Origin of the sequence: Actinomadura sp. 21ATH (assembly GCF_041951345.1) — a bacterium.
GTDB lineage: Bacteria > Actinomycetota > Actinomycetes > Streptosporangiales > Streptosporangiaceae > Spirillospora.
Genome location: NZ_JBGNUR010000004.1, coordinates 450,662 through 507,118, shown reverse-complemented (window position 1 = coordinate 507,118; position 56,457 = coordinate 450,662). Strand labels below are relative to the sequence as shown.

50 protein-coding genes (2 of these 50 only partly in view) are annotated in these 56,457 nt (G+C 74.6%); 15 read left to right on the top strand and 35 right to left on the bottom strand.

Translation table 11 applies throughout. From position 1 onward, the window contains the following. The 5 genes from ACA361_RS17070 to ACA361_RS17050 form a co-directional block, all read right to left on the bottom strand. Positions 1 to 271, bottom strand: the 5' end (the start) of a protein-coding gene (locus tag ACA361_RS17070; RefSeq protein ID WP_375012953.1) for a DNA polymerase IV. The gene continues 992 nt to the left of window position 1, outside the view; only the first 271 of its 1,263 coding nucleotides appear in the window; its start codon is at positions 269 to 271; its stop codon lies beyond the left edge, outside the window. Positions 272 to 478: 207 nt separating this feature from the next. After that, entirely contained in the window at positions 479 to 1,267 is a 789-nt protein-coding gene (locus ACA361_RS17065) for a methyltransferase domain-containing protein (RefSeq protein ID WP_375012952.1), read from the bottom strand. Positions 1,268 to 1,301: 34 nt separating this feature from the next. Continuing rightward, on the bottom strand, positions 1,302 to 1,724 hold the full coding sequence (gene nusB / locus ACA361_RS17060) for a transcription antitermination factor NusB (protein WP_375012951.1): 423 nt from the start codon (positions 1,722 to 1,724) through the stop codon (positions 1,302 to 1,304). A 27-nt stretch (positions 1,725 to 1,751) separates the two neighbouring features. Further along, positions 1,752 to 2,309 carry an elongation factor P gene (efp, locus tag ACA361_RS17055; RefSeq protein ID WP_375012950.1) on the bottom strand — a complete coding sequence of 186 codons (558 nt, stop codon included), beginning with the start codon at positions 2,307 to 2,309 and terminating at the stop codon, positions 1,752 to 1,754. A gap of 69 nt (positions 2,310 to 2,378) precedes the next feature. Then, positions 2,379 to 3,455 (bottom strand): M24 family metallopeptidase, encoded by a 1,077-nt coding sequence (locus ACA361_RS17050; protein ID WP_375012949.1) that lies wholly within the window; start codon positions 3,453 to 3,455, stop codon positions 2,379 to 2,381. A gap of 130 nt (positions 3,456 to 3,585) precedes the next feature. Here ACA361_RS17050 and ACA361_RS17045 point away from each other — a divergent pair, with 130 nt between their 5' ends. Beyond that, the gene (locus ACA361_RS17045) at positions 3,586 to 5,070 is read left to right on the top strand and encodes a flavin monoamine oxidase family protein (RefSeq protein WP_375012948.1); all 1,485 of its coding nucleotides are present in this window, start codon (positions 3,586 to 3,588) and stop codon (positions 5,068 to 5,070) included. Between the two features lie 47 nt (positions 5,071 to 5,117). Here ACA361_RS17045 and ACA361_RS17040 read toward each other — a convergent pair whose 3' ends face one another. Together ACA361_RS17040 and ACA361_RS17035 are read right to left on the bottom strand one after the other, a co-directional pair. Continuing rightward, positions 5,118 to 6,164, bottom strand: coding sequence for an LLM class F420-dependent oxidoreductase (locus tag ACA361_RS17040; protein WP_375012947.1), 1,047 nt, complete (start codon positions 6,162 to 6,164; stop codon positions 5,118 to 5,120). Positions 6,165 to 6,252: 88 nt separating this feature from the next. Beyond that, positions 6,253 to 6,918, bottom strand: a complete 666-nt coding sequence (locus ACA361_RS17035) for an enoyl-CoA hydratase-related protein (protein ID WP_375012946.1) — start codon at positions 6,916 to 6,918, stop codon at positions 6,253 to 6,255. Positions 6,919 to 7,047: 129 nt separating this feature from the next. Here ACA361_RS17035 and ACA361_RS17030 point away from each other — a divergent pair, with 129 nt between their 5' ends. Beyond that, positions 7,048 to 7,623: a TetR/AcrR family transcriptional regulator gene (locus ACA361_RS17030; protein WP_375012945.1), complete on the top strand. Its 576-nt coding sequence runs from the start codon at positions 7,048 to 7,050 to the stop codon at positions 7,621 to 7,623. 13 nt (positions 7,624 to 7,636) lie between these two features. Here ACA361_RS17030 and aroQ read toward each other — a convergent pair whose 3' ends face one another. The 11 genes from aroQ to ACA361_RS16975 form a co-directional block, all read right to left on the bottom strand. Next, a complete protein-coding gene (aroQ, locus tag ACA361_RS17025; RefSeq protein WP_375012944.1) occupies positions 7,637 to 8,086 on the bottom strand; it encodes a type II 3-dehydroquinate dehydratase in 450 nt (149 codons plus the stop codon). Continuing rightward, positions 8,083 to 9,144 (bottom strand): 3-dehydroquinate synthase, encoded by a 1,062-nt coding sequence (aroB, locus tag ACA361_RS17020; protein WP_375012978.1) that lies wholly within the window; start codon positions 9,142 to 9,144, stop codon positions 8,083 to 8,085. Before aroB ends, aroQ begins: the two co-directional genes overlap by 4 nt. Positions 9,145 to 9,179: 35 nt before the next feature. Beyond that, positions 9,180 to 9,683 carry a shikimate kinase gene (locus ACA361_RS17015; RefSeq protein WP_375012943.1) on the bottom strand — a complete coding sequence of 168 codons (504 nt, stop codon included), beginning with the start codon at positions 9,681 to 9,683 and terminating at the stop codon, positions 9,180 to 9,182. Between the two features lie 40 nt (positions 9,684 to 9,723). Next, a complete protein-coding gene (gene aroC, locus ACA361_RS17010) occupies positions 9,724 to 10,902 on the bottom strand; it encodes a chorismate synthase (protein ID WP_375012942.1) in 1,179 nt (392 codons plus the stop codon). Positions 10,903 to 10,963: 61 nt separating this feature from the next. Then, positions 10,964 to 14,056, bottom strand: coding sequence for a DUF4132 domain-containing protein (locus ACA361_RS17005; RefSeq protein ID WP_375012941.1), 3,093 nt, complete (start codon positions 14,054 to 14,056; stop codon positions 10,964 to 10,966). Continuing rightward, on the bottom strand, positions 14,053 to 15,669 hold the full coding sequence (locus ACA361_RS17000; protein ID WP_375012940.1) for a hypothetical protein: 1,617 nt from the start codon (positions 15,667 to 15,669) through the stop codon (positions 14,053 to 14,055). Before ACA361_RS17000 ends, ACA361_RS17005 begins: the two co-directional genes overlap by 4 nt. Before the next feature lie 188 nt (positions 15,670 to 15,857). Further along, positions 15,858 to 18,845 carry a glycine--tRNA ligase gene (locus ACA361_RS16995; RefSeq protein ID WP_375012976.1) on the bottom strand — a complete coding sequence of 996 codons (2,988 nt, stop codon included), beginning with the start codon at positions 18,843 to 18,845 and terminating at the stop codon, positions 15,858 to 15,860. Positions 18,846 to 18,898: 53 nt separating this feature from the next. Beyond that, positions 18,899 to 19,684 carry a phytanoyl-CoA dioxygenase family protein gene (locus ACA361_RS16990; protein WP_375012939.1) on the bottom strand — a complete coding sequence of 262 codons (786 nt, stop codon included), beginning with the start codon at positions 19,682 to 19,684 and terminating at the stop codon, positions 18,899 to 18,901. Between the two features lie 162 nt (positions 19,685 to 19,846). Beyond that, positions 19,847 to 20,542, bottom strand: coding sequence for an SseB family protein (locus ACA361_RS16985; RefSeq protein ID WP_375012938.1), 696 nt, complete (start codon positions 20,540 to 20,542; stop codon positions 19,847 to 19,849). Positions 20,543 to 20,633: 91 nt separating this feature from the next. Further along, a complete protein-coding gene (locus ACA361_RS16980; RefSeq protein WP_375012937.1) occupies positions 20,634 to 21,737 on the bottom strand; it encodes a ring-opening amidohydrolase in 1,104 nt (367 codons plus the stop codon). A gap of 25 nt (positions 21,738 to 21,762) precedes the next feature. Continuing rightward, the gene (locus ACA361_RS16975) at positions 21,763 to 22,713 is read right to left on the bottom strand and encodes a carbamate kinase (RefSeq protein ID WP_375012936.1); all 951 of its coding nucleotides are present in this window, start codon (positions 22,711 to 22,713) and stop codon (positions 21,763 to 21,765) included. 173 nt (positions 22,714 to 22,886) lie between these two features. Here ACA361_RS16975 and ACA361_RS16970 point away from each other — a divergent pair, with 173 nt between their 5' ends. Beyond that, positions 22,887 to 23,030: a hypothetical protein gene (locus ACA361_RS16970; protein ID WP_375012935.1), complete on the top strand. Its 144-nt coding sequence runs from the start codon at positions 22,887 to 22,889 to the stop codon at positions 23,028 to 23,030. Here ACA361_RS16970 and ACA361_RS16965 read toward each other — a convergent pair. Next, positions 23,027 to 24,190: a pyridoxal phosphate-dependent aminotransferase gene (locus ACA361_RS16965; RefSeq protein WP_375012934.1), complete on the bottom strand. Its 1,164-nt coding sequence runs from the start codon at positions 24,188 to 24,190 to the stop codon at positions 23,027 to 23,029. The genes ACA361_RS16970 and ACA361_RS16965 overlap by 4 nt on opposite strands. A 260-nt stretch (positions 24,191 to 24,450) precedes the next feature. On the opposite strand from ACA361_RS16965, the gene ACA361_RS16960 reads away from it, so the two are divergent. Continuing rightward, positions 24,451 to 25,734, top strand: coding sequence for an RNA-guided endonuclease InsQ/TnpB family protein (locus tag ACA361_RS16960; protein WP_375012933.1), 1,284 nt, complete (start codon positions 24,451 to 24,453; stop codon positions 25,732 to 25,734). Between the two features lie 691 nt (positions 25,735 to 26,425). Next, on the top strand, positions 26,426 to 26,821 hold the full coding sequence (locus ACA361_RS16955; RefSeq protein WP_375012932.1) for an ester cyclase: 396 nt from the start codon (positions 26,426 to 26,428) through the stop codon (positions 26,819 to 26,821). Between the two features lie 6 nt (positions 26,822 to 26,827). Here the strand turns inward: ACA361_RS16955 and ACA361_RS16950 are convergent, their stop codons facing one another. The 5 genes from ACA361_RS16950 to ACA361_RS16930 all read right to left on the bottom strand — a co-directional run bounded on the left by ACA361_RS16950 (position 26,828) and on the right by ACA361_RS16930 (position 31,055). After that, positions 26,828 to 27,433: a response regulator gene (locus ACA361_RS16950; RefSeq protein ID WP_375012931.1), complete on the bottom strand. Its 606-nt coding sequence runs from the start codon at positions 27,431 to 27,433 to the stop codon at positions 26,828 to 26,830. Beyond that, positions 27,430 to 28,590: a sensor histidine kinase gene (locus ACA361_RS16945; protein WP_375012930.1), complete on the bottom strand. Its 1,161-nt coding sequence runs from the start codon at positions 28,588 to 28,590 to the stop codon at positions 27,430 to 27,432. The genes ACA361_RS16950 and ACA361_RS16945 overlap by 4 nt, the downstream gene beginning before the upstream one ends. A gap of 51 nt (positions 28,591 to 28,641) precedes the next feature. Then, positions 28,642 to 29,403: an ABC transporter permease gene (locus ACA361_RS16940; RefSeq protein WP_375012929.1), complete on the bottom strand. Its 762-nt coding sequence runs from the start codon at positions 29,401 to 29,403 to the stop codon at positions 28,642 to 28,644. Further along, on the bottom strand, positions 29,400 to 30,332 hold the full coding sequence (locus tag ACA361_RS16935) for an ABC transporter ATP-binding protein (RefSeq protein ID WP_375012928.1): 933 nt from the start codon (positions 30,330 to 30,332) through the stop codon (positions 29,400 to 29,402). The genes ACA361_RS16940 and ACA361_RS16935 overlap by 4 nt, the downstream gene beginning before the upstream one ends. Before the next feature lie 84 nt (positions 30,333 to 30,416). Further along, positions 30,417 to 31,055 carry an NAD(P)-dependent oxidoreductase gene (locus ACA361_RS16930; protein ID WP_375012927.1) on the bottom strand — a complete coding sequence of 213 codons (639 nt, stop codon included), beginning with the start codon at positions 31,053 to 31,055 and terminating at the stop codon, positions 30,417 to 30,419. Positions 31,056 to 31,133: 78 nt separating this feature from the next. Between ACA361_RS16930 and ACA361_RS16925 the strand changes: the two genes are divergently transcribed. Next, entirely contained in the window at positions 31,134 to 31,709 is a 576-nt protein-coding gene (locus tag ACA361_RS16925; RefSeq protein WP_375012926.1) for a TetR/AcrR family transcriptional regulator, read from the top strand. Between the two features lie 136 nt (positions 31,710 to 31,845). On the opposite strand, the gene codA is transcribed toward ACA361_RS16925, so the two are convergent. Then, positions 31,846 to 33,135: a cytosine deaminase gene (gene codA / locus ACA361_RS16920; RefSeq protein ID WP_375012925.1), complete on the bottom strand. Its 1,290-nt coding sequence runs from the start codon at positions 33,133 to 33,135 to the stop codon at positions 31,846 to 31,848. A gap of 96 nt (positions 33,136 to 33,231) precedes the next feature. Between codA and ACA361_RS16915 the strand changes: the two genes are divergently transcribed. After that, the gene (locus ACA361_RS16915; protein WP_375012924.1) at positions 33,232 to 33,558 is read left to right on the top strand and encodes a hypothetical protein; all 327 of its coding nucleotides are present in this window, start codon (positions 33,232 to 33,234) and stop codon (positions 33,556 to 33,558) included. Positions 33,559 to 33,571: 13 nt separating this feature from the next. Here ACA361_RS16915 and ACA361_RS16910 read toward each other — a convergent pair whose 3' ends face one another. Continuing rightward, positions 33,572 to 34,975, bottom strand: coding sequence for an AMP-binding protein (locus ACA361_RS16910; protein ID WP_375012923.1), 1,404 nt, complete (start codon positions 34,973 to 34,975; stop codon positions 33,572 to 33,574). 47 nt (positions 34,976 to 35,022) lie between these two features. On the opposite strand from ACA361_RS16910, the gene ACA361_RS16905 reads away from it, so the two are divergent. After that, positions 35,023 to 35,607 (top strand): uridine kinase, encoded by a 585-nt coding sequence (locus tag ACA361_RS16905; RefSeq protein WP_375012922.1) that lies wholly within the window; start codon positions 35,023 to 35,025, stop codon positions 35,605 to 35,607. Positions 35,608 to 35,659: 52 nt separating this feature from the next. Here ACA361_RS16905 and ACA361_RS16900 read toward each other — a convergent pair whose 3' ends face one another. Then, positions 35,660 to 37,483 carry a hydantoinase B/oxoprolinase family protein gene (locus tag ACA361_RS16900; RefSeq protein WP_375012921.1) on the bottom strand — a complete coding sequence of 608 codons (1,824 nt, stop codon included), beginning with the start codon at positions 37,481 to 37,483 and terminating at the stop codon, positions 35,660 to 35,662. A 154-nt stretch (positions 37,484 to 37,637) separates the two neighbouring features. Then, a complete protein-coding gene (locus tag ACA361_RS16895) occupies positions 37,638 to 39,680 on the bottom strand; it encodes a hydantoinase/oxoprolinase family protein (protein ID WP_375012920.1) in 2,043 nt (680 codons plus the stop codon). 133 nt (positions 39,681 to 39,813) lie between these two features. On the opposite strand from ACA361_RS16895, the gene ACA361_RS16890 reads away from it, so the two are divergent. Then, positions 39,814 to 40,188, top strand: a complete 375-nt coding sequence (locus ACA361_RS16890) for an FKBP-type peptidyl-prolyl cis-trans isomerase (protein WP_375012919.1) — start codon at positions 39,814 to 39,816, stop codon at positions 40,186 to 40,188. Between the two features lie 41 nt (positions 40,189 to 40,229). Here the strand turns inward: ACA361_RS16890 and ACA361_RS16885 are convergent, their stop codons facing one another. Both ACA361_RS16885 and ACA361_RS16880 read right to left on the bottom strand, forming a co-directional pair. Continuing rightward, complete coding sequence (locus ACA361_RS16885) at positions 40,230 to 41,138, bottom strand: carbon-nitrogen hydrolase family protein (RefSeq protein WP_375012918.1); 909 nt, start codon at positions 41,136 to 41,138, stop codon at positions 40,230 to 40,232. A 14-nt stretch (positions 41,139 to 41,152) separates the two neighbouring features. Then, positions 41,153 to 41,785, bottom strand: a complete 633-nt coding sequence (locus ACA361_RS16880) for a carbon monoxide dehydrogenase subunit G (protein WP_375012917.1) — start codon at positions 41,783 to 41,785, stop codon at positions 41,153 to 41,155. Between the two features lie 199 nt (positions 41,786 to 41,984). On the opposite strand from ACA361_RS16880, the gene ACA361_RS16875 reads away from it, so the two are divergent. After that, positions 41,985 to 42,845, top strand: coding sequence for a polysaccharide deacetylase family protein (locus tag ACA361_RS16875; RefSeq protein WP_375012916.1), 861 nt, complete (start codon positions 41,985 to 41,987; stop codon positions 42,843 to 42,845). Here ACA361_RS16875 and cutA read toward each other — a convergent pair. The 5 genes from cutA to ACA361_RS16850 all read right to left on the bottom strand — a co-directional run bounded on the left by cutA (position 42,779) and on the right by ACA361_RS16850 (position 50,020). Then, a complete protein-coding gene (cutA, locus tag ACA361_RS16870) occupies positions 42,779 to 45,244 on the bottom strand; it encodes an aerobic carbon-monoxide dehydrogenase large subunit (protein WP_375012915.1) in 2,466 nt (821 codons plus the stop codon). The two genes, ACA361_RS16875 and cutA, sit on opposite strands and share 67 nt — an antisense overlap. Continuing rightward, complete coding sequence (locus ACA361_RS16865; protein ID WP_375012914.1) at positions 45,244 to 45,810, bottom strand: (2Fe-2S)-binding protein; 567 nt, start codon at positions 45,808 to 45,810, stop codon at positions 45,244 to 45,246. The genes cutA and ACA361_RS16865 overlap by 1 nt, the downstream gene beginning before the upstream one ends. 1 nt (position 45,811) lies before the next feature. Further along, a complete protein-coding gene (locus ACA361_RS16860; protein ID WP_375012913.1) occupies positions 45,812 to 46,678 on the bottom strand; it encodes an FAD binding domain-containing protein in 867 nt (288 codons plus the stop codon). Then, positions 46,675 to 48,141, bottom strand: coding sequence for a uracil-xanthine permease family protein (locus ACA361_RS16855; RefSeq protein WP_375012912.1), 1,467 nt, complete (start codon positions 48,139 to 48,141; stop codon positions 46,675 to 46,677). Before ACA361_RS16855 ends, ACA361_RS16860 begins: the two co-directional genes overlap by 4 nt. Before the next feature lie 184 nt (positions 48,142 to 48,325). Next, positions 48,326 to 50,020: a PucR family transcriptional regulator gene (locus ACA361_RS16850; RefSeq protein WP_375012975.1), complete on the bottom strand. Its 1,695-nt coding sequence runs from the start codon at positions 50,018 to 50,020 to the stop codon at positions 48,326 to 48,328. A gap of 560 nt (positions 50,021 to 50,580) precedes the next feature. On the opposite strand from ACA361_RS16850, the gene ACA361_RS16845 reads away from it, so the two are divergent. The 5 genes in view from ACA361_RS16845 to ACA361_RS16825 are tightly spaced (at most 31 nt apart) and all read left to right on the top strand, a layout consistent with a single transcriptional unit that may run on beyond the window. After that, complete coding sequence (locus ACA361_RS16845; protein ID WP_375012911.1) at positions 50,581 to 51,519, top strand: DUF2877 domain-containing protein; 939 nt, start codon at positions 50,581 to 50,583, stop codon at positions 51,517 to 51,519. A 22-nt stretch (positions 51,520 to 51,541) separates the two neighbouring features. Continuing rightward, on the top strand, positions 51,542 to 52,996 hold the full coding sequence (locus ACA361_RS16840; protein ID WP_375012910.1) for an FdrA family protein: 1,455 nt from the start codon (positions 51,542 to 51,544) through the stop codon (positions 52,994 to 52,996). After that, complete coding sequence (locus ACA361_RS16835) at positions 52,989 to 54,398, top strand: DUF1116 domain-containing protein (RefSeq protein WP_375012909.1); 1,410 nt, start codon at positions 52,989 to 52,991, stop codon at positions 54,396 to 54,398. Before ACA361_RS16840 ends, ACA361_RS16835 begins: the two co-directional genes overlap by 8 nt. Before the next feature lie 31 nt (positions 54,399 to 54,429). Then, on the top strand, positions 54,430 to 55,341 hold the full coding sequence (locus ACA361_RS16830) for an aldose 1-epimerase family protein (protein WP_375012908.1): 912 nt from the start codon (positions 54,430 to 54,432) through the stop codon (positions 55,339 to 55,341). Then, positions 55,338 to 56,457 carry the 5' portion of an aldolase gene (locus ACA361_RS16825; protein ID WP_375012907.1) on the top strand. 107 nt of this gene lie beyond the right edge of the window, so only the first 1,120 of its 1,227 coding nucleotides appear in the window; it begins with the start codon at positions 55,338 to 55,340; its stop codon lies beyond the right edge, outside the window. The genes ACA361_RS16830 and ACA361_RS16825 overlap by 4 nt, the downstream gene beginning before the upstream one ends.

Genomic DNA, 56,457 nt, shown 5'->3' with positions numbered 1-56,457 from the left:
CCACGGCCCGCGGGCACAGCCGCCGCGCCCGCGACATCGGCATCGCCGAGTGCACCCCGTACTCGCGGGCCTCGTACGACGCCGCCGCCACCACCCCGCGCGCGCCCACACCCCCGACGATCACCGGCCGCCCCCGCAGCTCGGGCCGCTCCAGCAGCTCGACGCTCACGAAGAACGCGTCCATGTCGACGTGCAGGATCGAGCACCCGGTGTCGTCCCCGGGCGGCCCCGGCTGCGGCCCCGGCCGATGAAGCTGCTGCTTCCTGCTCATGCCGTGTTCATTGCGCAGCCCTTGGCGTCGGGCGTTGCACGCCCTCCTTCGGCGGGCTTCGCGGCGATCGCTGCATCGTCTCGACTCGCCCAGGGGCTCACTCGACGATCAGGGCCTCGCTCACGCTCGTCCCTGCCTTCGGACGCGATCGCAACGCCTGGGGTTCGTTGGGGCCGGGGCGGCGGGCCAGGGTTGGCGCGTGGTGAGTCAGACACGGTCGGCCACCACGTGGAGTTGGGTGGCGAGTTCGCGGAGGACCGGGTGGACGGCGGCCACCGCTTCCAGGGCGATCAGGGCCTCGGCGTCCTGCTCGGACTCCAGGTCGCCGGAGGGGACCAGGTCGGCGAAGATCCGGACGCCGTGCAGGGCGCCCACCCGCAGGCCGGCGTTCTCCACCAGCGCCGACAGCGACTGGCGGGTGAAGCGGCGCGGGGTGTGGTCGTGCTCGCCCCAGCGGCCGGACGGGTCGGTCAGCGCCCGGCGCGCGTCGTCGAAGTGGCCGGCCACCGCGCGGTGCAGCGCCGCGCCCACCTGGCCGGGGACGAGCGCGCTGACCGAGCCGCCCGGGCGGACGGCGTGGGTCAGCGCGGCCATGACGGCGGCCGGGTCCTCCACGTACTCCAGGACGCTGTGGCACAGCACCAGGTCGGCGGTGTCGCGGCCGAGCAGGTCGGGCAGGTCGACCGCGTCGCCCTGGACGGCGCGGACGGTCACGCCCGACTCGGCGGCGCGGCGCTCCAGCGCCGCCAGCGCGTCCAGGCTGGCGTCGACCACCGTCACCCGGTGCCCGAGCTCGGCCAGCGGCACCGCGAAACCGCCGGTGCCGCCGCCCACGTCGACCACGTCCCTGGGCCCCGACTCGGGGTCGATGCGGTCCAGGACTTTGCGCAGCGCGTCCCACAGGACGGCGCTGCGCACCCGGCCGCCGCCGCCCCGGGTACGCCTTCCCTGCCGGGTGGCCACGGCCGTCCCCCTACTGTCGCGCTCTCCGGTCATCCGTCCCCACCCTAGCCAGCTCTGCCGGGACCGCTCAGCTCTCCAGGGACAACGATGGCTTGAGCCGCTGGAGCCGGGACAGCAGCCCGTTCACGAACCGGGGGGACTCGTCGGTGGACAGGTCGGTGGCCAGCGCCACCGCCTCGCTCACCGCGACGCCGTCCGGGACGTCCTCGACCCAGAGCAGCTCGTAGGCGCCCATCCGCAGGATGTTGCGGTCGACCACCGGCATCCGGTCCAGGGTCCAGCCGGTGGCGTAGGTGGCGATCAGCTCGTCGATCCGCTCGCCGTGCTCCTGGACGCCCTCGACCAGCCGCACCGCGTGGGGGAACTCCGACAGCTCGTCCTGGTTGGGCCGGCCGCGCTGGGCCAGCACCTCGGTCGGCCGCTCCTCGCGCAGCTCGGCCGCGAACAGGATGTCGAGCGCCAGCCGCCGCGCCTTGGTTCTAGCGCTCACTTGACCGCCCTCGCTCGCGCGCGTCCATCAACCCCGGCCGAGGTAGTCGCCGGAGCGGGTGTCGACCTTGACCTTCTCGCCCGTGGTGATGAACAGCGGGACGTTGATCGTCGCGCCGGTCTCCAGGGTGGCCGGCTTGGTGCCGCCGGTGGAGCGGTCGCCCTGCAGGCCCGGCTCGGTCTCGGTGACCTCCAGCACGACGGCGGCGGGCAGCTCGACGTACAGCGGGTTCTCGTCGTTGAACGCGATCACCGCGTTCTGCTCGGGGAGCAGGTAGTCGGCGGCCGTGCCCACGACGGTGGCGGGGATGTGCGGCTGGTCGTAGGTCTCGGTGTCCATGAAGACGAAGTCCTCGCCCTCGCGGTAGAGGTACTGCATCTCCCGCTTGTCGACGCTGGCCACCTCGACCTTGGTGCCGGCGTTGAAGGTCTTGTCGACGACCTTGCCCGACATCACGTTCTTCAGCTTGGTCCGGACGAACGCGCCGCCCTTGCCGGGCTTGACGTGCTGGAACTCCAGAACGGTCCACAGCTGGCCGTCGAGGTTCAGCGTCATGCCGTTCTTCAGGTCGTTCGTCGTCGCCACAGCGTCCTCTCCTGGCGGGGCAGTCCCGCCCCGGTCGTTCCGGTGCTCGCGGACCCGCGCTCGTCATCGTCAGAGGACGAGCAGGTCCTTCGTCGTCTCGGTAAGGAGCTCCGGCCCGCCCGGCCGGACCACGAGCGTGTCCTCGATGCGGACCCCGCCCCGGCCCGCGAGGTAGACCCCGGGCTCGGCGGTGACAGGAACTCGATCCATCAGCTTACCGGTCCTGTCGTACCCCATGAGCGGTGCCTCGTGGATCTCCAGGCCCACGCCGTGGCCGACCCCGTGCGGGAAGTCGTCGCCGTGCCCGGCGGCCTTGACGAGGTCGCGGGCGGCGCCGTCGACGGCCGTGGTCTCGGCCCCCGGGACGGCCGCCGCGATCGCCGCCAGCTGGGCGCGCAGGACCAGGTCGTACACGTCGCGCTGCCAGGCCGCGGGCTCGCCGATCGCGAACGTGCGGGTCATGTCGGCGTGGTAGCCGCCGCGCAGGGCGCCGAAGTCGATCGTGACCATATCGCCGCGTTCCAGGGCGCGGTCGCCGGGGCGGTGGTGCGGGATCGCGCCGTTGGGGCCGGCCGCGACGATCGTGTCGAACGCGATCGCGTCGGCGCCGAGGTCGATCATCCGGCGGTCCAGCGCGACGGCGATCTCGCGCTCGGTCCGGCCGGGCCCGATCGAGGGGAGCACGTCCGCCAGCGCCCGGTCGGAGATCGCGCACGCCTCGCGCAGCAGCGCGATCTCGTCCTCGTCCTTGACGAGGCGCAGCTCCTCCACCCGGTGCCCGGCGGGGGTGAACGCGACGCGCTCGTCCAGCGCGGCGAGGGCGGAGTGCTTCTCCACGGTCATGACGTGCGCCTCGAACGCGAGCCGCCGGACGCCGTCCGCGGCGGCGCGGGCGGTCAGCGCCTCGGCGGTGGCCCGCTCGACGATCAGGTCGAGTTCGGGGCAGATCCGGGCGGCCGTCCCGGCGTACCGGGAGTCGGTGGCCAGCACCGCCGCGCCGCCGGCGGCAACGAGCAGGGCGGCGTTCGAACTGGCCAGGCCGGTCAGGTAGCGCACGTTGACCGGCTTGGTGATCAGTACGGCGTCGGCGTCGGCGGCGATGCGGGCGGCGAGCGCGCCGCGCCGCCGCTGGTGCTGGTCACTCATGGGCGCACTGTATCGGTGCCGTCTCAAAACATGAATAACTCTCGATTCCGGTGAGCGGGGTGCCCTACCGTGGCGCCCGCACGTGATCCCCGCCGCGGCCGCCCACGGCCCCTTCCCCTGGAGTGATCTCATGCCACCAGTCAGCAGGCGCGGAGTGCTCGGCGCGGGCGCGCTGACCGCCACCGGCGCCGCCCTGTCCGCCCTCCCCGCGGCCCCGGCCGCCGCCCGCTCCCGCACCGCCCCCGCGGCGGCGGACGTGGTCGTCGTCGGCGCCGGGCTGTCCGGCCTGGTCGCCGCCCGCGACCTGGCCGCCGCCGGCCGGTCGGTGATCGTCCTGGAGGCGCGGGACCGCCCCGGCGGCCGGGTGTACGCGCTGCCGCTCGGCGGCGGCGTCTTCAGCGAGGGCGGCGCCGAGTTCATCGGCCCCACCCAGGACCGCATCGCGGCGCTGGCGAAGGACCTCGGCGTCGAGACGTTCGCCACGTACAACACCGGCAAGAACGTCTACTACCGCAACGGGAAGCGGTCGGAGTACGCCACCGACGGCCTGCTCGGCTCGGTGCCGCCGGACTGGGGCGTGATCGACCTCCAGTTCGCGCTGGTCGCGCTCGGGAACATGGCCAAGACCGTCCCGGTGGGCGAGCCGTGGAAGGCGCCCAGGGCCGAGGAGTGGGACGGTCAGACGTTCCACACCTGGTCGCGGTCCAACTCGCTCAGCTCCGGCGCGCGCTTCCTGCTGGACGCGTTCATCAGCGCCACGCTGTCGGTGCGGTCCCGCGACGTGTCGCTGCTGTACGTCCTGCACTACATCGCCGCCGCCGGGAACGCGAGCACGCCGGGCGACGTGAACCGCCTCATCGACACCAAGGACGGCGCGCAGGAGACGCGCTTCGTCGGCGGATCGCAGGAGATCCCGGTACGGCTCGCCGCGCGCCTGGGCGACCGGATCCGCTACAACGCGCCGGTGCGGAGCGTCTCCAGCGGCGACGGGGGCGTCACCGTCACCGCGGACGGGATCACGGTCACCGCGAAGCGGGCGATCATCGCGATGTCCCCCGCCATCGCCGCCAGGATCGACTTCTCGCCGGGGCTGCCCGCGAGCCGGGCGCAGCTCATGCAGCGCTACCCGATGGGCTCGGCCGCCAAGTTCGTGGCGCTCTACGACACGCCGTTCTGGCGCGCCGACGGGCTCACCGGGCAGGCCGTCGCCGACAGCGGGGCGATCGACACGACCTTCGACAACAGCCCGCCGGACGGCTCCCGCGGCATCCTGATGGGCTTCATCAACCAGACCAACATCCGGCGCCTGGACGACGCGTCCGAGGACGAGATCCGCCGCGCCGGGCTGGAGTCGTTCACCAGGCTGTTCGGGGAGAAGGCGGCGAACCCGCGGAGCACCGCGGTGCAGCGGTGGGACAACGAGGTGTGGAGCGGCGGCGGGCCGGTCGGGATCGCGCCGCCCGGCGTCCTCACCGACTTCGGCGCCGCGCTGCGCGCCCCGTGCGGCCCGGTGCACTGGGCGGGCACCGAGACGTCCGGGTACTGGACCGGCTACATGGACGGCGCGGTCCGCTCCGGCGAACGCGTCGCCGGCGAGGTCCACGCCGCCCTGTAGACGCCAGAGGCCGGTTCCTCCTGGGGGGGCGCCCCCCAGGACCCCTGTCAGAGATCGGCGGCCATCTCCTTGACCTTCTCGATCAGCGCGAGGCGGCTCTTGTGGTCGCCCGCGATCGGGGAGACGTTCAGGGTGGTGATGCCGGACTCCTTCATGGCCGCCAGCCGCTCGCGGACGTGGCCCTCGGAGCCGATCAGCGACATCTTCTCCAGCAGCTCGGCGGGGACCTTGGCGGCGGCCTCGTCCTTCTTGCCGTCCAGGTAGAGGTCCTGGATCTCCTCGGCCTCCCTCTCGAAGCCGTACCGGCGGGCGAGGTCGTTGTAGAAGTTCTTGCCCTTGGCGCCCATGCCCCCGATGTAGAGCGCGGCCATCGGCCGGCCGAACTCCAGGAAGCCCTGGACGTCGTCGCCGATGGCCAGCGGGGCCTGGCCGACCACGTCCAGCTCGCCGAGGGCGGGGTCGCGCCTGGCCTTGCCGGCGGCGAGGGCGTCGCCCCAGACGTCGGCGGCCTTCTCCGGCATGTAGAAGATCGGCTCCCAGCCGTTGGCGATCTCGGCGGTCAGCTCGACGTTCTTGGGGCCGATCGCGGCCACCAGGACGGGGATGTCGGCCCGCACCGGGTGGTTGATGATCTTGAGCGGCTTGCCCAGCCCGGTGCCCTGCTCCGCGGGCAGCGGGAGGGTGTAGTGCTTGCCCTCGTACTGGAGGCGCTCGCGCTTCCAGACCTTGCGGCAGATCTCGATGACCTCGCGGGTACGGCCGAGCGGGGCCTTGTACGGCAGCCCGTGGAAGCCCTCGATCACCTGCGGGCCGGACGCGCCGAGGCCGAGGGTGAAGCGGCCCTCGGAGACGAAGTCCAGCCCGGCCGCCGTCATCGCCATCAGCGCGGGCGTCCGCGAGTAGATCGGCAGGATCCCGGAGGCGATCTCCAGCCGCTCGGTCTTGGCGGCGATGTAGCCCATCTGGCTCACCGCGTCGAAGCTGTAGGCCTCGGCGACGAAGACGATGTCGAGGCCGGCCTTCTCGTAGTCGGCCAGCTCCTCGACGGTCTCCTTGAAACCGCCCGCGTAGCTGAGCGCCATCCCGATGCGCATCCGGCGTCCTCTCCTTGACCGAATCTGATTCCAGTTGAACGTAACCTAGTCCCCGGACGCCCGCGCGCCCAGGGGGCCGGTCCGGGCGTCAGCCCAGCGCGGGGCCCCGGAGCGCGGCCAGCGCCGGGGCGTACATCCCGGTCCGGATCCTGCCCACGGTGGCGCCGTCCTTACCGGCCAGCGACGCGGCCAGCTCGACGGCCGCGGGCAGCACCTCCGCCTCGGGCGCCGTCCGGTGGACGATCCCGGCGGCGCGGGCCTCCTCCGCCGTGTACCGGCGCCCGCTGATCATGGCCTCGTGCGCGGCGGCCGGCGACAGCCGCGACTGGATCAGGGCGAACATCCCGGGCGTGAAGTTCATCCCGAGGTCGACCTCGGGCAGGCAGAAGTAGCCCCGGTCGGTCCGCATGACGGCGAAGTCGTGCGCCAGGGCGAGCATGCCGCCGCCGGCGAACGCGTGGCCGTTGACGGCCGCGACCGTCGGGACGGGCAGCTCCAGCAGCCGCGCGAACAGCGCGTGGACCCGCCCGAGGTACTCGGCCATCCGGTCGCCGTTGGCGCTCAGCCAGTCGAGGTCGAGCCCGTTGGAGTAGAACTTGCCCGTTCCCGCGGTGACCAGCGCGCGGGGCGCCGCGGCGGCCGCGACCTCGTCGAGGGCGCCGTCCACGGCGTCCAGGAAGTCCGGGCTGAACCGGTTCTCCCCGTTGTCGTATCGCAGGACGAACACGTCGCCGTCGCGCTTGAGCTCGATCACGCTGTCTCCCTCTCCCCACCGGGTATCCCCGACACCTGTTTATGACGGGCGTCATAGGCAACGCCGAAACAGTATGACGTCCGTCATGGGGACCGCGAAAGACCTATGATGAATGTCATAATCGCTGGCATGGGGACCGACAGCCGGGAACGCATGGTGCGCAGCGCCGCCTACCTCTTCCGCGAGCGCGGCTACAGCGGGACGGGCTTCCGCGACGTGATCACGCACAGCGGCGCCCCGCGCGGATCGATCTACCACCACTTCCCGGGCGGCAAGGTCCAGCTGGCGGAGGAGGCGGTCCGCTACGCCGGGGAGTTCCTGAACGCCGGCATCGCGGCGGCCGTCGAGGGCGGCGACGCGGCCTCGGCCGTGGACGCGTTCGTGGGCTGGTGGCGGCAGGTGCTGATCAAGAGCGAGTTCCGGGCCGGCTGCCCCGTCGTCGCGGTCACCGTGGAGTCGCACGAGGAGGCGCCGCAGCTCGCGGCCGCCGCCGCGGCCGCCTTCGGGCGGTGGCAGGACACCCTGGCGACCGGGCTCGGCAACGCCGGCGTGCCGGACGCCCGCGCCGGCCGCCTCGCCACCATGATCGTCGCCGCCGTGGAGGGCGCCACGGTCATGTGCCGGGCGCGCCGCGACGTGGCGCCGCTCGACGAGGTCGTCGCCGAGCTGAAGGACCTGGCCCGCGCCGCCGTGGCCGGCGGGTGAGCCCTGCCGGGCCCTACCGGGGCTTCTCCTCGGCGAGGATCTCGGCGACGGCCTGGAGCGCCAGGACGTACGACATGAGCCCGAACCCGGCGATCGTGCCGGTGGCCACGCCCGCGACGACGGAGGTGTGCCGGAACTCCTCGCGCGCCGCCGGGTTGGAGATGTGCACCTCGACCAGCGGCGCGGTGCGCTGCGCGAGGGCGTCCCGCAGCGCGTACGAGTAGTGGGTGAACGCGGCCGGGTTCAGCACGACCGGCAGCCGCGCGTCGGCCGCCTCGTGCACCCAGGCGATCATCTCCGCCTCGTCGTCGGTCTGCCGCACCTCCACCTGGAGGTCCAGCCGGCGGCCGGTGTCGCGGCACAGCGCGGTCAGGTCGTCGAACGACTCGGCGCCGTACACGTCCGGCTCCCGGGTGCCCAGGCGGCGCAGGTTGGGGCCGTTCAGGACCAGGACGCGGCTCATCCGGCCACCCTCGCGTAGGCGCGTTCCAGCAGTTCCTCGCCGGGGCCCTCCAGGCGGCCGGGCTTGGCCAGGCCGTCCAGGACGACGAAGCGGAGCGTGGAGCCGCGGGACTTCTTGTCGATGGTCATGGCGGCCCGCAGCTCGGGCCAGGCGCCGGCGCCGTACGTCACCGGCAGGCCCGTGGACGCCAGCACCGAGCGGTGCCGCTCGACGACGTCGGCCGGCAGCCGCCCGGCGAGCGCGGCCAGCTCGGCGGCGTAGACCATGCCGACGGCGACCGCGTGGCCGTGCCGGAACCGGTAGTCCTCGGCCTTCTCGATGGCGTGCGCCAGCGTGTGGCCGTAGTTGAGGATCTCCCGCAGGCCGGCCTCCCTGAGATCGGCGGAGACGACCTCGGCCTTGACCCGGACGGCGCGCTCGACCAGCTCGCGGGTGTGCGGGCCGCCCGGCGACGCGGCGCCCGCCGGGTCCTCCTCGACCAGGTCGAGGATCACCGGGTCGGCGATGAAGCCGGCCTTGATGATCTCGGCGAGCCCGCTGATGTAGTCCTCGCGCGCCATCGTGGCGAGCGTGCCGAGATCGCACAGCACCCCGGCCGGCGGGTGGAACGCGCCGACGAGGTTCTTGCCCTCGGGGATGTTGATGCCGGTCTTGCCGCCGACCGCGGCGTCCACCATGCCCAGCAGCGTGGTCGGCACCAGCACGCACTTCACGCCGCGCAGCCAGGAGGCGGCGGCGAAGCCGGCCAGGTCGGTGGTGGCGCCGCCGCCGACGCCGACGATCGCGTCCGAGCGGGTCATGCCCAGCTCGGCGAAGCGCGACCACAGCCCGGCGAGGACGCCGGCCTCCTTGGCCGCCTCCCCCTCCGGTACGGGCAGCGCCTCGACACGGTACCCGGCCTCCTCCAGCGCGGCGCCGACCGGGCGGGCCAGCGCGGCGAGGCTCCGGTCGTGGACGAGCGCGACGGTGCGGACGCCCGCGCCGAGCAGGCCGGGCACCTCGCCGTGCACGCCCGTGCCGATCACCACGTCGTACGGTTCGCCGCCGCCGACGCGCACCCGTGCCGCGCCCGTGCCGCCGCCGTCCGTTTCGGTCACGCGAGCTCCTTGACGATCTCTTCGACGATCTCCTCGGGGGTGCGGCCGTCGGTCTCGACGTGCAGCGTCCCGAGCCGCTCGTACACGGGGAGCCGCTCCTCCAGCAGCTTGCGCAGCTGGCTGCGCGGGTTCAGCACCAGCAGCGGCCGGGCCGAGGCGAGCCCGACCCGCTTCACCGCCTCCGACAGCCCGACCCGCAGGTAGACCACCGTGTGCCCGGCCAGCAGTTCCTGCGTCTCGGCGTGCAGCACGGCGCCGCCGCCGAGCGCCAGCACGCCCTCGTGCTCGGCCAGCGCGGCCCGCACGGCGCGGTGCTCCAGCTCGCGGAACGCCTCCTCGCCGTCGTCGATGAAGATCTCGCCGATCGGCTTGCCGGCCATCGCCTCGGCGTCGGCGTCGGTGTCGCGCAGCGCCAGCCCGAGCCGGCCGGCCAGCGCCGCGCCGATCGTGCTCTTGCCCGAGCCGGGCGGGCCGATCAGCACCGCCTTGGGTCGCGTCATCGTCTCCGCTTCCATCGCGTGCTCTCCACTTGACGGCCTGCTACTTGACGGCGAGGGAGGAGACGTACCCGCGCAGGTTGCGGGCGGTCTCCTCGGCCGAGTCGCCGCCGAACTTCTCCAGCGCGGCGTCGGCCAGCACCAGCGCCACCATGGCCTCGGCGACCACCCCGGCGGCGGGCACGGCGGTGACGTCGCTGCGCTGGTTGATGGCCTTGGCGGGCTCGCCGGTCTTCACGTCGATGGTGTCGAGCCGGCGCGGCACCGTGGAGATCGGCTTCATCGCGGCGCGCACCCGCAGCACCTCGCCGGTGGTCATGCCGCCCTCGACGCCGCCGGCCCGGTTGGTGCGCCGGCGCACCCCGTCCTCGGTGTTGTCGATCTCGTCGTGCGCCCGCGACCCGGGGCGGCGCGCGGTGGTGAAGCCGTCGCCCAGCTCCACGCCCTTGATCGCCTGGATGCCCATCAGCGCCCCGGCCAGCCGGGAGTCCAGCCGCCGGTCCCAGTGGACGTGGCTGCCCAGGCCGGGCGGCAGCCCGTACGCGAGCACCTCGACGACGCCGCCGAGGGTGTCGCCGGCCTTCTTCAGCTCGTCGATGTGCGCGATCATCGCGGCGGCCGTCTCGGGGTCGAAGCAGCGCACCGGGTTGGCGTCCACGGCGGCCAGCTCGTGCGGCCGGGGCAGCACCCCGTCCGGGGCCGCGACCTCGCCGAGCGAGAGCACGTGGCTGAGCACCTCGACGCCGAGCGCCTGCCGGAGGAACTGCTTGGCGACCTCGCCGAGCGCGACCCGCGCGGCGGTCTCGCGGGCGCTGGCGCGTTCGAGGATCGGCCGGGCGTCGTCGAACCCGTACTTCTGCATGCCGACCAGGTCGGCGTGCCCGGGCCGCGGCTGCGACAGCGGCGCGTTGCGCGCCTGGGCCGCCAGGACGTCGGCGTCGACCGGGTCGGCCGACATCACCGTCTCCCACTTGGGCCACTCGCTGTTGCCGACCTCGATCGCGATCGGGCCGCCCAGCGTCACGCCGTGGCGGACCCCGCCGATGATCGTGACCTTGTCCTGCTCGAACTTCATGCGGGCGCCCCGCCCATGCCCGAGCCGGCGGCGGCGCAGGGCCTCGGCGATGTCGTCCGAGGTCACGCGCACGCCGGCCGGCAGGCCCTCCACAATCGCGGTGAGGGCCTGGCCATGGGACTCCCCCGCGGTCAACCAGCGCAGCATGGGCCCAATCCTCCCATCTCCCCGGGCATGCCCGCGCACCCGGTACGCGCGGGGCCGCGCCTCAGCCGGACAGCCGCTCCAGGTCGGCGAGTGCCTCCGACAGCAGGACGGGGTCGGGGCCGCCGGTCCCGGTGATCCCGACCCGTTCCAGCCGCTGCTCCGGCAGGTCGTCCCCGGAGGCCCAGAGGCCGGGGTCGAGCTCGACCGTGATCTCCGCATCGCCGCCCAGGGGGCGGCCGATCTCGTCCTGCACCCCGTCGTCGCCGGCCTGGAGCAGCCAGCCGCGCCGGACCAGGCCGCGCACGGCGCCCGAGGGCGCCCGGAGTCCCTCGAAGCGGTCCGCCGGACCGGTGCCGACGGTACGGCCGAGCTGCGGGAACGGCTGGAGGATCTCGTAGTCGGCGAAGATCTCCGTCCACGCCTTCACCGCCGCCTCGCCCAGCGCCAGCGGGTGCGGGATCGCGACGGCCGCGGCGGCCGGGAGCGTGAACGTGTCGTCGCCGGCGCCGGCGAGCGTCCGGTCCTCGGCGATCCGGAACGGCACGCCGTCCGCCGTCCACACCAGGCGCCGCGCGATGTGCCGCACCAGCGGGTGATCGGCGAAGTAGGCGCGGAACTCCTCCGGCGTCCAGCTCCGCCCGTCCACCATCGCCTTCTCCAGGCGCGCGATCTGGTCGGCCGCGACCGCCCGCGCGTCCTTCTTGAGCCGCCCGAACCTCTTGTACGCGGCGGGCGCCAGTTCCGGGTCGTCCTTGGCGCCCGGCTTGGGCAGCGCCTTGAGCGGGCGGCCGTCCGGGCCGGTGACGAGCGGCCGGAGCCGCTCGTCGAAGGCGACCGTGAAGCGGCGCGGCCCGTAGTCGAGGGCGAGCGAGCCGTCCGCGTCCAGCCCGAGGTCCGGGACGAGCCGGTCGCCCAGCTCGTCGGCCGTCAGCCCGAGCCGGGCCGCGATCTCCGCGATCTTCTCCCCGGCCCGGGCGCGGAGCCCGGCGAACCGCACCCGCTGGGCGATGCCGTGCAGGTGCGCCAGCGCGGTCTCGGTGCCGATCTCGGCGAGCACGTCCAGCGCCTTGACCGCCTTGGCGTGCCCGGACTCGCCCGGCCACGCCCTGATCAGCGGGGCCAGGCCCCGGACGGCGGCGTCGTCGCCGAGCGGGCCGAGCGCGGCCAGCGCCCAGGTGTCGGCGGCCGGGGCGCCGGCCATCTGCCAGTGCTCGAACAGCGACCAGGCGAACTCCGCGAGCGACGCGCGGTCGCACTCCTCCCGGATCCGCGGCACGCCCGGGTAGGGCTCCCCCGGCGCGCCCAGGGCGAGCATCGCCACCAGGTTCCGCGCCGCGGCCTCCGGCAGGGCCGCCTCCCGGCCGGGCAGCAGGACCTGCGGGAGTGCCGCGAGGTCCACCCATCCGCCGTACTTCGGCGGCCGGGTCGCGAGCCGCTCCAGGGGGTCGGCGGCGAGCAGCGCCGCGACCGCCTCCGCCGCCCGGCCGCCGTGGACGCGGGCGGCCTCGGCGACGGCCGCGTCCCCGTGCGCGCCGGCCAGCAGCCGCAGCGCCTCCTCGGCCGCGCGCCGCCGCCCGGCCGCCCTGGCGAGCGCGGCGGGCACGAGCGGCGGGACGGCGTCCAGCCCGTGCCGGCCGAACCAGGCCGCCGCGGCCTGGCGCGCCCCCTTCGGCTTGATCAGCCATCCGGCCATCAGCGCCGCCACCTCGGCGTCCAGGTACGGCAGCAGCGGCCCGGGGCCGTTCTGCTTCACGGCGACGTCCCGGAAGTCGTCGCCGAACCGGGCGGCCAGCGGCCGCCACCAGTCGCCCTGGTACGGGAGCGGCCCCTGGTCCGCCCACAGCTCCAGCAGGGGCCGTACGATGCCGTCCGGTCCGTGCGCGAGCAGGCTGAGCCGGTGCTCGCGGCCGAGCTTCCCGGTCCGGAACCGCGCGGCCATGCGCTCCGGATCCGCGTCCGGGTCGAGCGGCGCGATCCGGTGCGCGCCCGCCGCCGCCCATTCCTCGCGCTCGCCGGGGGCCCAGCGCATCGACCGCCCGGCGGGCGGTTCGAGTCCGGGCACGACGATCGGCGCGCGCTCGCGCGTCCACGGCGGGTCGGCCAGCAGCGCCGGGACCGCGCCCGCCGGGGCGTCCGGCCTGCGGCGCACGTCCGGGAGGCCGTCGCCGGACGCCAGGTCCGGGTGCCGGCGCAGGTGGATCCTGAGCAGCTCGGTGGCGAGGGCGGCCTTCCGCGACGTTCCGGACGTCGCGGGCGCCAGCAGGCGGACGGCGCGTTCGGGATACCGCTCCATCGCCCCCAGCAGCGCGGCCTGCGCGACCTGGAGGTCGACCCGGTCCACCAGCACGGCGAACGCCGCGTCGGAGTCGATGGTGCACAGCGCGTCCAGGAGCTCCTCGTGCCCGGCGGGCGCCATGCCCTCCGGGTACGGCTCCAGCGCGGCGGCGAACGCCGGTACGGCCGCCGTGCCCAGCCCGTCGGCCATCGTGTGGAAGACGCCGTCCCAGCAGTGCTCGTACCCGAGCCGCAGGGCGCCGCCGAGCAGCTCCACGTGGCGGGGCGTGCTCAGCGAGGCCAGCAGGAGGTGCCCGGCCCTCTCGCATTCGGCGCAGCACTCGTCCACCCAGTCCGTCCGGGTGGGGACGAGGTAGGAGGCGATGAGCCGCTGCTTCCGGGTGCGCCGGTGCCCGGCCAGGCGTTCCACGGCGGCGCCGTACTCCGCGTCGCCGCACCCGGCGAGCAGCGCGCGGACGAGGCGCAGCGGCGCCCCGCCCACCGCGCTCGCGCCGGGACGGACCCCGCGCTGGGAGTGGGCGGTGACGTCGCCGAGTTCGGCGAGCGCGCAGGCGGCGAAGGCCGGGCCGTGCCCGGCCGCCCAGGCGGAGGCGAACCGCGCCTCGCCCTCGTCGCGGTCGTCGCGCCGGGAGCACGCGATCGCGGCGACCACCGCCGCGCCCGCCGGATCGGGCGTGCCGTCCAGATGACGCCGGGCCCGCCGGACCGGCTCCGGGTCGGACTCCGGGTGCCCGAGCATCTCCTCGATCAGGTCGCGCTTGCGCTCGACCAGCCGGGCGATCCACGCGGCCGCGTCCGCCTCCGGCTCCACGGGCGGGCAGGGTGTCCCGCCGCGCCGCGGGTGCACGTCCATGGTCATCGGGCGGCCTCCGCGGCCCGCCGGGCGGCCGTCGTGACGCTGTAGTGGACACCGGAGGCCGCGATGCCCTCCAGCGCCGCGAGGGCGCCGCCGGAGCCGATCCGGGCGATCGCGTCCACGGCCTTGACGCCCCTGGCCCGGCCGCCCCTGGCGACCCAGCCGGGGATCAGGTCCGCCAGGTCGCGGGCCGTGCGGTCGTCGCCGAGGCGGCCGAGCGCGGGCAGCGCCCAGGGGTCGCCGTGCAGGAACAGCGCCCAGCCGAGGTCGGCGAGCGAGCGCCGGTCGCAGGCGTCCCGGAGCACCTCCAGCCGCGGGTCGTCCTTCTTGGCCAGCGCGATGAGGCGCCTGACCGCCTCGGCGGGCAGCGCGCGGGCGCCGTCCTTGAGGAGCACCTGCGGCAGCGCGTCAGGGTCGGCGTACGCGGGCAGCCGCGGGGCCCGTCCCGGCTCGGTCAGCAGGGCCGGGACGTCCCCGGCGGGCGCGTCGGGGACGCGCGGCGGCGCGGGCGGCCCGGCCAGTTCCGGGTGGGCCGCCAGGTGCGCGTGCAGCAGGCCGGCGGCGAGCAGGGCGGACTTCGACCCGCTTCCCGCCACCTCGGCCAGCACCCGCGCGGCGCGCACGGGGCAGCGTTCCATGGCCGCGCGGAGGTACTTGCGCGCGTGCTCGCGGTCGTACCGCTCCAGCAGCAGCGTGAACGCCTCGTCGCTCGGCAGGAGGGAGATCAGCTCGACGAACGCCTCCCGCCACGGCTTGTAGATCGTCATCCGGTCCCACGCGTCGACCAGCACGGGCGCGATGGCCGCGCCGGCGCCGTCGGCCATCGTGGCGCGCATCCCGAAGGAGAACGGCCCGAAGTCCCAGTCCTCCAGGCGCCAGTCCCCGAGCAGTTCCAGATGCCGGGGGGTGCTGATGGACGCCCACAGCAGCGCGCGGTACGCGCCCTCGTCGTACCCTTCGGCGGGCGGTTCGAGGCAGCACTCGTCGACCCAGTCGTCCCGGGTGGGCACCAGGTAGGAGACGACCAGCCGCTGGGACCGGGTCCGGCGGGAGCCCGCCAGCCGCTCCACGGCCCGCCGGTACTCCTCCTCCGGGCCGAGGGCCAGCAGCCCCCGGACGCGGCGCAGGCAGACGCTCTCCAGGAAGCGGAACGAGTTCGCCTCCAGCCGCTCCAGCCGCGAGGTGGAGTTCGCGATGGTGTTGTGCTCGGCGAGCGCGCAGGCGGCGAAGGCGGGCCCGCGGGCCGCGATCCAGCCCTCGGTGAAGGTCCGCGCCGTGTCCCGGCCGCTCACGGCGCCGACCATGGCGAGGACGGCGGCCGCCCCGGCCGGGTCGTCCGCGCCGGCGAGGTACGCGCGGGCGTGCTCGGCCAGGTCCCGGTCACCGCCCGAAGCCGACAGCACCCGGTCGAGATGCCGCCGGTTGTCCTTCACCAGCTTCGCGGCCTCGGCCTCGGCCGCGGGATCGGCGGTGTCGCCGGGCCGCACCTTGCCTTCGGCCCGGTCGTACACCGTCCGCTCGCCGGGGAGCGCGCCGCCGCGGCGGGGGTGCAGGTCCTCGCGCAGCGGCTCGGGCAGGGCCAGGACGTCCTCGTCCGGGGGGAACTGATCTTCCATGGCCGATCACCGTAGGGGACCCCGGTGACAGTCGGCCGGGGTTCGGGAGATCCTTCGGGCCGCGCCCTGGCCGTCGCCGCCGGCCGCTCGCCGCGATCAGCGACGGCACGACCCGCGTTGGCGATCATCGTGCCGAGCGAGGTGGCGGCCGCGCCGCAACCCGTGTAGCGCCGCCCCGCCGCCCCCGCTCAGGCGATCTGCGGCCAGTCGAGCACGCCCCCGACGAGATCGCGCACGGCGGCCAGGAACCCCAGCCGGTTGGCGCGCAGCGCCGGGTCCTCGGCCATCACCATGACGTCGTCGAAGTACCGGTCGATGGGATGCGCCAGCGGGAACGCCGCCGTGGTGAACTCCGGCAACGGCGCCCGCTCCGGCAGCACGTCCGCGACCTTAGTGAACGCCTCGTGCAGCCGGTGCTCGGCCGGCTCCCGGAACAGCGCGGGGTCGTACCCGGCCGCGGTGCCCCCCGGAACGATCCGCAGCACCCGCTGGAGCGCCGCCGTCAGCCGCCGGAAGCGGTCGTCGTCCAGCAGCTTGGCCAGGTCGGCGGCGGCCTGCTCGGCGTACGCGGGCGCCCCGGCGTGCGGCAGCACCGCCCGGACGACCGCGACCGCGTGGCCGTCGTCCAGCAGCGACCGCTCCAGCCGCCGCGCGACGAACCGGACGGCCTCTCCCACCGCGTCCGCCGTGACCTCGACCGGCTGGTGGCGGGCCGCGACCGCCAGCCCCTCCTCGACGGTCAGCGGCGCCAGCCCGACCTCCGAGCGCAGGATCGCGGTCAGCGCGAGCGCGGCGCGGCGCAGACCGAACGGGTCGGAGCTGCCGCTCGGCGCCGAGCCCACCGCGAACAGCCCGGCCAGCAGGTCGAGCCGGTCGGCCAGCGCGAGCAGCGCGCCGGGCCTGCTCGCCGGCAGCGCGTCCCCGGCCGACCGCGGCAGCTCCATCTCGTACAGGGCGGCGGCGACGGCCTCGTCCTCGCCGGCCCGCCGCGCGTACTCGCGGGCCATCGTCCCGGCCAGCCCGGACAGCTCGGTCACCATGGCGGAGGCGAGGTCGAACTTGGCCAGCTCCCCGGCCCGCGCCAGCACGGCCGACTCCGCGCCGGTCAGGTCGAGCCGGCCGGCCAGCTCGGCGGCGATGGCACGGATCCGCGCGGCGCGGTCGGCCATCGAGCCGAGCCGCTCGGTGAACGTGAGCTTGCCGAGCCCCTCCCCGATCCGCTCGGGCGTGCTCCGCAGGTCCTGGTGGAAGAAGAACGCGGCGTCCTCGTAGCGGGCGCGCAGGACGGCCTCGTTGCCGGCCCGCACCGCCTCGTGGTCGCACTCTCCGTTGGCCACGGCCACGAAGTTCGGCAGCAGCCCGCCCGCCGCGGCGCGCACCGGCAGGTAGCGCTGGTGCTTCTTCATGACGGTGGTGAGGATCTCCTCCGGCAGCTCCAGGTAGGAGGGGTCGAACGCGCCGAGGATCGACACCGGCTCCTCCACCAGGTTGACGATCTCCTCGACCAGCGCCCGCTCGCCCGCGAAGTCGATCGCGCCGCCGGCCCCGACCGCCAGCGGCCCGGCCGTCTCGACGATCTGCGAGCGGCGCCGCTCCACGGCCGGCTCGATGCCGTGCGCGCGCAGCGCGGGGATCAGCGCGCCCGCGTCGGGCACCGACACCGACGTGGTGGTCGCGGTGCGGTGCACCCGGGTGATGCGGCCCGCGGTCATCCCGGCCACCTCGAACGGGATCTCGTGCTCGTCCAGCAGCGCCAGCAGCCACCGGACGGGCCGCGCGAACGACAGGCCCGGGGCGTTCCACCGCATGTTCTTGTCGGCGCGCAGCCCCTCGACGATCCCGGGCAGCAGCTCCATCAGGACCTCGGCGGCGGAGCGGCCGGCGATCCGCCGGACGTACCCGGCGTACTCGCCGCCGCCGACCGTGACCGGGCGGACGTCGGCGACGCCGATGCCCTGCCCGCGCGCGAACCCCTGGAGCGCCTTCGTCGGCGCGCCGTCCGCGTCGTACGCGGCGGACAGCCGCGGCCCCTTGACGACCTGCTCGGTGTCGGGCTCGCGCGGCGCCACCTCGCCGACCGTCACGATGACGCGGCGCGGGGTGGCGTAGGTGTGGACCTCGCCCGCGGGGCCGTGCAGCCCGGCCTCCTCCAGGCCCTTGACGAGGCGTTCCGCCACGCTTTCGGCCGTGCGGGCGACCTCGTGCGGCGGCAGCTCCTCCACCCCGATCTCCAGCGCGAACGAGGCGGGCGCGACCAGCGTCGGCAGGGCGGGCGCGAACGGCCGCTCCGCCGCCGGGGCGGCCGGCCGGGCGGTCGCGTCGCCGAGCGGGTGGCCCAGCTCCGCGCGGCGCTCCACCCACAGGCCCGCCACGTCGTGCGCGAGGCGGCGCATGCGGGCGAACGCGCGGGCGCGCTCGGTGGTGCCGATCGCGCCGCGCGCGTCGAGGACGTTGAACGCCTGCGAGCACTTCAGCACGTACGAGTGCGCGGGGACGGGCAGCCGCGCGTCCAGCATCCGCCGCGCCTCCGCCGCGTACGCCTCGAACAGCTCCCGGACGGTGCCGATGTCGGCGTCGTCCAGGTAGTAGCGGCTCATCTCGTACTCGGCCTGCCCGAACGCCTCGCCGTAGGAGATCCCCGGCGCGTACACGATGTCCTTGAAGTGGGACACGCCCTGGAGCGCCATGATGATGCGCTCCATCCCGTACGTGATCTCGACCGCGACCGGGTCCAGGGTGAGCCCGCCGGACTGCTGGAAGTAGGTGAACTGGGTGATCTCCAGCCCGTCCAGCCACACCTCCCAGCCGAGCCCCCACGCGCCGAGCGCGGGCGAGGCCCAGTCGTCCTCGACGAACCGCACGTCGTGGGCGCGCAGGTCGATGCCCAGCGCCTCCAGGCTGCCCAGGTACAGCTCCTGCGCGTCGCCCGGCTCGGGCTTGAGGATCACCTGGAACTGGGTGTGGGTCTGGAGCCGGTTCGGGTTGTCGCCGTAGCGCGCGTCGTCGGGCCGCACGCTCGGCTCGACGTAGGCGACCCGCCAGGGCTCGGGACCGAGGACGCGCAGCGCGGTGGCGGGGTTCAGCGTCCCCGCGCCCACCTCCGTGTTCATCGGCTGGGTGATGAGGCAGCCGTGCCCCGCCCAGTGGTCGGTGAGCCGGATCAGGGCGTCCTGCATCGTCAACACGGTCGTTCCTCCGGTACGGGTCTCGGGTGCTCAGCCTACGGCGGTCAGCCTCCGAGACCTCGCCGGATCGCCTCGGCCACCGGAGAGTCCGCGGCGGGCGCGGCACCGGCGGGTTCGAGGGGCGGCTGCGCCATGAAGCGCGGCCGGGTGCCGCGGTGCGGCTGCGCCGCGTGCACCAGGAACGGATGGCACAGGTACACGTCGCCCGCGCGGCCGGTGGCGTACGCGACCGGCCGGTGCTCGCTGGCGGGAACGGCCTTCCCCGCCAGCTCCATGAAGGAGAGGCCCGCGTCCCCGGCGGGCTCCAGGATCGGCGGCACGTCCAGATGCGAGCCCGCCCTGATCCTGGTCGGCGCGTCCTCCTCGCCCACGTCGGAGAACAGGAACAGCAGCAGCAGCGCCCGCCCGCGCGAGGCGACGTCGATCCGCCAGGACATGATGTCGGCCGGGTCGTCGCCGGGGTAGCTGGCCTCGACGTGCCAGCCGTCGTCGCCGGGCTCGTCCGGGCTCGGGAACCGCACCGGCCAGGTGCCGAGGCCGCCGCGCGGCTTCCATCCGCCCGGCCCGGCGAGGGCGTCGTAGGCGGCGGTCAGCCGGGGCGTGTTCGCGGCGAGCCGGAACGGCTCCTGCGCGTAGCCGCCGAGCCGCACGACGGGCCGCGTCCAGGTCGCCGGATCGTCGGGGTCGCACCCGGTGTCGCGCCAGAGGATCGCCAGGCACTCCTCGACGAGATCGCGCGGAACGGCCTCCTCGACGCGCACGAAGCCGTTCTCGACGAACGCGCGGGCGTCCACGCCGGTGCCGGTGTTGGTGTCGGTGTCATCGGTCATCCCGCAACCCTGCCGCCCGCGCAGCGCCCATGGCCAGCGGTTTTCCGCGGCCACGCCCCGACGTCGACTCGTGGCGTGTCTCTCTCCAGGAGGCGCCGCGAAGGGCGGACACGCCACGAGTCGACTCGGCCGGCCGGCGGGTGAACGGCGGTGGACGGGCCGTCAGCGGCGGACGATGCTCAGCTCGACGCCGCCCACGACCCGGCCCCGCAGGACCTCGGCGAGCCGGTCGGACACCCGCTGGACGACCGCGCGCTCGTCGTGGCCGGGCGCGATCGCGAACCGGATCGCCAGCTCGGCGGCGGTGCCCTCGGCGATCCGCACGCCGCTCACCGCCTCCTCGGGCCCCACCGCGGCCTCGACGGCCGCCATCACCTCGGGATCCTCGTGCGGCGGCGGGACCGGGCGGCCCTCGGCCAGCAGGTGCAGCCGCAGCCCGTCCACGGCGAACGGCACCGGGCCCGCCACGTCGACGACCAGCGCGTGGGCGCCCTCGTCCAGCGCGGCCAGGCACGCCTGCCGGGCGTGCACCGCCACCGGGCGGGCGTCCGGGCGCCACGCCTTCATGGTCTCGGCCGAGGTGAAGCCGAGCACGCCGCGCCGGCCGTCCTCGCCGATGAGCGTCGGCAGCGCCATGTCGCTGGACTTCTCGCGGCGCAGCTCGCCCGGCTCCACCTCTTCCTCTTCGGTGAGCACGGCGACGACGGGCACCAGCAGGCGCGCGTCGTGCAGCTCGCCGAGGACGCGGTGCGCGCTGACGCGCCCGGCCGCGTAACCGGCCAGGGCCTCGCGCAGCCGCGGGTCGGCGGTGCCGTCGTCCTCGGGGAAGGCGGGTTCGGGAATGGTCAGTCCGGACACGGCAATGAGGCTATAACCTCCCGTCCCCGCTTACCGCGCGACTCCGGGTACTCTTCGCAACGATCGTGTGACGTTCGGTACATCAGCGGTGTCAGGGCGCGACGATCGCGGCGACCGTGCCGCCGCCCGAGGGCCCCTGGTGGACGGCCGCGACGGACACGAACACCGCCGGGTCACCGGTCACCGACGCCGCCACGCCGCCGACGCACGCCTTGATCTGGCGGTGCCAGTGCACGTCGGAGTCGTCCAGCATGATGTTGCGGCGGCCGCGCACCGATCCGGACGGGTCGGCCTCGCACTTGATGAACGCATTGACGAGGCGGCCGCCGAGGTCCTCGGCGCGCGGCCGGTCCGGCAGGTCCAGCCCGGCCGACCGGATCGCCGCCCAGATGCCGTCGGCGTCCAGCGCGTCCCGCATCACGCCGTGCCCGGCCCGGTACCGGCCGCCGATGCCGCGCACGTTCCCGACCAGGACGATCTGCGCCCGATCCAACTCCACGCCGGACGAGCAGGACGCGACCGAGGAGTACAGCGAAAGGTCCCGGTGGATCCGGTCGGCCTCCGGCATCTCGATCTCGCCGAGCGCCACCGCGATGCCGAGCGCCGTCGTCGAGTTGGAGATGTCCATCGACTTCAGCGTGTCCTCGGTGACCACCGTGTTGCCGCGCGACCTCGCGTCGTTGATCGTGTCGAGGGTGAGCAGCGGCGTCTTCGTCTGGACGTAGTGCACGTCGGCCGGATCCTCGATCCCGGCGGTCTTCATGGCCTCCCGCACGCCCGCCGCGACCGTCTCCACCATCGCCGGGCGGCCGATGTCCTCCGGAAGGATGATCTCGCTCATCGCGACGCCGACCGACAGGCGCGGCTCGGCCGAGGCCGGGACGGTGGCCGGATCGGCGGTCGCGAACACCGTCGCGTGCGGGCTCAGCACCCCGTCGGTGCCGCCCGACCACACCAGCGGGACGCCCCGCACCTCGTCGGCGGTACGGGTGCCGCGCGCGGTCAGGACCTCGCGGAACGCCCGGTCGGCCAGCAGCCGGGTGTAGTCGTTGACGCCGCCGTTGCCCTCGGTCTTGCCGACCACCGCCAGCACCCGGTCGGCCTCCAGCACGCCGTCGTCGATCAGCCGGGCCAGCCCGGAGGCGTCGGTCACGCTCTCGATGGGGATCTTGCGGACTTCGATCGGATCGGGCACGTTCGCCACTCCTCGGTGCTAGCCACTACTCGATGACGGTCCCGGCCTCGCCGCGCGCGGCGGCCACGATGTGCCGCAGCGACGCGATCGCCGCGCGCCGCCCGCCCGCCGCGGCGAACCGCAGCGCGGCCTCGACCTTCGGGCCCATGCTGCCGCCGGCGAAGTGCCCGGCGGCGGCCAGCGCCCGCAGCTCGGCCGCGGTGGTGCGGCCGAGCGGCCGCTCCCGGTCCGTTCCGTACCCCGCCATGACGTGGTCGACGTCGGTGGCGATGACCAGGACCTCCATGCCCAGCTCGCGGGCCAGCAGCTGGGCGGCCAGGTCCTTGTCCACCACGGCCTCCACGCCGTGCGGCTCCCCGTTCGCGCCGCGCACGACGGGCACGCCCCCGCCGCCGGCGGCGACCACCACGTGCCCGGCCGCCAGCAGCGCCGCCGCGGCCGGGGCGTCCAGGATCTCCAGCGGCTCCGGCGAGGCCACCACCCGCCGCCAGCCGCGGGCGCCGAACGAGCGCCACGACTGCCCGAGCGCCATGAACCGCTCCGCCTCGGCCTTGGGGAAGTAGCGGCCGACCGGCTTCACCGGGTCGGCGAACCCGGGGTCGGCGGCGTCCACGAGCGTCCGCGTCACCACGGTGGACACCGGGCGGGACGCGCCGCGCGCCGCCAGCGCCCGGCCCAGCGCGTTCATGATCAGTACACCGATGGTGCCCTGGGTCTGCGCGCCGCACCAGTCCAGCGGCACCGGCGGCACCACGTGCGCGGCCAGCTGGTTCTTGATGAGCAGGTTGCCGACCTGCGGGCCGTTCCCGTGCGTGAGGACCACCCGGGCGCCCGCCGCGACCAGCTCGGCCACGCCGTCCATGGCGCTCTCGACCGCCGCCTCCTGCGCCTGCGGGGACGCGCTCCCGTCCGGCGCGGTCATCGCGTTGCCGCCGAGAGCGATCAGCACCCGTCCCGGTCCCCCGTCGCCGCCCACGAGCCGTACCGTACCCACGCGGGCGGGCGCCGCTCACCGTCGAAATCCGCCCAACCGGCGCCGGTCCCGTTGGCGAATGGCCGTCATGACCTGGTTCGTCCGGTCACACTCCCCGCCGTGCAACCGGCCACCCCGGCACCGCCGGTCCCCGCGGGCAGCGCGGCGTTCAGCGCGTGGCGCGAGCGTGCCAGCAGGCCCACGGCGGACCGCTGGCCATCGGCGACCTGGGGCTGGACCACAGCGCCGAAGAGATCGCCGCCTCGGCCGCCGCGCTCGGCGGGCTGCCCGTACGGCGCTCCGGCGCCGGCGAGGGCTAGCGCAGCCGGCTCAGCCGCTCCACGGCGGCGTCGATGACCTCGTCCTTCTTGCAGAACGCGAACCGGACGAAGTGCGCGCCCGCCTCCGGGCGGTCGTAGAACACCTGCGTCGGGATCGCGACCACGCCCGCCTTCTCCGGCAGCGCCTTGCAGAACTCGACGCCGTCGGTGAAGCCCAGCGGCCGGATGTCGGCCTGCACAAAGTACGTGCCCTGCGGCCGGTAGACCTCGAACCCGGCCGCCTCCAGGCCGCCGACCAGCCGGTCCCGCTTGGCCTCCAGCGACGCCCGCAGCCCGGCGACCCACGGCAGCTCGTTGCGCAGCCCGTACGCCGCCGCCCGCTGCCAGGGGCCGCCCGTCGCGTACGTGAGGAACTGCTTCACCGTCTGCACCGCCCGGACGTACCGCGCGGGCGCCGTCACCCAGCCCGTCTTCCAGCCGGTGACGGAGAAGCTCTTGCCCACGGAGGAGACGGTGACCGTCCGCTCCCGCATGCCGTCCATGGTCGCCAGCGGGACGTGCTCGACGCCGTCGAACGTCAGGTACTCGTACACCTCGTCGGTGACGGCGACCAGGTCGTGCTCGCGGCAGACGCCGGCGATCACCTCCAGCTCGTCCCGGGTGAACACCGTCCCCGCCGGGTTGTGCGGCGAGTTGACCAGGATCAGCCGGGTGCGCGGGCCGACCGCCGCGCGCAGCTCGTCCGGGTCGAACGTGAAGCGCCCCTCCACCGGCCGCATCATCACGGGCCTGCGGGCCGCCCCGGCCAGCGCGATCGTCGCCGCGTACGAGTCGTAGTACGGCTCGAAGACGATCACCTCGTCGCCCGGCCCGGCCAGCGCCATGACGGACGCCGCGATGCCCTCGGTCGCGCCGACCGTCACGTACACCTCGGCCGCCGGATCGAACTCCAGCCCGTACCGCTCCAGCCGCTGCGCCGCCACCGCCTCCCGCAACTCCGGCAGTCCGGGGCCGGGCGGGTACTGGTTGCCGCCGCCGCGGACCGCCTCCACCGCGGCCTCCAGCATCGCCGGCGGGCCGTCGGTGTCCGGGAAGCCCTGCCCCAGGTTGATCGCCCCGGTGGCGGCGGCCCGCGCGGACATCTCCGCGAAGATCGTCTCCCCGAACTCCCGCATCCGTTCGACCAGCGGCTCGCTCATTCAGGTCAACTTACCGGGTGTCGCCACGACCACCTCACCATGAAGCCCGCACCGACCGCACCCCCAGCTCTCACCCGGTGTCAATAGGCCCAGAGGGAGGCCCGACACGACCCGCCGGCCACAGGACGGACCATCCACCCCAACAACCGTCACTCAGACATTGGCCAGCGATTACGATTTGCAAGACAAAATACTCAGCAACGGATACTGTGTTCACATTTTCTTGACATGGACGGCCCCATGCTTGGTATCTTGTTCGAGTGAGCGACGAACTGGCGTTCGAAAAGCGGTATTTTGGCCATCGCGCACGACTGGTACTGACCCCTGCACAGTCCGCGCTGATCGACGACCAGGCGCATGCCGCTAGGGCAATGTGGAATCTGTTGCATGAGTGGTGGACGATGCTACCCAAGCATCAAAGATCACTTACTGCGGCCGACGTCGCAATACGTCGAGCGAGAAAGGAGATCGACTGGCTCGCCGCACTGCCCGCCCAAGGCGCACAAGCGGTACTGAGAACGTACTACCGGGCATGGAAGAACTGCTGGGAAGGTCGCGCCGACGAACCCCGATTCAAGGCCCGATATCGCACACCAATGTCAGTGGATCTTCCACAAGGTGAACACCTGAAGGTCGCCCGGGTGCACCGCCGGTGGGGCATGGTCAATATCACCAAGGTCGGCCGGGTCCGTTTCCACTGGAGCAAGGATCTGCCGGTCGGCAAGCTCACCAATACCCACGATCGCATCAGCGGGGCACGCCTGGTGAAGGATGCACTCGGATGGCACATCGCCTTCCGAGTCCAGAGCTTGATTCCCAAACCGGAGCCACACCCGGGACCGCAGGTGGGGATCGACATGGGCGTAAAGGTGCCGCTGGCCTTGTCCGACGGTACGGCCTTCCGCCACGACTCCTGGCTGAACGGCCCAGAACGAGAAGAACTGCTACGGCTGGAGCGGCAGGCGGAGCACCGCAAGCGGTGCCGTCATCCAGGAGAAAAAACCTCTCGGCGACTCCAGGCCACCTATGACCAGATTCGGGCACTACACGCGAGAGCCAAGCGACGACGCCTGAACTGGCAGCACCAAATCACCACCGCCATCGCACGAACTTACGGCACAGTGGTCGTGGAGCGGCTCCACATCACCGCCATGCTCGGGTCCGCCAAGGGAACTGTTGAAGAACCAGGGAGATGCGTCCCCCAGAAATCTGGCCTCAACCGCGCTATAAGCGAACAAGCTTGGGGACGCACCATCGAAATGCTGGCCTACAAAACAGCTCATAACGGTGGGTCTCTTATCAAGGTCCCTGCTGCCGACACCTCCCGGCGCTGCAGTATGTGCGGACTCATCACGCCGGGCAGCCGAGAGTCCCAGGCGGTATTCGTGTGTAAGAACGCAGACTGCGGCTGGAGTGGCAACGCCGACCACAACGCAGCCTGCAACATCTTGCACCTGTATCGAGCGGGCCACGCGCTCGCTCCGGTTGCCGGAAGGCGCAGTCGTCAGGCGCGGAAACGCGTCGAACCCACCACCGCGAGGTAGGAGGGAATCTCCAGGCTCCGGTCAGGAGAAAACTTCAATGGTACTACTGGGTTGGGCTGTGTATCGGGCCCTCGAACATGTCCTGTCCGGGATCGAGGACGCTCTCGGGAACGTCCTCGACCTGGACGAACGGGAGCGTGCGGTCAGCGACTACGGCGAACGGCTCGTCACCGTGCCCGCGGGCAGCCTACCTCGCCGCCGCGAGCGGGAACGCCGCCGGTGCCCGGCGCTCATTGAACGACCTCGGCACGACCTTCGAGAAGCTTCCGGATGCGACGAGCCAGTCGGTCCTGGCCTTCCGGGAGAGCCAGTTCGCCTGGGCCGAGTCGTACGCCGCCACGTGCGCGGGCGATCACCGCGCGGACGAGAAGCTCGACCGGGCACTCTCCCTCTATCCCGCCCGGTCCCTGGCACCACGCGCCGACCTGTCGCTGATGCAGGCCGCCGTCATGGTGCGGAGCGGGGAGGTCGACGCAGGTCTCGGGCAGGCCCTCACCGAGATGGAGGACCGCCGTTCGGCGTGCGCCGGGCGAAGGCATCATCGCGGGGGAGGTCGTGCGGGGGTTGCCGGAGGAAGCTCGGGGGCTGGAGGCGGCGCGGGAGTTGCGGGCCGGTCACGGCGGGAGTCTGAAGCGGCCGGGGCCCGTTCAGGGAGCCCGTTCGCGGGTAAAGGGCGGGCATGGTCGCGGAGTTGGCGAAGTTGTACGAGCGGTGGCTGCTGGAGATGTGGGCCGGGGACTTCGGGCTCGCGCACGAGCTCGTCACGCCCGATTTCGTCGGGCACTGGCCGGGTCTGGAGGTGCGGGGCGCCGAGCAACTGATCGAGACGCTCGCGCAGGGGCACGCGCCGTTCGAGGGCGTCACCGTGTCCCTGGACGTGGGGCCGATCGTGGACGGTGACCGGGTCGCCGCGCGCTGGACGTTCGGCGGGCGCTACAGCGGCGGCATGCCCGGGGCGACCGTCCCGGAGGGGACGAGCGTCGCGTTCAGCGGGCACGACGTCCTGCGGGCCGAGGGCGGCCGGTTCGCCGAGTACTGGGTGATCTCGGACGTGCAGACCTTCTCCCGCGAGCTGGGGATGGGCTGACGCCGGTCAGATCCAGCCCATCTCGCGGGCGGCGCGGATGGCGGCGAGACGGTTGGACTCGCCGAGCTTCGCCATCGCCGAGGAGAGGTAGTTGCGGACGGTGCCCTCGGAGAGGTGGAGGAGGGCGGCGATCCGGGACGTCTCGGTGCCGGCGCCGATGAGGCGGAGGATCTCGCGCTCGCGGGCGGTCAGGGGGTTGTCGCCGGCGGCCATGGCGCTGGCGGCGAGTTCGGCGTCGAGGTAGCGGCCGCCGGTGTGGACCTTGCGGATGGCGGCGGCCAGCTCCTCGGTGGGGGCGTCCTTGGCGACGAAGCCGCGGACGCCGGCGGCCATCGCGCGGCGCAGGTAGCCGGGGCGGCCGAAGCTGGTGAGGATGCAGATCGCGCAGGGGGCGTTCGCGGCGTCGAGCCGCTCGGCGACGGTGAGGCCGTCGGCGCCGGGCATGTCGATGTCCAGGACGGCGACGTCGGGGGCGTGCTCGGCGACGGCGGCGGCGACCTCGTCGCCGCGGCCGACCTCGGCGACCACCTGGAGGTCGGGTTCCAGGTTGAGGAGGGCGGCGACGGCGCCGCGGATGAGGTGCTCGTCGTCGGCGAGCAGGATCCTGATCATGCCGGGACGACCGCGCGGAGCAGGAAGCCGTCGCGGCCCTGCCGGGAGGCCGTGAGGGTGCCGCCGAGGACCTCGACGCGCTCGGCCAGCCCGGCCAGGCCGGAGCCGGGGGCGCCGCGGGCGGCGCGGGCGCCGTCGTTGCTCATCTCCAGCACCACCGAATCACCATAGGGAGCGATCGTAATGGCGCAGCGGGCGGCCTCGCTGTGCTTGATCACGTTGGTGGCGCCCTCGCGGATCACCCAGGCCAGCACGGTACGGACGTCCGGCGCCAGCTCGGGCGGGTCGCCGATCTCGCAGCGGACGCCGGCGGCCTCCAGCACAGCGCGGACGCCGGCCAGCTCGGCGTCCAGCTCGACGGCGCGGTAGCCGCGGACGGCGGCGCGCACCTCGCGGAGCGCGTCGCGGGCGGCGCGGCGGACGTCGGCCATCTCCTCGCGGGCGCGGGCCGGGTCGTCCTCGGCCATCCGCATCGCGAGCTCGCTCTTGACGGCGATGAGGGAGAGGCTGTGGCCGAGGAGGTCGTGCAGGTCGCGGGAGAAGCGCAGCCGCTCCTCGGTGACGGCGAGGCGGGCCTGCGCCTCGCGGGCCGCGTCGGCCTCCATGTGCAGGTCCCACATGCGGCGGTAGAAGAGGTTGACGTAGAGCGCGGCGCCGCAGCCGACCATGAAGAGCGCGAACATCGCGAGCGGCTGGTACCAGCGCGCGGGCCACCCGTCCGCGAACGAGATGATCACCGCGCAGACCGCCGCGGCGGCCGCGCACAGGGCGGCCTGGTTGCGCACCGGCCGTACCCACAGCGCCACCGTGGAGACCCAGAAGACGGGGATCATGCACCACAGCGGGTGGGTGAGCATCATCAGGCCGAGGAGCAGCGTGAGGGCGCCGCTGGCGGCGATGTCGCGGCCCGGCAGCCGGCCGTTCAGCCCGACCCTGATGAGCCGGGCGTAGTAGGCGAGGAACAGCACGGCTCCCAGCGCCGCCGCGAGGGTGAGCGGGAGGGCGATCTCGCCGCGGCCGTAGGCGGTCGCCAGGGCGCCCGCGCACGGGACCGCCACGCCGAGGGCGGCGAGCAGGAACGTGCGGTACATGGCGCGGCGGTAGCTCTCCAGCCGGCCGGCCGCGCGCTCTTCCAGCTCGGCGGTCGTCGCGCCCATCGAGCCTCCTTCCCCTCGTACGTTATCCGCTCACGATCGGCTGCGATCCGCTCAGGCGTGCCGCGGTTCCCAGCGGAACCAGCGGGCCGCCAGCGTGCGCCCGGCCACCGCCCACAGCGCGAGGACGGCGAACGACCGCGCGCAGACCCGCCAGCCTTCGACGAAGCCGACCTCGGGGTGGGAGCCGGCGGACGTGTGGTCGCGGCCGAGGTAGCCGGTCTGGATGATCTCGTTGACGGGGGTCAGCGGGATCCAGTGCGCCGCCTGCTGGACGGCGGCGGGCATGTCGTCCAGCGGGAACATCACGCCGAACATGCAGGCGAAGAGCAGCGGCAGCACGGTGAGCTGGGTGCTCTCGGCGGTGGGGCTGAGCCCGGAGACCACGAACGCCAGCACGGCGAAGACGGCGACGCCGCCCGCCATGCCGGCGAGGACGAGCAGCGGGTCGGCGGGCAGGCCGCCGCCGAGCGCGGTGCCCAGGACGACCAGCAGCGCCGCCGCCTGCACCGCGTACATGCCGGCCGCCGCGAGGACGCTGCCGCCGAGGATCTCGGCGTCCGACAGGGTCGTGCCGCGCAGCCGCTTGAGGGAGTGGTCCTCGCGGCGGGCGGTGAAGAGGGGGACGAGGTGGGCGTACACCGCGAAGAGCAGGAAGAGGCCGGGGAGCGCGGCGCCCTGGACGATCGCGTCGTCGCCGGCGGGCAGGAGCAGCCCCGCGAACATCACCGGCAGGCCGACGACCGTGAACATCGCCGTCTTGTTGCGCCACAGCAGGGTCAGGTCGAGCCGCGCGACGCGGACCGCGTTCTTCATCGTGCCGCTCCTTCTTCCGCGGTGTGCAGGAACACGTCTTCGAGGGAGGCGCTGCGGGCCTGGAGTCCGCCGAGGGCGAGGCCGGCGGCGTCGGCCCAGCCGAGCAGCTCGCGGAGGGCGTCCTGGAGCCCGGCGGCGGCGACGCTGTACGCGGCGACCGCGCGGCCGCCGTTCACCGAGACCTCGGCGGCGGCGCCGCGCAGCACGGGCAGCCGGGCGACCTCGATGCGGTCGGGCACCTGGAAGGTGATGCGGTCGCCGCCGCCCGCGACGACCTCGGCGACGGTGCCGGCGACCTCGATCCGGCCCCGGTGCATGATCGCCAGCCGGTCGGCGAGCTGCTCGGCCTCCTCCAGGTAGTGGGTGGTCAGCAGGACGGTGGTGCCGGCCGCGACCACCTCGCGGACGGTCGCCCAGGTGGCGTGGCGGGCCTCGGGGTCCATGCCCGTGGTGGGCTCGTCCAGGAAGAGGACGCGGGGGCGGCCCAGGAGGGCGAGCGCGAGGTCGAGGCGGCGCTTCTGGCCGCCGGACAGCTGCCGCACGCGGACGCCGGCCTTGTCGTCCAGCGCGACCATGCCGAGCGCCTCGGCGCGGCTGCGCGGGCGCGGGGTGAAGCCGCGCCAGTGGTCGACCGTCTCGGCGACGGTGAGGTCGGGGAACAGGCCGCCCTCCTGGAGCATGATCCCCAGGTGCGGGCGGACGGCGCGGCGCTCGCGGTGCGGGTCGCGGCCGAGGACCCGGACGGTGCCGCCCTGGGCGGGCCGGAACCCTTCGAGGGTCTCCAGCGTGGTGGTCTTGCCGGCGCCGTTGGTGCCGAGGAGGGCGAACAGCTCGCCCTCGCCGACCTCGAACGACACGCCGGCGACGGCCTCGAAGTCCCCGTACCGGCGGCGCAGGTCCTGCACCTGGATGGCTGCGTTCGTCTGCATGGCCCAAGCGTCGCGAACGGGCCCGCGCGCCGGTAGAAGCCGCTGTCAGCGGTTCGATGTGACAGCTGTCATGTGGCGCGTCCGTCAGGTGGCGATCGTGACGATGTGCCGGACCGATCCGCGGTCCTCGACGTGGTCGAGCAGGGCGGTGGCGACGTCGGCGCGCGGGATCTGGTAGCCGCGCCTGACGTTGAGGTCGACGGCCCGGCGGTAGGTTCCCGTGCCGGGCCTGTCGAGGAGCCGCGGCGGCCGGACGACGGTCCAGTCCAGGCCGGTGCCGGCGAGGACGGACTCGGCCTCCCTCATGTCGGCGAACGCGTGCCGCAGCAGCCGCTGGACGATCATGGGCTTGACGACGTACCGGGTGACGGCGCCGTCGCCGGCGTCGGCGGCCAGGCCGCTGGCGCTGACCATCAGCACCCGCCGGACGCCGGACGCCTCGCAGGCCGCCGCGATGCTGCGGATGCCGTCGGCGCAGACCGTCGTCGGCCCGCGGCCGCGCGGGCCGAGCGCGCTGATCACGGCGTCCCGGTCCTTGACGGCCGGCCGGATCGCGCCGGGGTCCATGACGTCCGCCGTGACGACCTCGGCGCGCTCGCGCAGCTCGGCGGGCAGCCCGGCCGGGTCGCGCACGACGGCGGTGACCTCGTGCCCGGCGGCCAGTGCCTGCCGCACCACCTCGACGCCCGTGCCGCCGGTCGCCCCGAAGACCGTGAGCCTCATCGTTCCTCCCAGGGTTAGTGAATACTCACTCACCCCTTAGCCTGGATAGGATCCACCCGTCTGTCAAGCTGGGGAGCGATGAGCGCGCGAGAGAAGATCCTGGACGCGGCCGCCGAGGTGATGCGGTCGCACGGGGCCGCCCGGACCACCACCAAGGAGATCGCCCGCGCGGCGGGCTACTCCGAGGCGCTGCTCTACAAGCACTTCCGCGACAAGGAAGAGCTCATCCTGTGCGTCCTCAAGGAGCGGATGCCCGCGTTCCAGGGCGGCCTGTCGCCCGGCGAGCGGGAGGTCGCCGCCAACCTGGCCGACCTCGTCCACCGCGGGCTGAACTTCTACCTGCGGGCGTTCCCGATGATGGCGTCGATGGCCGCGCAGCCCCGGCTGATGGCCACCACCCGCGACTCGATGCGCCAGTACGGCGCGGGGCCGCACGTGGTCCCCGAGTCGCTGGCCGCGTACCTGCGCGCCGAGCAGGGGCTCGGCCGCGTGGCGGCGGCCGCCGACCCCGACGCCGTCGCCGCCCTCCTCATGGGCGCCTGCTTCCAGCAGGGCTTCCTGCGCTATGTCGCCGACGGCCCGGACGGCCCCGACATCCCCGAGGCCGAGGCGCGCGCCCTGCTCGCCCCCGTCCTCCCCGCCCTCGGCCTCTAGACCGTGTTCCAGAGTCACGTGCGAGCGCGACATCGCTTCGCGATCCGCCCGGTGAGGCTCGCCTCCGGCATCGCCTCACCGGCCACGCAGCGCACTCGCGTGGCGGCTGAGGCGACTTCGGGACGGGCTCCAGGTTCTAGGCGCGGTCGCGGGCCCGGGTGAAGTCGACGTCCTCCGGGTCGCGGCCCGGCCAGGTGAGCCGGGTCGGCGCGGCCGGCGTCTCGGCGACCAGCCGGCCGCGGCTGACGACGTGCGAGGGCCGCGTCTGCCGGCGTACGGCGTCGTACGGCGACGCCGCGGGCAGCACCACGAACGACGCCGGCCGGCCCTCCTCGATGCCGTAGCCGTCGCCGAGGCCGAGCACCCGCGCCGCCCGGGACGTGATCATGGCGAACGCCTCGTCGATCTCCGCGGCGCCGGTCAGCTGCGCCGCGGCGATGCCGACCAGCGCCACCTGGAGCGGCGAGGCCGTCCCCAGCGGGAACCACGGGTCCATCACGTCGTCGTGGCCGAACGCGACGTTCACCCCGGCGCCGAGCATCTCCTTGACCTGCGTCAGCCCGCGCCGCCTGGGGTACGCGTCGAAGCGCCCCTGGAGGCACAGGTTCGCCATCGGGTTGCAGACCAGGTTGACGCCCGACCGGGCCAGGATCCGCTGGAGCTTGTACGAGTACGCCCCGTTGTACGAGCCCATCGCCGTCGTGTGCGACGCCGTCGCGCGCTCGCGCAGCCCGCCCCGCCGCGCGAGCGTGGCCAGCACCTCCACGAACCGCGACTGCTCGTCGTCGATCTCGTCGCAGTGCGCGTCCAGCCGCAGCCCGTACCGCCGCGCCACGTCGAACGCGATCTCCAGGGAGCGGACGCCGTCCTCGCGGGTGTCCTCGAAGTGCGGGATGGCGCCGACCGCGTCCACGCCGCGCCGCGCCGCCTCCTCCAGCAGCTCCGCGCCGTTCTCGTACGAGACGATCCCCTCCTGCGGGAACGCGACCAGCTGGAGGCCGATCACGTCCCGGACCCGCTCGCGGACCTCCAGCATCGCGTCCAGCGCCACCAGGCCGGGGTCGGTGACGTCCACGTGGCTGCGGACGTGCAGGACGCCGTTGGCCGCGTACCAGCGCAGCACCTCGGACGCGCGGTCGATCACGTCGTCCCGGGTCAGCGTCTCCTTGCGCTCGCTCCAGACCGCGATGCCCTCCCAGAGCGAGCCGGAGGCGTTCCAGCGCGGCTCCCCCGCGGTGAGGGTGGTGTCGAGGTGAACGTGCGGCTCCACGAACGGCGGGCTGACCAGCGCGCCCGCCGCGTCCAGGAACGTCGGCCCGATGCCCTGGCCCGCCGGGAGGATCCGGCCGAACCGGCCGCCGTCGATCTCGATGTCGAACGGGCCGCCGTCCGGGCCGGGCAGCCGGGCGTTGCGCAGCAGGGTCACGGGCGCTCCTCGAAGGTCACGGACGATCACGATACGACGCGCGCGACGGGGGGTGGTGCACCGGGCACGCCGGGTGCGGGAGTAGCCTCGGGCGGGATGGAGGCACAGGAGACCGTTCCCGAGCCGCCGCGGGGCACCCCCGGCATGGCGGCCGGCGACGACCCGGCCGAGGTCAGCGGGTTCGTCGCCGCCCAGGCGGCCCGCCACGGAGTGATCGGCAACCGGGCCGCGCTGCTGGTGATCGCCGCCGGCGAGGTCGCCGCCCGCCTGCGCGAGCCCGCCGACGTGCGGGTGTGGCGCGCGGAGGACGGCCTGTACTGCACGTTCCGTACGGCCTCCGGGCGCCCGCCGGAGCCGCGCCCCACGCCGGGGATCGAACTCGTCGCCGCCGGGCCCGCCACGGTCCTGCGGCTGCCCCTCTAGCCCCTCGCCCCTTTCAGCGGAGCCGGGTCTTGACGACCTTGCCCATCGCGTTGCGGGGCAGCGAGTCCACCAGATGGACGGTGCGGGGCCGCTTGTGCGCCGACAGCCGCTCCGCGACGAACGCGGCCAGCGCCGGGCCGTCCACGCCGTCGGCCACCACGAACGCGGTCACCTGCTCCCCCAGATCGGGGTGCGGGGTGCCGAGCACGGCCGCCTCCCGCACGCCCGGATGGGCCAGCAGCGCGTTCTCGACCTCGCCCGCCCCGATCCGGTAGCCGCCGCTCTTGATCAGGTCGGTGGAGGCGCGGCCGACGATCCGGTGCCAGCCGTCCGGGCCGACCGTCGCGATGTCACCCGTGCGGAACCAGCCGTCCGCGGTGAACGCGGCGCTCGTGGCCTCCGGCCGGCCCAGGTACCCGGAGAACAGCATCGGCGCCCGGACGTGCAGCTCGCCCGGCGTCTGCCCGTCCGCCGGCACGGGCGCGCCGTCCTCGGCGGCCAGCCGGGTCCGCACGCCCGGCAGCGGCAGCCCGACCTGGCCGGGCCGCCGGTCGCCGCCCGCGCGGGCGCTGACGGTGATCAGGGTCTCGGTCATCCCGTACCGCTCGACCGGCTCGTGCCCGGTCAGCGCGGCCAGGCGCTCGAACACCGGGACGGGCAGCGGGGCGCTCCCGGAGACCAGCAGCCGCGCCGGGCGCAGCGCCCGCGCGGCGGCCTCGTCCGCGCAGACGCGCGACCAGACGGTGGGGACGCCGAAGAAGAGCGAGCCGCCCGCCTCCGCCGCCGCCGCGTACGCCGCGGGGCGCGGCCGCCCGGTGTGGACGAGCGGCGACCCGGCCCGCAGCGCCCCCAGCACGCCGAGGACGAGGCCGTGCACGTGGAACAGCGGCAGCCCGTGCACCAGCACGTCCCCGGGCGTCCACTCCCACGCCTCCGCGAGCGCGTCCAGGCCCGCCGCGATGGCCGGCCGCGAGATGAGCACCCCCTTGGGCGGGCCGGTCGTGCCACTGGTGTAGAGGATGAGCGCGGTCGCGTCCCCTTCTTGTTCGGTCTCGTGTCCGGCCTCGTGTCCGGCCTCGCGGGGCGTCCCGGGCGGGACCTCGTCGACCGGGACGAGCGGCGGCCCCTCGCCCTCGTACGCGCCGCGCGCCGCCAGCAGCAGGCCCGCGCCCGAGTCGGTCAGGATGTGCGCCCGCTCGTCCGGCCCCGAGTCGGGCGGCACCGGGACGACCGGCACCCCGGCCAGGAGCCCGCCCACCACGGCCACGACCGTCTCCAGCGACGCCGTCGCGTGCACCGCCACCGCACCCGCGCCCGCGATCTCCGCGGCCACCCCGGCGGCCCGTTCCATCAGCTCGGCGCGGTGCAGCGTCCGGCCGTCGACGGTGATCGTCATGTCGCGCGCATCGCCGAGCATCAGGCGGTCCTCTCCTCCGGCGGGTCTCCTCGGGCAGTATGCCGTTCGTGCCGGAACCGACGCCCGACCGCCCTCACCTGCCCGACCGGCCCGGCCTCGCCGCCCGCCTGCGCGCGCTGCCGCCGTCCTGCGGCCCCGTCCGGCTGGTCGCCGTGGACGGCCCCAGCGGCGCGGGCAAGTCCACGTTCGCCCGGCGGCTGGCGGCCGCCCTGGACGGCGCGCCGCTGATCGGCTCGGACGACTTCCGCGTCCCCTGGGACGCCGATCCGCTGACGTGGTGGCCGCCGTTCGAGACGGGCGTGCTCGGCCCGCTGCGCGCCGGCCGCCCGGCCCGGCTGCGCCGCTTCCGCTGGCACGAGGAGACCTACGGCCCCGAGGAGGAGATCCCGCCCGCCCCCGTCATGATCGTCGAGGGCGTCGGCGCCGCCTGGCGGGCCTGCCCGGCCGCGTACCGGATCTGGATCGACGCCCCGCGCCCGCTCCGCCGCGCCCGCGTCCTGGAACGCGACGGCGCCGTCTTCGCCGCGGCCTGGGACGCCTGGTCCGAACGCGAGCGCGCGCACTTCACCGCCGACGCCACCCGCCGCCGTGCCGACCTGATCATCGACGGCACCGCCCTCCCGCCACGTTGACTCGTGGCGTGTCCCCTCCGGCGGCCGCGCGGCAAGGCGGACACGCCACGAGTCAACCCGGTGGGGGCCGGTCGACTTCGGCTGCCGTTCGGCCTCCCGACAGCCTGGGGAAGCCCGGGCCCCGGTCGAAGAACGCCGGAGCGGGACGGGTCGCGCGCAGGCGCTCCCGCAGTGCGGCGGTGGCCCGCTCGTCCCAGCCATCCCCGTCGATGATCACGCCGTAGTCGTCGCGGGCGCCCGCCGGCGTGACCTTGCCGTCGCGGACGTCGGCGGCGACGCGGGCCGGGTCGCGGTCGAGCGGGTCCCCCCAGCCGCCGCCCCCGGTGGTCCGGATGCGGATCACCTGCCCGGCGCGGACGGGGCGCCCGTCGACCAGGCCGTCCAGCTCCTCGCCGTCGATGTCGACGCGGAACGGGCGGCCCGCGCGGCCGCCGTTCACGCCCCAGCAGGACAGGATGGAGCGGTCGGCGATCGACATGTAGCTCGCGTCGCGCAGCATCCGGATGTGCTTGTCGTAGCCGAGGCCGCCGCGGTGCTCGCCGGGGCCGCCGGAGTCGGCGGCCAGGCCGAGGCGCTCCACGACGAACGGCCAGCGCGCCTCGGCGAACTCCGCCGGGATGTTCCGCGAGTCCGGCACGATGTGGACGGTGTCCTCCCCGTCGGCGTACGGCCGGCCGCCGGAGCCGCCGCCGAGGACCTCCCGCATGAGGTACGGGCCGCGGTCGTCCTCGCCGTACACGCCGGTGTAGCGGATCGTCTCCTGGTCGGCCGGCATCCGCCCGCCCGTCGCCTTCGCCAGGACGCCCGCGAGGACGCCCAGCAGCCGCAGGATGACGAACGTGCGGGCGTTCGTCGGCGCCGGGAACACCGGGGTGAGCAGCGTGCCCTTCTCCGGGAACCGCATCTCGATCAGGGGGACGACGCCCTCGTTGACGTCGAGCTCGGCGGCGCGCTCGGGCGTGTCGGCCAGGTTCCGCAGGACGGGCGCGAGCCACTTCTTGAGGAAGACGCCGTCCGCGTAGTCGCCCGCGTGGTTGATCGGCCCCTTGGCCTGCGGGGACGTCCCGGTGAAGTCGATGACCAGCGGGGCGGCGGCGGCGTGGTCGACGGTGAGCGTGATCCGCTGCGCGTGCAGGCGGGGCGGGTCGACGCCGTCGTGCTCGGCGTAGTCCTCCCACACGTACGTGCCGTCCGGGATCTTGGCGAGCAGCTCGCGGCGGAACGTCCGGGTGGTGTTCTCGATGATCGCGTCGAAGCAGTCCTCGACGGCGGCGCGGCCGTACCTGGCGAACAGGTCGGCCAGCCGGCGGGCGCCCATCAGGCAGGCCGAGCACTCGGCGTCCAGGTCGCCCGCCAGCGAGTCCGGCATCCGGGAGTTGCGGATCATGATGCGCAGCGCGGCCTCGTTCGGGACGCCCTGATCGTAGAGCTTGATCGGGGGGACCATCAGGCCCTCCTCGAACGCGCTGCGCGCGTGGCTCGGCATCGACCCCGGCACCGCTCCCCCGATGTCGTCGTGATGCCCGAACGCCTGGACGAACGCGACCACCTCGCCCTCGTGGAAGACCGGCACGGTCACGCACAGGTCCGGCAGGTGCCCGATGCCGCCCTCGGACAGGTAGACGTCGTTGTGGAAGTACACGTCCCCGGGCCGCATCGTCTCGACCGGGAAGTCCCGGGCGACCGGCTGAACCAGCGCGGAGTACGAGCGGCCGGTGAGCTTCCGCAGCCGCCGGTCGTGGATCCCGGCCCGGAAGTCGTGCGCGTCCCGGATCATCGGGGACCGCGCCGTCCGCGCGATGGCCGTCTCCACCTCCCGCTCGACCGAGGCGAGCGTCCCCTCGACGATCTCCAGCAGGATCGGGTCCCTGTTCATGGCCTCGCCTCCGCTCGGCGGCTCGCGGCCTTCGTCCGCGCCGGCTTCCCTCGTCGCTCCGGTCGCAAGCTCCCTGCACTCCTCACTCCAGCCGACACGGGCCGCTCGCAGCTCATGGCCTCGCCTCCGCTCGGCGGCTCGCGGCCTTCGCCGCTCATGCCCGGGTCACCACCAGGTTGGCGTGGCCGTCGACCTCGGCGCGGAAGCCGGGGTGCAGCGGGAGGGTCGAGCCGAACTCCTCGATCACGGCCGGGCCCTCGACGGTGTCGCCGGGGGCCAGCCGCGCGCGGTCGTAGACCGGCGTGTCCGCCCAGTCGTCGCCGAAGTGGACGCGGCGGGTGCCGGTGCGGGCGCGGGAGGCGTCCTTGTCGCCCGGCGGGCGCTCCCTCGGGCGGGGGCGTTCGATCGGGCCGATGCCGGAGACGCGGTAGTTGACCCATTCGACCGGGTGCCGGGGGTCGTCGCGGTGGCAGTAGCCGTAGAGGGACTCGTGGGCGTCGTGGAAGCGGCGGACCACCTCGGCGCGGAACGCCCCGGTCACCTCGCCCGGCGGGGCGGGGACGCGCACCTCGAACGCCTGGCCGTAGTAGCGCAGATCGGCCGTGCGGGCGAGGCGCCCGGCCCCGGCCGCGAACCCCTCGCGTCCGAGGGCGGCGGCGGCCTCGCCCTCCAGGTCCGCGAACGTCCCGGCGACGGCGGCCAGGTCGAGGTCGGAGTCGCGCATGACCCGGGTGCGGACGTGGTCGGTCCGGACGTCCACGGTCAGCAGGCCGAACGCCGAGAGGTTGCCCGGATTCTCCGGGACGACGGCGGCGGGCAGGCCCAGCACGTCCAGCAGGCGGCAGCACAGCAGCGGGCCGGAGCCGCCGAACGCGACGAGCGGGTAGTCGCGGACGTCCAGGCCGCGCTCCACGGTGATCTGCCGGATGGCGTTGGCCTGGTTCCAGGCGGAGATCTCCAGGACGCCGGTGGCGGCGCGTTCGAGGGTGAGGCCGAGCCGGGCGGCGAGGCCGGCCAGGCCGGTGCGGGCCGCCTCGACGTCCAGCGGGATCTCGCCGCCGAGCAGGTGCGGCGGGATGCGGCCGAGGACGGCGTGCGCGTCGGTGACCGCGGGCTCGGTGCCGCCCCGGCCGTAGCAGAGCGGCCCCGGGTCCGCGCCGGCGCTGCGCGGGCCGACCTTCAGCGCGCCCTCCGGGGAGATCCGGGCGATCGAGCCGCCGCCCGCGCCGACGGTGACGATGTCGATCATCGGGATCCGGACGGGATGGCGGCCGATCGCGCCCTCGGTGGTCAGCGCCGGCTCGCCGTCCAGGATCACCGCGACGTCGGTGGAGGTGCCGCCGCCGTCCAGGGTGACGGCCGAGCCGCGCCCCGTGCGGGCCGCGACGAACGCGGCGCCGAGCACGCCCGCGGCCGGGCCGGACAGCACGGTCGTGATCGGCTGGTGCGCGACCTCCTCGGCGGACAGCACGCCGCCGTTGCTCTTCATCACGTGCAGGCGGGCCGGCGCCCGCTCGACCACCCGGGCGAGATAGCGCGACATGACGGGCTTGACCGCGGCGTCGACCAGGGTCGTGACCGACCGCTCGTACTCCCGGTACTCGCGCAGCACCTCGCACGACAGCGACACCACCGCCTCCGGATGCTCGCGCCGCAGCACCTCGCGCATCGCCAGCTCGTGCGACGGGTCGGCGTACGAGTGCAGGAAGCACACACCGATCGCGGAGATCCCCTGGTCGCGGAACCAGCGGGCCGCCGCCACCGCGCCCGCCTCGTCGAACGGCCGCAGCTCGGCGCCGGTGTGGTCGAGCCGCCCGCCGACCTCCCGCACCCGGTGGACGGGCACGATCCGCGGCGGCTTGACCCAGAAGTAGGAGTTGCCGTAGCCGTCCGGGACGCTCTGCCGCGCGATCTCCAGCAGGTGCCCGAAGCCCTCGGTGGTGACGAACCCGAGGCCCTCGATCCGGTCCTCCAGCAGCCGGTTCGTCGCGACGGTCGTCCCGTGCGCGAGGCCCGCGGCGGCCGCCCCGGGACGGCTGTCCAGGATCTTCGCGACGCCGGCCAGGAAGCCCGCGGCCGGGTCGGCCGGAGTGGACGGGGTCTTGGTGGTGACGATCTCGCCGGTGTCCTCGTCCAGCGCCACGACGTCGGTGAACGTCCCGCCGGTGTCGATCCCGATCCGCAGCCGTGCCGTCATGGTCATCCTCCTGCCCCGCGCCGCTTCCCGGCGAACCGTCGCGTTGTGCCAATGAGCGCGCCGTTCTTTGGCGACTCGCGACGGGCACTAAGCTGGGGCGATTCTTCCGACCTACATCGCTGGAGCCCGAACGATGGCGCTTGAACGGCCCGAGATCGACTTCCCGGAGGGGCAGCCCCCGGCGTACCTCGACATCACCGACATCACCGAGGGGGACGGCCCGGAGGCGACCAAGGGCTCGACCGTCTCGATGCACTACGTCGGGGTGTCGTTCTCGACCGGCGAGGAGTTCGACGCCTCCTGGAACCGCGGGAGCACCCTGGACTTCGAGCTGGGCTCCGGCCGCGTCATCAAGGGCTGGGACATGGGCATCGCCGGCATGAAGGTCGGCGGCCGCCGCAAGCTGGTCATCCCGCCGCACCTGGCGTACGGGGACCGGAGCCCGAGCCCCGCGATCAAGCCCGGAGAGACGCTGATCTTCGTTGTGGACCTGGTCGGCGTGAGCTGATCCGGCGGCGGCGGTCCGGGGGCGCGCCCCGGGCCGCCGCCTCAGTCCCGCCCCTTGCGCGGGAACGGTGTCACGGCCGGGGCGAACAGCTCCGCCGCGTGCCGCTCGTACAGCGCCAGGTTCCGCTCGGCCAGGTGGTCGAAGCCGTGCGGGACCGAGGAGCCGGGGGTGAGCGAGGCCAGCGCGGCGTCCGGGTCGAGCCGGGCCGCGGCCCAGCCCTCGTGGCTGGCGGCCCGCGCGACCACCTCGGCGACCGGCGACACGATCATCGAGTTGCCGAAGTAGAGCGTGCCGGCCGGGTCGGCGCCGACCGCGTTGGCGCCCACCACGTACACGTGCTCGTCGTACGCGCGGGCGCGGCACGTCAGCTCCCAGATGTCGGCCGAGCGCAGCAGCGCCGACGGGCGGCAGACCAGCTCGGCGCCGCGGACCGCCTGGATCCGCCACAGCTCGGGGAAGTCGCCGTCGAAGCAGATCGCCATCCCGATCCGGCCCAGCCCGGTCGGGACGACGCACACGTCGGAGCCGTGCGTGGTCCAGCCGCCGTGCCGGGCGTCCTCCAGCCGGAACGGGTGCGTCTTGCGGTAGACGCCGAGCACCGAGCCGTCCGGGCCGGCGAGGACGGCCGAGTTGTAGACCGTCCCGGGGCCGGGGCCGCGCTCGTACGTCCCGAAGCACACGTGGACGCCCAGCTCGCGGGCCGCCTCCTGGAACGGCTCGCTGACCGGCCCGGGGATCCCGGAGACCAGCTCCCACAGCTCTTCCGCGCCCACGCCGGGCGCGAACCCCGTCGTGCACGTCTCGGGCAGGACGATCAGCTCGGCGCCGGACTCCCGGACGCACCGCGCGATCCAGCCGGTGGCGTTGCCGATGTTGTCCCGTACGGTCGCGGGCGTGAGCGGGCCGGGGGCCGGCGCCAGCTGCACGGCCGCCGCGGTGAAGGGCCTCATCGTGTCCTCCCTGGTCAGGTTCTCGTCCGGCGTCCCAGGACGTACCCCACGACGACGCCCGCCAGCGCGACCGCGCCGCCCGCCGCGAACGCGGCCACCGCCGGGACCGCCGCCGCCGCGGGCCGCGCCTCGGCCCGGCCGCCCGGATAGACGCCCGGCACCGCCCGTTCCGCCTCCTGGACGGGCGCCCCGGCCGGCCCGGCCGGTTCGGCCCCGGTCAGCGACCGTTCCACGGCGGCGAAGAACTCGCCCGCCGTCCGCCGCGCCACCGACCCGATCATCCGCTGCCCGACGCCGCCGATCATGCCGCCGACCACCGCGTCCGCGTCGTAGTCGACCCGGGTGCCGGCCTCCTCCTCCGACAGCCGCACGCGGACGGTGGCGTCGACCGTCCCGGGGGCGCCCTGGCCGCGCGCCCGCAGCGTGAACGCGCGCGGCGGGTCGGGATCGGCCAGCTCGACGCGGCCCACGTAGGTGCCCTTGATGGAGGCGACCCCGGCCGTCACGGTCATCTTGTACGCGTCGCGCCCGGTCTCCTCCAGGGAGTGGCAGCCCGGGATCGTCCGGGCCAGCACGGCGGGATCCTGCAGCGCGTCCCAGACCCGAGGGAGCGGCGCCGCCACGTTGGCACTGCCGGTGACCTTCATGTCACGACCTTACGGAAGGCGTTCGCGGCGCCGTACGGCAACTTGTGCCGAGCACACGCCGAGAGTTGGGCAGATACGCCCCGTTCCGTCCCTACAGGTGGAGAATGTTCTTGCATCGGGGCGCGAACCCTCCCCCGCCCCCGCGCGTCAACCGATGCACACCCCCTGGTCTCGACGTACCGAACGGAGAACGCGGCTGATGCGAGGAACGATGCCCGTGGTCGCGACGGTGGCCGCAGGCGTGATCGGCGTAGCCGCGGGAACGTGGCCGTCCGTGCGCGCGCAGGCGGCCGGCGGCGAGGAGGGCCCGTCCATGCGGACCCAGCTCGCCTCGGTCCTGCAGGACCAGCAGTGGGCGAAGCCGAAGCCCGGTTCCTGGAAGCCGCCGCGGCCGGCCCCGGACGGGCTGCCGCCGGTCATCAGCCGCATCGACACGCAGGAGAAGGTCGTCTTCCTGACCATCGACGACGGCTACGAGTACGACCCCGAGTTCGTGAACCTGGTGCGCAAGGAACGCGTGCCGATCATGACGTACCTGACCACCCGGTACGTCAAGGGGCAGGGCCAGTACTTCTGGGCGATGCGCAACGCCGGGTCGGTGATGGAGAACCACACCGTCAACCACCTCAACATGGCGCTCCAGCCGCCGGAGAAGCAGAAGCAGGAGATCTGCGAGGCGTCCGACACGATCGCGCAGCAGTACGGCCGCCGCCCGCAGGTCTTCCGGCCCCCGTTCGGCAGCATGAACGAGACCACCCGCAAGATGGCCAAGGAGTGCGGGATCAAGTCGATCATGCTGTGGTCGGCGGAGTTCTACAACGGCACCACCGGCCCCGGCGTCGGCTTCAACGGCTTCGCGCGCGGCGACGGCGGCAAGGGCTTCAAGCCGGGCGACATCGTCCTCATGCACTACCGCAAGGGTCTCGCCGAGCAGTTCAGGACGATTTTGGGCTGGATCGAGCAGCAGGGCTTCCGGGCCGCGGCCGTGGAGAACTACCTGCCCAAGTCCCTCGGCGGCAACGCCCCCGACAAGCCCCCGGCCTCCCCCGCCAAGCCCTGACCCCGGCGGGTGCGGAGGGAGGCGTCGGACCCGGCGCGCTCGCGGAGGTGGAACAGGTCGTCCGGGCCGATCGGCATCGCGTCGATCCGGATGCCCTCGGCGTCCTCCACCGCCGACGCGATCACGGCGGACACGGGGATGACGCCCGCCTCGCCCGCGCCCTTGATGCCCAGCGGGTTCAGCGGCGACGGCGTCTCCAGGTGGTCGGTCTCGATCCGCGGGATCTCGCTCGCGTACGGCATCAGGAAGTCCATGAACGAGGCGTTGAGGAGCTGGCCGGAGGCGTCGTAGGCCATCCGCTCGTACAGGGCGCCGCCGATGCCCTGCGCCACCCCGCCGTGGATCTGGCCCTCGACGACCATCGGGTTGATGAGCCGGCCGCAGTCGTGCACGACCGCGTACCGGAGGATCGCGATCTCGGCGGTGTCGGGGTCGACCTCGACGATCGCGGCGTGCGCGCCGGCGGCGAACGTGGAGCGGACGGGCGAGTAGTAGTCGCGGCCTTCGAGGCCGGGCTCCTCGCCGCGCGGCACCGGCGGCTCGGTCGGCGGCGCGCCGACGGCGAACTGCGTGGCGCGCGCCGTCTCCTCGTCGAACGCGTAGCGCAGCGGGTTGGACAGGACCGCCACCGTGCGCAGCGGGACCGCGGCGGTCCGGTCGCCGCGCACGTGGACGACGCCGCCGGTGATGTCCAGGTCGTCCGGGTGGGCCTCGAGGGCCTCGGCGGCGATCCGCAGCGCCTTCGCGCGGACCTTGCGGCAGGCGAGCGCGATCGCGTTGCCGCTCATCACGGCGGCGCGGGACGCGAACGTGCCGACCGCGTACCCGAACCGGCGGGTGTCGCCGGTGGTGACCCGCACGTCCTCGATCGGCACGCCCAGCTCGGCCGCGGCGATCTGGGCGAAGACGGTCTGGTGGCCCTGCCCCTGCGAGGTGAGGCCGGTCGAGACGTGCACCCGGCCGGCCGAGTCGATCTCGACATGGCCGCCCTCGTACGGGCCGACGCCGGTGCCCTCGACGTAGCAGCCCAGGCCGATCCCGATGCGGCGGCCCGCGCGCGCCGCGGCGGCCCGGCGCTCCTCGAAGCCGTCCCAGCCGATCAGCTCCCGCACCCGGCGCAGCAGCTCGGGGTAGTCGCCCGAGTCGTAGATCAGCGGGCGGCCGTCCTGGAACGTGAGGCCCTGATCGTACGGGAACTCGTCGGGCCGGATCATGTTCGCCTCGCGCACCGCCGCCCGGTCGAGCCCGAGGTGGTCGGCGATCCGGTCCATCGTCCGCTCCATGCAGAACACGCCCTGCGGGCGGCCCGCGCCGCGGTACGGGGTGACGATCAGCGTGTTGGTGTAGAGGCTCACCACCTCGGCCCGGTACGCGCCCGGCTTGTATGGGCCGAGCAGCTGCGTGGACGTGACGATCGGGATGATGATGCCGTACGGGGTGTACGCGCCGTGGTCGTGCAGGATCCGCACGTCCAGGCCGAGCAGCCGCCCGTCGCCGTCGAAGCCCGCGCGGACGTGCTGGACCTGGCCGCGCTCGTGCGCGGCGGCGACGAAGTGCTCGCGGCGGTCCTCGGCCCACTTCAGCTCCCGGCCGAGCAGCCGCGCCGCCCACGGGACCAGGATCTCCTCCGGCCACGGATGCACGATCTTGACGCCGAAGCCGCCGCCGACGTCCGGCGCGATCACCTCGACGCGGGACGGCGGCAGCTCCAGCTTGGCGGCGATGGCGGCGCGCACGCTCGTGGACGCCTGCGTGGAGGTGTAGACGCGCAGGGACGCGTCGTCGGCGTCCCAGCGCGCGTACACGCCGCGCCCTTCGAGCGGCATGGACGCGCTGCGCTCGATGTCCAGCCGGAACTCCAGGACGTGCGGCGCCGCGGCGAGCGCCGCGTCGACGTCGCCGGTGTTCTGGTGGAGGACGGCCGCGACGTTCCCCGGGACGTCCTCGTGGACGAGGTGACCGGCGCGTTCGGCGTTCTCGATGCCGACGACGGCGGGCAGCGGCTCGTACTCGACGCGGACGCGCTCGGCGGCGTCCTCGGCCAGGTAGCGGTCGCGGGCGACGACCATGACGACCGGCTCGCCCACGTGCCGGACGACGTCGCGGGCCAGCGGGTACGCGGTGCGGCCGTGGGTGAGGGACGGGTGCGGGATCAGCAGCGGCAGCGGCTCGCCGACGCGGCCGGGCAGGTCCTCGTGGGTGTAGACGGCGACGAGGCCGTCCACGTCGAGCGCGTCCGACACGTCGATGCCGGTGACGCGGGCGTGGGCGTGCGGCGACCGGACGAACGCGGCGGCGAGCGCGCCGCGGCCCAGGTCGTCCAGGAAACGGCCCTGGCCGGTGAGCAGCCGCGGGTCCTCGCGGCGCGGAACGGGCCCGCCGAAGTCGCGCGTCCCCATCAGAACTCCTCGGCCGCCGTCTCGTTCCGAGGGGGCGGCCCCCCAGACCCCCCACCCGCCGCGCCGCCGCCTTCCTCCGCGGAGCTCCGGATGGCGGCGCCGCGGCGGGTGGCCTTGACGATGTTCTGGTAACCGGTGCAGCGGCACAGGTTGCCCGAGATGCCCTCGATGACCTCGTCCTCGGTGGGGTGCGGGTTCTCGCGGAGCAGCGCGGTGACCGTGCAGAGGAAGCCGGGCGTGCAGAAGCCGCACTGGAGGCCGTGGCACTCCTGGAACGCGCGCTGCTCCGGCGACATCTCGCCGTCCGGCCCGGCCAGCCCCTCCACCGTGGTGATCTCGTGGCCGCGGGCGGTGGCGGCGAGCGTCAGGCACGAGCGGACCGGCTCGCCGTCCATCAGGACGGTGCAGCAGCCGCACACGCCGTGCTCGCAGCCGACGTGCGTGCCGGTCAGGCCGAGGTCGTGGCGGAGCAGGTCCGACAGCAGCCGGCGGGCGGGGGCGCGGGCGGCGCGGTGCACGCCGTTGACGGTCAGCGCGATCTCCAGCGTCTCCTCCGGCTCGGGCATGTCAGGGCTCCCGTCGCAGTGCCTCGCTCGTCGCGGCGCGCAGCGCGCGTTCGGTGAGGACGCCGGCCAGGTGGCGCCGGTACGCGGCGCTGGCGTGCAGGTCGGCGTCCGGGTCGAGGCGCTCGCGCGCGTACGCGGCTACGGCTGGCCAGTCGCCGGTGCGGACGGCGGACGCGGCGGCCTCGGTCAGGTCGAGGACCAGGGGGGTCGCGGCCACGCTCAGGTAGCCGGCGCGGGCGGACGTCACGCGCAGGTCGTCGTCCAGCTCCACGACCGCGGCGACGCCGGCGAGCGCGTAGTCGCCGTGCCGGCGCGCGGTCTCGGCGAACGCGGTGCCGGCGAGCGGCGGCACGGCCGGGAAGAACGCCGACACCGCCAGCTCGTCCGGGCGCAGCGCCGATTCCAGCGGGCCGGTGAAGAACTCCGCGGCCGGTACGGTGCGCCGCCCGCGCACGGACGCGGCCTCGACCGTGCCGCCGAGGACGGCCAGCACGGCGGGCAGCTCGGCGGCCGGGTCGGCGTGCGCGAGGCTGCCGACGACCGTGCCGCGGTTGCGGATCACCGGGTGCGCGACGTGCCGCAGCGCCTGCCGGAGCAGCGGCTGCGCGGCGGCGGCGGCGCGGTCGCGCTCGACGCGGGCGTGCCGGGCGAGCGCGCCGATCCGCACGCCATCGGCGCTGACCTCGACGGTGTCGAGCTCGGCCAGCCCGTTGACGTCCACGATCCTGGCGGGGGCGGCGAGCCGCATGTTGAGCAGCGGGATGAGGCTCTGCCCGCCCGCGAGGACCTTGGCGTCGCCGCCGCCGAGGGCGCGCAGCGCCCCGGCGGCCGTCTCCGGCGCGGTGTACTCGAAGGGCGGCGGCTTCACGGGCGGGCGCCGCCGCCCGCGCCCGCCGGGCCGTCCGCCGCCGCGGCCGGCTCCCCGGCGCCGGGGCCGCCGACGCGCCCGGAGATCCAGCGCAGCAGGTGGTAGCCGGCCAGGACGACGATCGTGCCGAACGCGATGCCCTCCAGTTTGAAGTCGTCGCCGATCGCGTGCACGACCGGGCCCAGCGCCAGGATGATCCCGGCGCCGATCGGGACCATGTTGACCGGGTCGGCGAAGTCCACCCGGTTCTCCACCCAGATCTTGGCGCCGAGCAGGCCGATCATCCCGTACAGGATCACCGTGACGCCGCCCAGCACCCCGCCGGGCGTGGCCGCGACCAGCGCGCCGAACTTGGGGCACAGCCCGAACGCGATCGCGATCAGCGCGGCGACGTAGTACGCGGCGGTGGAGTAGATCCGGGTCGCCGCCATGACCCCGATGTTCTCGGCGTACGTGGTGGTCGGGGAGCCGCCGACGGAGGTGGTGACGACCGTCGCGGCGCCGTCGGCGAAGATGGTGCGGCCGATGAGCGGGTCGAGGTCGGTGCGGGTCATCTCGCCGACCGCCTTGACGTGCCCGGTGTTCTCGGCGATCAGCGCGATGACCGCGGGCAGCACCAGCAGGATCGCCGACATCTTGAAGTCGGGCGCGTGCATCTGCGGCAGCCCGAACCAGTCGGCGGACCGCACGGCGTCGAAGCTCACCCGGTCGTGCGGGAACGCGGTCGCCACGCAGTACGTGCCCTCGGGCTGGCACGCCCGCCCGTCCGGCCCGATGAGGTTCTGGCCGGGGAGCACGGCGGTGACGGGGCCGGCGACCCGGTCCAGCACCCACGACAGCGCGAACCCGAAGACCAGCCCGAGCAGGATCGCGATCCGGCCGAGGAAGCCGCGGAACAGCACCATGACCAGGAACACGAACGCCATCGTGGTGAGCGCGACCCAGTGGTCCTGCGGCCAGTACGTGTCGGCGACCACGAACGCCAGCCCGAACCCGATCAGCATCACCACCGCGCCGGTCACCACCGGCGGGAACACCCGCTGGATGATCGCGCCGCCGAGGACGTGGATGAGGATGCCGCACAGCGCCAGCACCACGCCGGCGACCAGGATCGCGCCGGTCACCCACGCGTCGGCCTGCGCGCTGTCGACCCCGGCCCGGATCGCGAAGACGCCGCCCACGAACGAGGCGCTGGTGCCCAGGTAGCTCGGCACCTTCCCCTGCACGATCAGCAGGAAGAGGATCGTCGCGACGCCGGACATCATCACCGCGAGGTTGGGGTCCAGCCCCATCACCAGCGGGAAGACGAACGTCGCGCCGAACATCGCCACCACGTGCTGCGCGCCGATGCCCGCCGTCCGCGGCCACGACAGCCGCTCGTCCGGCGCGACGACCTCACCCGGCGGCGGCGTCCTCCCGTCCCCGTGCAGCCTCCAGCCCCACCTGCCCGGTCCAGACGCCATGCGCACCCTCCCTGGTGTCCTGCCGGGCCCGCTGGGTGACGGGTCGTTCACGGCCTTGCGCGCAACCTAGAACGACCCTGGTCAGCAGGCATCGGCGACTCTTGCCAAAGGACCGGCCCCGGGTTGGGAGACGGGCACGGTTCCGGCATGATCAGTTATCACCCGGCGGGCCGGGTCTCACTCCTCAGATGCCGCGCATCCGCAGCACGTGCAGCGCCAGCGTCAGGTTGAGCCGCAGGTGGGCGTCCTCGGTGAACGGGCCGAGCATCCGCTCCAGCTTCCCGATGCGGTACCGCAGCGTGTTGTAGTGGAAGTGCAGCCGGCGGGCCGTCTCGGCGACGTTGAGGTTGGTCTCCAGCAGCACCTGGAGCGTGCGGCGCAGGTCGACCAGCTCGGGCTCGTCGTCGCCGGCCAGCTCGCCGAGCGTCTCGCGGACGAACGCGTGCAGCTCCGCCGGGTCCGACACCAGGCTCAGCAGCCGGTAGACGCCGAGCTGGTCGAAGTGCGCGCGGGCCCCGGCGCCGTGCAGCTGGCGGCCGACCCGCACCGCCTTGACGGCCTGCTCGTACGCCTCGGGCAGCCCGGCGGGCGTCTCGACGGTGCGGCTGACGCCGGTGGAGAACGTCCGGCGGTGCTCGGCGAAGACGGCGGCGGCCTCCTTCACCATCGCTTGGACCGGTCCACCGGTCATCGGCGCGGGATCGTCGGCGTCCGCTCCCACCACGGCGACCACCTCGTGCGCGAACGTGGCGACCGCCGCGCCCGGGTCGTGCCGCCGCACGGCGGTGGTCCAGGCGGCGGCGAGCCGCTCCTGCGCGGCGCGCTCCTCGGTGCCGCGCGCGTCCCGCGCCACCGCGTCGCGTCCCCGCGCGTCGCCGCCCCTGCCGTCGCCGCCCCTGCCGTCGCGGGCGTCGGCGCGCGGCCGCCCGTCCAGCTCGGCGACCAGCACCATCGCGGGCCGGTCCAGGTCCCAGCCGAAGCCCGCGCAGTGCGCGATGACGCGGTCGTCGTCGCCCGCGCGGCCGGCGAGGATGTCGCGCAGGAAGTCGGCGCGGTACTTGCTCTCCACCGCCGAGACCGCCTGCTGCTTGGTGATGACCAGGGCCGCGACGGTGGCGGCGCGTTCCAGGATCGTCAGGTCGGCCTCGCCGAGCGTCCCGCCCGGGCTGTAGGCGACGAGGCGGCCGTGGTCGAACCCGCCGGCGACGACGGGCGCCACCAGGTGGTCGCCCTCGTGCGCGGAGCCGCGGCCCAGCGCGCGCATCGCCCGCACGTGCTCGTCCGGGCCGGCGCCGGCGAGGACGCGCTGCTCGCCGTCCAGCGCTACGACCGCGACCTCCAGCAGCGCCGCGACCTCGTCCACGACCTCCTGGAGGCCGCCGCCGCACAGCACGATCTGCACCAGCGCCCGGTGCACCTCCTCGGTGCGGGCGAGGACGGCGGCCTGCCGGTTGAGGATGTCGGTGAGGACCTGGTTGAGGATGTCGTCGAAGCCGACGTCGTCGGCGAGTAGGATCAGCGGGAACCCGCGCCGGTCCGCCTGCGCGATCATCTCGGCGGGCAGCGAGTCCAGGTACCGGCCGAGCTTGATGGCCAGCGCGGCCAGCCCGCGCTCGTCGAGGTCGGCGACCAGGTTGTCCAGCGACTGCGGGGTGTTGCGCAGCGGGTAGCCGGTGGTCAGCAGCAGCTCGTTCGGCTTGACCCACGACAGGATGTCGGGGACCTCCATCACGTTCAGCCGCTGGACGACGCGGCCCAGCCCGGACCGGCCGGCGATGACGCGGGCGCCCTTGAGGGAGGAGACGCCGAGGACCTCGCCCACGGGGAGCCCGTAGGTGAGGGTGCCGGTGCTGGCGAGCCGGAGGGCGGGGGGATCCATCGCGAAGGATTCGGGCGCGGGGCGGGGGCGGGGCGGTTTGGGCGGGGGGTCCTGGGTGGAGGTGGTGGAGGTGGTGGAGGGGGCGGGAGGCGGGAACGACCTCGGCTCCACGGGGATGGACATCAGTTGACTCCCAACTGGGTCGGCTCCGGCGTCGAGTTCCTCGCACGCCGAGGTGCGCGGGTCGGGCTCTGGTGGAGCCTTTCCCGTTCGGCCCGGGTCGTGCCGCGCGCGCCGGGTACACGTCCTGGTGCGGGGTGCGCGTGGTCGTGCGCGTCACGAGCTGGTCGAGCGCGTGGCGGGGGCCGGTGGTCCGGCCTGTGGCCGAGTGAGGCGTTCATGGACGCTGGCTCACGGGAACGGTCACCTCGCTCTTTTGGTGCTGACATCGCCCGTTCGGGCGTGATCGCTACCGCTGTGCGATCAACCCTGACAACAAAGACGAAGGATGACAACCAGTCTTGGCAGCTTTCTCCATACGTCACGCCGCGTGCCCGGCCGTACGGTCGCGGCTAGAGAGGCCGGGCCCCGGTGACGACTCCGGCCCTCGGGAGGACCCCGTGACTGCCCTCGTGCGCGACCCGATCACGCTGGCCCCGCGGCCCGGCCACCGGCCGCCGGCCGCGGGCGCCGCGAGCCTGGCGCTGCGCCCGGTGCTGGACGCCGCGCGCCGCCCGGCCCGCGTCATCGCGGCCTTCCCGTCGGCCGTCTACCTGGAGCTGCGCGGCGCGGCCGAGCCCCGGGTGGTCGCCGCGGTCACCTCCGACGCGGTACGGCTGCCGAACGCGGTCGTGATGGTGGCGACGCGCCGCGAGCGCCCGTTCCGCCGCGTCCGGGAGGGCGCGGACGCCTGGGTCGGCGACGGCCGGATCGACACCGAGGGGCTGGAGGCGCGGGTCCGCCGCTGGTGGGACCCCTCCCCCGCGCTCGGCGCGGTGGCGCCCGGCGCGCTCGCGCACGGCGTGCGCGCCCTGGAGGCGGCGCTGCGCGAGGCTGGCGGCACCGCCCGCGGCGGGCTGGCCGGGCACCCCGATCCGGACCTGCTCGCCGACCGGTGCGCCGCGGGCGACCTGGTCGGCGCCGTCGAGTGCGCGGAGCGGATCGTCGGCCTCGGTCCCGGCCTGACGCCCAGCGGCGACGACATCCTGGCGGGCCTGCTGGTGGCGCTGCGGCTGGTCGGCGGCGCCTGCGACCCCGGCGGCCGGGCGGAGTGGCTGGCCGGCTGGCTGGGCGCCGCGGTCACCGCCGACGCGGGCACCCGTACCACGGCGCTCGCGGCGACGCTGCTGCACTGCGCCGCGTCCGGCGGGGCGGGCGCCGAGGTGGCCGCCGTGCTGCGCGCGGTCGCGGGCCACGAGCCGGCCGCGCCCGCCGTGCGCCGGCTGCTGGCCGCGGGCCACACCTCCGGCGCCGACCTGGCCGCCGGCGTCCACGCGGGCTGCCGCGCCGCCCTGGCCCTCTGCGCCACCGGCGACCGCGCCCGCAGGGTCCCGGCATGACACGGCACCCTCGGGGGGAGCGATGAGGGCTTTCGTCGAGGTGCGGCGGGGGGCGTACCACGACTCGGTCACGCTGATGCGGGTCAGCCGGCGGGTGGGCGAGCTGGACGGGGTCGCGGGGGCGATGGCGGCGATGGCGACCGGCCTCAACCTGGAGATGCTCGGGCGGATGGGCTTCGAGGTGCCGGAGGCGGCGGGGCCGGCGGACCTGGTCGTGGCGATCCGGGCCGAGGAGGGGGCGCTCGGCGCGGCGCGGGCCGCGCTGGACGGGCTGCTCCGCGAGTCGCGCACGGACACGGGCGCGGCGGGACCGGACGCGGCGGCGCCCGCGCGGACGACGGGGGCGGCGGCGCGGCGCGCGGGCGCCCGCGCGGGCGGCGGCACGGGCGCGAGCGTCGCGCTGGTGTCGGTGCCGGGGCCGCACGCGTTCCCGGAGGCGATGGACGCGCTGGAGGCCGGGCTGAACGTGATGGTCTTCAGCGACAACGTCCCGCTGGAGCAGGAGATCGCGCTCAAGGACGCGGCGGCCCGGCTGGGCCTGATCGTGATGGGGCCCGACTGCGGGACGGCGCTCGTCGGCGGGGCGGGGCTCGGCTTCGCGAACGCCGTCCGGCCCGGGCCGGTGGGGCTGGTGGCGGCGTCGGGCACGGGCGCGCAGCAGGTGGCGTGCCTGCTGGACGCGGCGGACGCCGGGGTCAGCCACGTGCTCGGCGTCGGCGGCCGGGACCTGTCGCTGGAGGTGAGCGGGCGGTCGGCGCTGGCCGCGCTGGCGGCGCTGGACGCCGATCCGGCCACCGAGCTGGTCATGGTGGTGGCCAAGCCGCCGGCGCCGCAGGTCGCCGACCTGATCCGGGAGGCGGCGCGGCGGCTCGACACGCCGGTGGAGTTCGCGTTCGTGGGGGCCGGCGACGATCTGACGCGGGCGACGGAGCGGGCGCTGCGGCGGCTCGGCCGCACGCCGCCGGCCTGGGCGGCGGGCCACGCGGAGCACGCGCCGCTTCCGGGCCCGGGCACCGTGCGGGGGCTGTTCGCGGGCGGGACGCTGTGCGCGGAGGCGGCGGCCGTCCTGCGGGCCGAGCTGGGCGGCGACCTCGCCGCGGGCGGGCACTCGCTGACCGACTACGGCGACGACGCGTACACCCGGGGGCGGGCGCACCCGATGATCGACCCGACGCTGCGGCTCGCGGCGATCGAGGAGCGGGCGGGGACGCCGGACCCGGGGGTGCTGCTGATCGACGTGGTGCTCGGGTACGGCGCCGACCCCGATCCGGGCGGCCCGCTGTCCGGCCTCCTCCGCGCGGTGCTGCGCGCCAACCCGAACCTGCGCGCGGTCGTCTCCCTCTGCGGCACGCGGCGGGACCCGCAGGGGTTCGACCGGCACATGGCCGGGCTGCTCGACGCGGGCGCGTCGGTCTTCCTGTCGAACGCGCAGGCCGCGCGGTTCGCGGCGAAGCTGGCGAAGGGGCCTCATGGGTGAGCGGCGGCCGCGGCTGAACGGCCTGCTGACCAGGGACCCGGCCGTCGTGGCGGCCGGGGCGGGCGTGCTGGCCGACGCGCTGGAGGAGCAGGCGGTCCCGGTGGAGCGCGTCGACTGGCGGCCGCCGCCGGAGGAGATGGCGGACGTCCTGGTCGCGGTGATGGGCCGTCCCGGGTACGCGGCCGCCAACGAGCGCGCGGCCGGCCGGATGCTCGCCGCGCGGCCCCACCTGGTCGACGTGCGCCCCGCCGCCGAGGTCCTCGGGCTGGAGCGCGGCACGTTCCTGCACGCGGGCCCGCCCCTGGAGTGGGACCGGGCGTCCGGCCCGATGCGCGGCGCGCTGGTCGGCGCGATGCTGCTGGAGGGCCTCGCGGATTCGCCGGAGAAGGCGGAGCGCGCGCTGGAGAAGGGCGCGGCCGCGCTGGAGCCGTGCCACCACCACGCGGCGGTCGGGCCGATGGCGGGCGTGGTGAGCCCGTCGATGTGGATGCTCGTGGTCGAGGACGCCGAGCACGGCGGCACCGCGTACTGCTCGCTGAACGAGGGCCTCGGCAAGGTCCTGCGGTACGGCGCGTACGGCCCCGAGGTGATCGACCGGCTGCGCTGGATGGGCGCGGTGCTCGGCCCGGTGCTGCGGTCGGCGGTGCGGCGGCACGGCCCGGTGGACCTGCTGTCGATCATGGCGCAGGCGCTCCAGATGGGCGACGAGCTGCACAACCGCAACCGGGCGGCGACGTCGCTGCTGCTGCGCGAGCTGGCGGCCGGCATCGCCGAGGCGGACGCGCCCCGCGCGCAGGCGGCCGAGGTGCTGCGGTTCGCGGCCGGCAACGACCACTTCTTCCTCAACTTCGCGATGGCGGCGGCCAAGGCGTCCGCCGACGCGGCCCGGGGCGTGCCGGGGTCGAGCATGGTGGTCGCGATGGCCCGCAACGGCACCGACTTCGGTGTGCGGCTGTCGGGGACGGGCGACCGCTGGTTCACCGGCCCGGCCGGCGTCCCCGACGGGCTCTACCTCGGCGGGTACGGCCCCGCCGACGCCAACCCCGACATCGGCGACTCGACCATCACCGAGACGGCCGGGGTGGGCGGCTTCGCGCTGGCGGCGGCACCGGCGATCGTCCGGTTCGTCGGCGGCGAGGTGCCCGACGCGCTGGACGCGACCCGGCGGATGTACGAGATCACGCTGGCCGAGCATCCGGTGCTGCAGATCCCGCTGCTGTCGTTCCGCGGCACCCCGGCCGGAATCGACGCGGCGAAGGTGGTGCGCACCGGGATCCTGCCGGTGATCGACACCGGGATCGCCGGCCGCGAGGCGGGCACCGGCCAGGTCGGGGCGGGGCTGGTGTCGCCGCCGCCGGAGGTGTTCCGGGACGCGCTGCGGGCGCTGGCCGAAACGGCGTGACGGCGGCCCGGCGCCGGGTACGTTCGACCGCATGACCGAGTCGATCACCGGGGCCCAGTACGAGATCGCCGCGGGCCCGTACCGCGCCGTCGTGACCGAGCAGGGCGCCGGCCTGCGCGAGCTGACCCGCGGGGGCCTGCACCTGATCCTGTCGCACGGCGCGGACGAGCCGGTCCCGGCGGCGATGGGGCAGCTGCTCGTCCCGTGGCCCAACCGGATCGACCGCGGCCGGTACGCCTACGACGGCCGCATCCACCAGCTCGACCTGTCCGAGCCGGGCAACGGCTGCGCGATCCACGGGCTGGCCAGGTCGGTGCCCTGGACGGTGGTGGAGCACGGGCCGTCGCGGGTGCGGCTGGCGCACCGCCTCCTCGGCGGCGCCGGCTATCCGTACCGGCTCGACCTGGAGGCCGACTACTCGCTGGACGCCGGCGCGGGACTCACCGTGCGGCTGTCGGCGGTGAACGCGGGCTCGCGGACGGCGCCGTACGGGCACGGCGCGCACCCGTACCTCACGGTCGGCGAGCCGCTCGACGTCTGCACGGTGACGGTCACCGCGGACCGGTACCAGCCGGTCGACGACCGGATGATCCCGGAGGGGCCGCCGCTGGACGTGGCGGCGACGCCGTACGACCTGCGCGACGGCCGCCGGCTGGACGGCCACGCGATCGACAACGCGTTCACCGGGCTGCGCCGCGACGGGGACGGCCGCGCGTGGGTGCGGCTGAGCGGCGGCGGCCGGACCACGGCGCTGTGGGCGGACGCCGCCCATCCGTGGCTGGAGATCTACACCGCCGACCAGGTCCCGGACGACCGGCGGCGGCGCGGGCTGGGCGCCGAGCCGATGACGTGCCCGCCCAACGCGTTCGCCACCGGGACCGACGTGATCCATCTGGAACCGGGTGCACAGGCGGCCGGTTCTTGGGGGATCATGGCGGAGTGAATCTCAGCGTCCCCTCGTACGACGACCTGTCCGCACGGATCGCCGCGGTACGCGACGATCACGAGAAGCAGTTCCCCGGGCCGGCCGCGGGGCGGCAGCCGGTGCACACCGTCTACGTGCCCGCCGACCGGTTCTCCCGGTCCACCCCCGCCGACTTCGGCGCCGAGGCGCTGCGGCTGCTCAACACCCACACGCCGGGCGCCGGCTCGTTCGGCAGCGCGTTCGGCCTCGATCCGGAGATCGCCGGGCCGGTCCGGGAGCGGGTCGCGGCCAAGCTGGCGAGCGAGCCGGTGGAGGACGTCCGGATCGACTTCGAGGACGGCTACGGGCTGCGTCCCGACGACGAGGAGGACGCCCACGTCACCCAGGTCGTGGAGGCCGTCGGCGCCGCGTACCAGGTGAAGGCCCTCCCCCACTACTGGGGCGTGCGGGTCAAGTCGTTCGCCGACGGCGCGCACGAGCGTTCGATGCGCACCCTGGACGGCTTCCTCACCGCGCTGCGCGACCGGCTGGGCCGGCTGCCGGGCGGGTTCACCATCACCTTCCCCAAGGTGGTGTCGGCCGAGCACGTCGCGCTGTTCGTGGAGTACCTGGACCGGCTGGAGAGCTCGCTCGGGCTGCCGGGCGGCATCCTGCGGTTCGAGATCCAGGTGGAGACCCCCGAGGCGATCGTCGACCCGGAGGGCCGGATCGGGCTGCGGGCCATCGTGGCGGCCGCCGGGCCCCGGCTGACCGCCGCGCACTTCGGCGTGTTCGACTACACCGCCGCCCTGGGGCTGCCGCCCGAGGAGCAGCGGCTCGACCACCCCGCCTGCGACCACGCCCGGCACGCCATGCAGGTCACGCTGGCCGGCACCGGCGTGCGGATCTCCGACGGCTCCACCAACGTCATCCCCCGCAACGACGGGCCCGACGAGGTGAACGAGGCGTGGCGGGTGCACGCGCGGCACGTCCGGCACTCGCTGCGGCACGGCATCCACCAGGGCTGGGACCTGCACCCGGCGCACCTGCCCAGCCGGTACGCCGCCGTGTACGCCTACCACCTGACCGGCGTGGACGAGGTCATCGGCCGGGTCCGGGCGTGGCACGAGCAGGCGGCCGGCAGGGAGAGCGGCG

Excerpts from the sequence above, each read along its gene's own strand:
- ACA361_RS17030 (WP_375012945.1), top strand. The coding sequence starts at position 7,048 with ATGGGGACCGACAGCCGGGAACGCATGGTGCGCAGCGCCGCCTACCTC.
- ACA361_RS16910 (WP_375012923.1), bottom strand. The coding sequence starts at position 34,975 with ATGCTCGGCGATGCGCGCGACATGACGATCACCGTCGACGGCCGGACG.
- ACA361_RS17015 (WP_375012943.1), bottom strand. The coding sequence starts at position 9,683 with ATGACGCGACCCAAGGCGGTGCTGATCGGCCCGCCCGGCTCGGGCAAG.
- ACA361_RS16850 (WP_375012975.1), bottom strand. The coding sequence starts at position 50,020 with ATGGATCCCCCCGCCCTCCGGCTCGCCAGCACCGGCACCCTCACCTAC.
- ACA361_RS16945 (WP_375012930.1), bottom strand. The coding sequence starts at position 28,590 with ATGGGCGCGACGACCGCCGAGCTGGAAGAGCGCGCGGCCGGCCGGCTG.
- ACA361_RS16875 (WP_375012916.1), top strand. The coding sequence starts at position 41,985 with ATGCGAGGAACGATGCCCGTGGTCGCGACGGTGGCCGCAGGCGTGATC.
- ACA361_RS16895 (WP_375012920.1), bottom strand. The coding sequence starts at position 39,680 with ATGACGGCACGGCTGCGGATCGGGATCGACACCGGCGGGACGTTCACC.
- ACA361_RS17045 (WP_375012948.1), top strand. The coding sequence starts at position 3,586 with ATGCCACCAGTCAGCAGGCGCGGAGTGCTCGGCGCGGGCGCGCTGACC.
- aroQ (WP_375012944.1), bottom strand. The coding sequence starts at position 8,086 with ATGAGCCGCGTCCTGGTCCTGAACGGCCCCAACCTGCGCCGCCTGGGC.
- ACA361_RS16835 (WP_375012909.1), top strand. The coding sequence starts at position 52,989 with ATGGGTGAGCGGCGGCCGCGGCTGAACGGCCTGCTGACCAGGGACCCG.
- ACA361_RS17040 (WP_375012947.1), bottom strand. The coding sequence starts at position 6,164 with ATGCGCATCGGGATGGCGCTCAGCTACGCGGGCGGTTTCAAGGAGACC.
- ACA361_RS16900 (WP_375012921.1), bottom strand. The coding sequence starts at position 37,483 with ATGAACAGGGACCCGATCCTGCTGGAGATCGTCGAGGGGACGCTCGCC.
- ACA361_RS16890 (WP_375012919.1), top strand. The coding sequence starts at position 39,814 with ATGGCGCTTGAACGGCCCGAGATCGACTTCCCGGAGGGGCAGCCCCCG.
- ACA361_RS16925 (WP_375012926.1), top strand. The coding sequence starts at position 31,134 with ATGAGCGCGCGAGAGAAGATCCTGGACGCGGCCGCCGAGGTGATGCGG.
- aroC (WP_375012942.1), bottom strand. The coding sequence starts at position 10,902 with ATGCTGCGCTGGTTGACCGCGGGGGAGTCCCATGGCCAGGCCCTCACC.
- ACA361_RS16865 (WP_375012914.1), bottom strand. The coding sequence starts at position 45,810 with ATGCCCGAGCCGGAGGAGACGCTGGAGATCGCGCTGACCGTCAACGGC.
- ACA361_RS17005 (WP_375012941.1), bottom strand. The coding sequence starts at position 14,056 with ATGACCATGGACGTGCACCCGCGGCGCGGCGGGACACCCTGCCCGCCC.
- ACA361_RS16930 (WP_375012927.1), bottom strand. The coding sequence starts at position 31,055 with ATGAGGCTCACGGTCTTCGGGGCGACCGGCGGCACGGGCGTCGAGGTG.
- ACA361_RS16965 (WP_375012934.1), bottom strand. The coding sequence starts at position 24,190 with ATGAGCGAGCCGCTGGTCGAACGGATGCGGGAGTTCGGGGAGACGATC.
- ACA361_RS16935 (WP_375012928.1), bottom strand. The coding sequence starts at position 30,332 with ATGCAGACGAACGCAGCCATCCAGGTGCAGGACCTGCGCCGCCGGTAC.
- ACA361_RS16855 (WP_375012912.1), bottom strand. The coding sequence starts at position 48,141 with ATGGCGTCTGGACCGGGCAGGTGGGGCTGGAGGCTGCACGGGGACGGG.
- ACA361_RS16880 (WP_375012917.1), bottom strand. The coding sequence starts at position 41,785 with ATGAAGGTCACCGGCAGTGCCAACGTGGCGGCGCCGCTCCCTCGGGTC.
- ACA361_RS16915 (WP_375012924.1), top strand. The coding sequence starts at position 33,232 with ATGGAGGCACAGGAGACCGTTCCCGAGCCGCCGCGGGGCACCCCCGGC.
- ACA361_RS16830 (WP_375012908.1), top strand. The coding sequence starts at position 54,430 with ATGACCGAGTCGATCACCGGGGCCCAGTACGAGATCGCCGCGGGCCCG.
- ACA361_RS16950 (WP_375012931.1), bottom strand. The coding sequence starts at position 27,433 with ATGATCAGGATCCTGCTCGCCGACGACGAGCACCTCATCCGCGGCGCC.
- ACA361_RS16840 (WP_375012910.1), top strand. The coding sequence starts at position 51,542 with ATGAGGGCTTTCGTCGAGGTGCGGCGGGGGGCGTACCACGACTCGGTC.
- ACA361_RS16940 (WP_375012929.1), bottom strand. The coding sequence starts at position 29,403 with ATGAAGAACGCGGTCCGCGTCGCGCGGCTCGACCTGACCCTGCTGTGG.
- cutA (WP_375012915.1), bottom strand. The coding sequence starts at position 45,244 with ATGGGGACGCGCGACTTCGGCGGGCCCGTTCCGCGCCGCGAGGACCCG.
- ACA361_RS16995 (WP_375012976.1), bottom strand. The coding sequence starts at position 18,845 with ATGCAGGACGCCCTGATCCGGCTCACCGACCACTGGGCGGGGCACGGC.
- ACA361_RS17050 (WP_375012949.1), bottom strand. The coding sequence starts at position 3,455 with ATGAGTGACCAGCACCAGCGGCGGCGCGGCGCGCTCGCCGCCCGCATC.
- ACA361_RS16990 (WP_375012939.1), bottom strand. The coding sequence starts at position 19,684 with ATGACCGATGACACCGACACCAACACCGGCACCGGCGTGGACGCCCGC.
- ACA361_RS17000 (WP_375012940.1), bottom strand. The coding sequence starts at position 15,669 with ATGGAAGATCAGTTCCCCCCGGACGAGGACGTCCTGGCCCTGCCCGAG.
- ACA361_RS16885 (WP_375012918.1), bottom strand. The coding sequence starts at position 41,138 with ATGAGGCCCTTCACCGCGGCGGCCGTGCAGCTGGCGCCGGCCCCCGGC.
- ACA361_RS17065 (WP_375012952.1), bottom strand. The coding sequence starts at position 1,267 with ATGACCGGAGAGCGCGACAGTAGGGGGACGGCCGTGGCCACCCGGCAG.